The following is a 57671-nucleotide window of genomic DNA, read 5'->3' on the forward strand; positions in this document are numbered from 1 at the left end:
GGCATAATCCTGGATCATCAATCTGTCATTTGGCACTTTACTAAGAAATGCGCTGGTAGCTTCTTTTGTCCAGAATTCTTTATTATCTCCAAAAAGCCATCCCTGCATAACCCAGACTGCACCCGGTGCGGCTTCATTAATGGTTTCATAAATCGCACTTCCGTAATTAGAAAGTTCTTCATATTTATTGTGTTCCGAAACCGGAGGTTCAATCTCATTAAAAGAATCTGCCAGATAGAAATTCGACTTGCCGTACATTTTAGTATAAATTTCAATAAAGCGTTTTCCTATTTTTTTAAACAAAGGATCTTTGGAATCTAATAGAAAAGTACTTGCAAAACCACCTCCCGACCAGGATTTTAGTTCCGTTATTTTGGCTTCCGGATGTTTTTCTGCGAAAGCTTTAGGAACATAACCACTAAATGCCGGTACTACGGGATGCATGTCTAAAGCCCTCATTCTTTCTAAGATTTTCTTTTGAAGTTCTTCTTTTTTACTAAACCATTCTTGCGGCAATGGCCCTTCAAGACTGTTGATATTTCCCATACGCTGCCATGGTAAAAAAGCTGGCCCTGCAAAATGTGCTTCTAATTGAGTGCTGGTCAAACCGTATTCTTTCCATAATTCCTGCCACGCTGTTTCCTGACCTTCCATTGCAGTGGGAAGATTGATCCCGTGCATGGCCATCCAGTCAATTTCCTGTTCCCAGCGCTTCCAGTCCCACCATGGAGTGCTGTACCCGAAAGTACAGGCATTTAAATATTCTCTGTATTGAAATGGTGTATTTCCCTTTTTTGAATATTCTGGCCATGACTTAGGTAAAGCAACTCTATTTCCTTCCCAACTTACTAAAACGGCTCCTATATCTCTAAGAAAATTATAAGCCGCATAACAAATTGCAGTATTATTTGAAGCCTTTATTTTTACCTGATTGTTTTTTGTTTCAATTTCAAACCAATCTGATTTATTCTCTTTGTTCTCAACAATACTTAATTCAAACTCACTGGCACGATTGCCTATAAGCCTTTCTATTACAGCCAATGCGTGTTTTGTATTTTCTTCATTTTTAGAATATCCTTTAAACGAACAAAGAAATAACAGCATAAAAACTGATACAGCCATTTTTAAGGAATTGTACTTTTTACTTTTTAAATTCTCTCTTTTCATATAAATCATATCTTATTAATAGTCCTAACTTATTTAGCCTAACAAAAACAAGGGAGATTAAATAATAACTAATCTCCCTAACAAACAAAACCTAACAAAAAATATATTACTAATAATTAACAATCGTGTTCATCAAATTTCAGAATCAAATAATGGAATGCTAAACCGAAAATAAAAGTATATAGAATGTTATTCTATAAGATGGATTTATCAATCAAAAGCATAGACATATTCTCTCTAAACCTCTTTTTTCTTAATAGGAAGGTTTAAACTGAGAAAAAAGGTAAAATATTGATTTTGAATCTATATAAGTATTTTTTAAAGATTCATTTTTGTTGATCTCTAATTATATTCCTGTCTATGTTTTAATCAACGAAAATTCCATTAAACAATAGTATTAAAAGAAGGTTACTATCTACAATCTAAAACCAATTCATTATAAAATTAGTTTATATTAGCTATTTCAAAAGTAAATTAAGCTAACCTTGCAAAACACAAAATGAATAAAAAAATTCTATTGGCATTACTTATTGTAAATATATTTTGCAGACAATACATTGTTTATGGACAGGAAAAAAAGAGTGAAGTTGTTACTCAGGAATCTATCCAACTTGAAACTGATGCAATTTTCGACAAGCTTGTCCAAATTAGAAGGGAGTTTCATGAGAATCCGGAACTGGCGGGTAAAGAACAAAGAACCCAAGAGACTATAAAAAAATATTTATTGGATTTAGGGTTTAAAGTTGAAACGGATATTTACGGATATGGTGTCGTTGGCATTTTAGAAGGTGGAAAAAAAGGGAAGAAAATCGCCTGGCGTGCAGAAATGGACGCATTGCCAAATGACTTTCCTGATCAATCTGATTTTAAATCTAATACAAAAGGTGTTCAACACGGTTGCGGTCATGATGTTCACATGGCAATTTCATTGGGAATAGCAGAAGTTTTGGCAAAAAATAAAAAGTCGCTGCATGGCACAGTCTATTTTATTTTTCAGCCTGAAGAAGAAACATTTGTAGGAGCAAAAAAAATTACTGTAAACAAATTATTTGACAAATATAAAATTGATGAAATTTACGCACTTCATGTAGTGGGATTATCCGTAGGACAAATAATGGTAAAACCTAATGAAGTGTTTGCTTACCAAAAAGAAATAGGAATACAATTTAAAAATGTGTTACCTGCCAAAGAGTTAAAAGAGCTTACGTCAAAAATTCGTAATTCTTTGATTAGATCGAATAACCAAAGCAAACCATGGGAGATTCAGCTCATTTCAGATCCTGAAATGGGCTTGATGAATCCCAAAACAATATTTAGTGATTATTTAATTGCTGACGAAAATTTTAGAACGTATTCTAAAAACGATGCATTCCATATAAATGCAGAAATCTACGAAACTGATGCAACCCGATTAAAAAACATTATTCCTACCATTGATAAGGTAATTGAAGACAATAATTATGGTTCTCAGAAAATTTCTGTTAAGTTCATAAAAGAAAATCCAACCGTTTTAAACGATCCAAATTTAACACGCACTTCTATCACTACACTTGACAATATTTACGGAAAAGGATTTGTCGTAACCGACTACGGACAGGTTCCTTATTTCAATGATGATTTTGCCTATTTCCAACAGAAAATTCCCGGAGTTTATTTCTTTCTTGGAGGTTCTAATTTGCAAAAAGGAATTATAGCAATGAATCATGCCCCTAATTTTCAAGTTGATGAAGAGTGTATTAGAATTGGAGTCAAAGCGTTTTCTTCGTTACTATTTGAAAGAGGAAAGTAAACAAAACATTAATAGATATACCAAATGGCGCCAACTGAAAGCAGATGGCGCCATTTTTTTGTCTTAACTTAGAAATTTATATATCGGTATAATTAAACGCTTATGGTTAAATTATACTTTTATTTTGTATCATTAAATTTTCAATTCTGGAATTAGAAATCTCGGGATTAGCTCCCGGTGCTTCTGCAACCAAAGCCCCAACTGCGCAGGCAAAATCAATAGCTGTTTGTGGATCTTTTCCGTTAAGCACTGATGTAATTAATGCTGCCAAAAACGAATCGCCCGCTCCAACTGTATCGGCAACCTTTACAGGATAACCTCCATTTTCATAAAGCTTGCCTTCCCACATGAACAAAGCACCATGCTTTCCTCTTGTTACGCACATGGCTGTTACTTTGGTTTTTTCTGCAATAAAGTTCATATTGTCTTCCAAACCTGAATATGGCGAATGCATTGCGCCTGCTATTTCCAGCAATTCCTCATCATTAAATTTAATAAAATCAGCTGAATGCATTAATTTTTCTAACATGTCATAAGAATAATGGGGCTTTCTCAAATTAACATCAAAAACCTTATAAGCTTGTGTCTGAAGCAATTCTTCCAGAGATTTTCCTGATACTTCATCCCTGCAAACCAAACTTCCATAAATTAGGACATCAGCATCTAACACTATTTTTTTTCCAGATTCATTCAAAACAATTTTATCCCATGCCGATGGATACGTGATTTCATAACTTGCAGATCCGCGTTCATTCAATGTTACGTTTACTAAGCCAGTCGGAAAATCTTCTGATTTACTAATAGTATCCGTTTCAATTCCCAGGTTTTTTACCTCATTGATAATTGCCTCACCATCTTTATCATTTCCTACGCAACTAATCATGGCTACCTCGCAACCAAATGTTTTCATTCGCAAAGCCACATTTAATGGTGCCCCGCCAATTTTTTTTTCATTGGCAAAAACATCCCAAAGCACCTCTCCAAAGGCAACCGCCTTAAGGTTTTTTCCGTTGTTCATTCTAAAAATATTTATTATTAATGTTATTCTGGTCTCGTAATCTGAAGATTAGAAAAAGTACTATTTTGTCCTTCAGCAATTAATCCCCATTTATTTTGATCCCTGCCGTAAATGCGATTTGTTAAAGCTATTTTTCCGTTTATGTAAAGTACTACAACGCTTCCTTCGGCAATTATTTCAACATCGTACTTCGTATTTGTCTGAAATTGAAATGGTATACGTGTTACCTCCTGTGAAGCGGAATTATACCCAATGACTTTACTTTTTGTTATATCAAAAACTATTTCATAATAACTTCCTGTATCATTGGTATGGAAAATAAATCCTGCCATTCCTGCGCTATTTGATAAGGTCACTTCTGCTTTTATTCTGGCTTTTTTACCTACTGCTTTAAAAGTTACCATGGCTTTTTCGGTAGCACCTGACAAAATATAGCTTCCATTATTTACTGTCGCATTTGCTGTGGTTGCATCAACTTCAGCAGTATTGCTTTTTTTAGAAAATAAATCTTTAACAGATTGTGGTGCCTGGACACCAAGGGTTCCATCTGTATTTTGAATCAATTCATGAATAACCATATTCCCAGCCCAATCTTTATTTCCTAAATCATTTTCAGGCGTTTTGCGGGCATTCCATCCAAAAACATATCTTTTATTTCCATCAGAAGCGGTTTTACCTGCGTAAAAATATTCTCCGTCAATCATATCATTTTCAGGCTTGATCCAAGGTCCGTTAATAGAATTTGCCATTCTGTAATGTGTTCCTTTATTAGCACTCCAGTTTTCAGAAAAAATCAAATACCAATAATTCCCGATTTTAAAAATATCGGCACATTCCATCATCAAATAATTATCTTGTGATGTTGTCGTATAAATTGGCGTCTGAACATCCCATTTTCCTGATGCAGGATCAGCAGTTGTAAAATGCAGCAAAACTGCTTTTCTGCCTGGTTCTGTCTGTGTACTAACCAACATTGAATACTTTTTTAACTCATCATTATAAAAAACATGCGGATCTCTGAAATCATAATTATAATATCCTGCCGGTGCTGTAATTTTAAAAGAAGGCACTTTAGTCCAATTTTTCAAATCAGAACTTGTAGCACATAAAACACTTTCTCTCACATTGGATTGTACATAAGCCGGAGTTTCATTATGTCCTGTATAATAGAAATAATATAGAGACCCCACTTTTACCACTGATCCTGTGCCAATGGCAAAGTCAGGATCAGTCGTTTTTCCGTATGGAATCATTTGCCCTTCGTAGGTAAAATGAGCCAAATCAGTACTTAAATATTCATGAATATCATGAAAACCTTTTCCTGCCGGTTTATTCTGCGCATCATGAAGGAAATAAATATGGAATTTTCCGTTGTCGAAAAAAGGCATAATGTCTCCTGTATAACCCGCACTATAATAAGGATCATTTGCGCCCATCCATTGTGCCGGCGGCACAGGAAAAACACTTGTTATCTCAGAATTCCCTCCTGAAATAGAACCTCCAATATACTTATCATCCTGACTGCAGGAAACAAGCGAAAATAAAACGGAAGCTATCGTTATTATATTTCTATATTTCATTTTTGTTGAATTCAAAGTAGATTAATTTTTAGCCAAATAGTTGATACTATTTTGCGTTAAAAGCTTGATATTACCAATAAACTCATTTGCCTGACTTGGGACACCGCTACTATTGGTTTCGTTATACCAATCATAAGCACCCATCGAAATCACGATCACATTTTTATCAGTTCCTGTATTTGGAAATTCCGCAATGGTAACTCTTCCGTCAAGATTATTATCCCAAGCTTCACTTGCTAAGTTGGTTCCTCCTGTTTGGTTTCTCCAACCTTCTCCGTTGCCATAACCTCCCCATTCTGGTAAAAACCACCAGGCAGTATGATTCAACCGGAAAGTACCGCTTTGTAATAAATTAGCTTTCCCGGTTTCATAAGTAATCAATCCTTCAAAAATTGGGTGATTCTCATGTCCCACAAATGACATTCCCCATGAATTTCCATCAACAAATCCGTTTGGAGGAAAATCTCCAAAAACATTATTCGGTCCTTTTCCTGAAGGAACAATTCCTAAAGCATCTACATATTGAGAAGCAAAAGATGTCAAAAGCAAATTTCCCCCGTTAGATCTGAAATTTTTCAAAGCAGTTGTTACTGCAGGATTGTAGGCAACAGAAGGTAAATTAACGGCAGAATCAAAATGCCACCAAATTACATCAACATCACTTAAATCAGCACCATTTTGAATACTATTAAATGAGATATATTTAGCTCCATTAAAAGTTGCAAAGAACCAATCGGCTGCCGTAATTTCATCTATATTAGTAATTTCGGCTCTTGTTGCAGCAGTTCCTAAAAACGCTACTACTAATCCTGTTACCGGAACTCCTACATTAGCCGTATAATTAACACTTTTTCCGTTAGCAGTTACAACAAAAGTTACTGCATTGCTAAAATCTACCGTTGTCCCTGAAGCCGGTGAGATAGAAACTCCCTCTGTTGCCTCAATAACCGGTTTTAATGCCGTTAGGTTTGTGCCCTCAGGCAGTGTCATTGTAATAGTTTTACTTATATCATTGACTGTTGCTGCAACTCCATTAACAGTAAAACTTTTTATTGGACTCAACACTACTGTTGTTACCGTATAGTCTTTATACAAATTACCATTTACTACTCTAAATTTTACCGGGCTTGTAAAGTTGATTGGTTTTGTCAGATCAAGATTTGATGTTGCACCTCCTTCAAGTATTATTTCAGGTTTTACTGCTGTGATATCAGATCCATAAAGCATTGTTAGATTAATTTTTCCTGTTTTCTGGTCAATTTCACCAGCTACTCCATTTATTTTAAAAGAAGTAACATTAGAGGGTGAATTGATATCAAAGCCACTGTTTTCAAAACTGTTCTCACAGGCAGTAATCATAAAAATCATTGCCAATACTGCAGATACTTTAACCCAATATTTATTTATATGTTTTTTCATATTAATGATTCTTAAAGATTAATAACCCGGATTTTGTTTGTACACTCCCTGACTGAAATTAATTTGTTTCAACGGAATTGGACAATACTCTTCTTTACTCGCATCAAAAAAGGCATCCTGATAATAGGTGCGTTTTGTTTTTTCGCCTGCGTAAAAATCATTCATTACCTGATCTGTAACGCCCCAGCGAACTAAATCAAAGAAACGATTTCCTTCCATTGCCAATTCTAAACGACGTTCGAAACGCATTGCTTTACGGGCAAAATCCTGTGTCCAGTTGCAATTAACGCCGTCTTCATAAGTATTAACTTTAAAGTTACTTACATACGGAAGTCGTCCTGTACTTTGGGCAGCTCGTTCTCTAATTTGATTGATTAATGGTAAAGCTTCTGATTGTCTTCCTAATTCAATCAGGGCTTCGGCACGCATCAAAATCACATCGGCATAACGAATCTGGATTCTGTTTTTAGAATTTCCGTAAAACGGATCAATGTTCACGACACAACTACAGCTTGGCGCCACGTTTTCTTTTAAGGATGCAAAATATCCGTATGTTCCCGGAGATCTAACCCACGCTTCAACATATAAAAATTCCGGATCATATTTATAAGGCAGACCTGGCATCGCAACGGTATGATACAATCTTGGATCTACCGTATTGGCATCGATATTTTTATAATCAAAATCCTGATTGTTATAAGTATCAAATTCCGGTAAACCATTTGCGCCTGTTTTAAAAGCATTTACTAAATTTTGACTTGGTTTATGAAAATCACAACATCCTAAACCTTGAGGCGTTGACAAAACATCTGAAAAATTTAATCTTCCGTATAAAGTTCCGTCATTGTCTGAGAATTGAATGGAGAAAATCGACTCAGTTCCGTTTTCAAAAGTCCCCGGCAAAAAGTTATTTGCAAAATCCGGCTCTAAACTTGCTTTGCCAATTACTTTATCGGTCGCATCAATTACTTCCTGCAAATGCTGTTGATTGATTCCCGTTACTTTATACGTTTCGTCCTGCGTATAAGCCTGATACAAACGGGTTTTTGCCAAATAAGCATACGCTGCTTTTTGAGTCGCACGACCAACCTGTGGCTGCGTTTCCGGTAAAGCTTCGGCGGCAGCCTGAAAATCTTCCGCTATTTTATTCCAAAGTTCTTCGTTTGAAAGTGCTTTGTTTGAGATTGTTTTATAATCTTCAATCGCGATATCTTCTGTGATGTAAGGAACATTTCTGAACATAATTTTCAGCATAAAATAAAAATGTCCTCTTAAAAAACGCATTTCGGCTATACGAGTTTTCTTTAATGGATAATCAGCTTCTGAAATTTGTTCTAATGCCTTCAAAGCTTTGTTGGCTCTGGAAACTCCCACATAACTGATATACCAAAAGTTATCTAATTCGCTAAAATCAGATCTGATATTATTCGAAACTTCAAAAAAGTGAAAATCCTGAATATCGTTAGTTCCGCTTCCGCCTTTGTAGGCATCATCAGAACGCACATTTCCAAATGGCCACAAACTATAAGGCGAATCATAATGATCATTTCCTAATTGTGCGTACGCCGCATTCATAAAACCTTCTACAGATTGTGGTGTTACAATATCTTCTTCAGACAACACTCCACGAGGATCTTCTTCCAGAAAATCAGAACAGGAAGCAAATATTCCCAACAATAAAAACCCTGTTATATATAGTATTTTTTTCATTTTTTTTGATTTAATCTTTATTATAAAGTAAAATTAAGACCAGCCGTGAAAGTCGTTGGCTGCGGATATCCAAATCTTGCATTTTCAGGATCTACACCAGTAAAACTTTTAGCATCAATGATCAATAAATTTTGTCCGCTGATGTAGAATCTAAAGCTGTCAAAATTCATTTTTTTCAATAAATCTTTAGGCAGACTGTATCCAAATTGTAAAACACGCAGTTTTAAATACTTTCCATTTTCTACATAATAAGTTGAAAATCTTGACTCTGCATTTCTATCCACTGTAGTTAAAGCCGGAATAGTCGAATTTGGATTATCTACAGACCAGGCATTTAATAAACGAGTCCCTTTGTTTGAACCTACGTCATCTACACTCCAAAAATCTGTTTGGTATTTTGTATAGTTAATCACATCAACATCACTTGCTCCTTCCCAGAAAGTGGTGAAATCCCAATTTTTATATCCTAAACCTAAATTAATTCCGTAAGTCAATCCCGGATTTGGATTACCAATCCACGTACGATCTTTATCTGTAATAGTTCCGTCGCCGTTTAAATCTTTGTAACGAATTCTCCCAAGGCCTTTTCCTTCCTGAAGAGCCGAGTTGTTTACTTCGTCCTGACTTTTAAACAATCCATCAGTAACATAACCGTACATTGAGTTAATCGGTCGACCCAAAATATTATCATTTAATCCGTCTCCGCCGTAGTTATTTCTTACTTCATCCGGCAATTGCGTAATCTTGTTTTTGTTTGCCGAAATATTTCCGGAAATGTCATATTTCAATCCAAATGATGTTTCATCGTGATATCCTAAAGAAACTTCCCATCCTGTATTTTCCATCGAAGCACCATTAACCCAACGATTTCCACCTTCGCCAATTACTCCTAAATAAGCCGGTAAAACCAAAATATCTTCTGTTTTCTTACTATAATAATCAACAGAACCGCTTAATTTTTGTTTGAATAATCCGAAATCTAAACCAATGTTGGTTTGTGTTGTGGTTTCCCATTTTAAATCATCATTTCCGGATTGCGTTGCAATGAAACCTGACGGAAGCAATCCGTTTCCGTTCCCCGCAATGTCGTAAGCTGTTCCGTAAGACGTTTCCCAGGTTGGACTTCCACCTGCATAACTAGCCATATACAAACTGTAAACGGCTGTATTGCTGATTTCCTGATTTCCGGTTTGTCCCCATCCTGCTCTTAATTTTAAATCAGAAAAAACGGGTGCATTATTTTTAATGAAATTTTCATTGCTGATTCTCCATCCTGCTGAAACTGCCGGAAAGGTTCCGAATTGATTGTTTTTACCAAAACGCGAAGAACCATCACGACGAATTGTAGCCGAAAGCAAATAACGGTTATCAAATTCATAATCTGCTTTTCCAAAATAAGAAAGCAAAGAATATACTGTTGAAGTTCCGCTTGTAAACGATTCTCCTGTTCCTGCATCCGGATACATATAATCTGGAGTTTCGATCAAAAAGTCATTTTTACGTAAAGTCGTGGTATCATAAGTATCTTTGTACATCTCGGTTCCTGCCATTAAATTCAGATTGCTTTTTCCGAAATTCAAACTGTAAATAGCCGTGTTTGTCCAGGTCCATTTATCGCTTACCGTTTGGTCTATTGTAACCGATGTCTGATCGTTTTGTAAATAACCGGATTGGTAACTTCTTTGTAAAGTACGTTTTTTATAAGACCCGTAATCGATACCAAAACTACTCTTGATATGAAGGTTTTTGATAATCTCTAAATCGGCATACATATTTCCGAAAAGACGTAAATAATCGTATTTGTTGTCTTTGTTATATTCTAAAAGTCGAACCGGATTTTGTCTGTCGTTCATTCCGCCAACCGGTCCTCCCCAGCCTTTACCGTCAACAGTATGTACCGGAATAATTGGTAAGGCACGAAGCGCAGGATCCAGAACTCCGGGATCTGTAACTTCGTTGGTACGAGTCATAGAGAAGTTTTCTCCTATAACCAATTTCCCGTCAAAATATTTATAAGAACTGTTCATTCTGGCAGAAATTCTTTCGAAATCTGTTGTTTTCACAACACCTTCATTTCCATAATATCCCAAAGAAAAAACATAACTTCCTTTGTCAGATGCATTAGAAACTGATAAATCATACGAATTTGCTATTCCGGTTTGAGAAATCGCGTCGTACCAATCTGTATTTGCTGATTTTAGCGTTTGAGCAGCATCTAAATATTCAGGAATCAAAACTTTATTTAATTGTGGTTTGTTATTATTTACAGACCAGTCAAATTGGTAACGCAAATTATTATTATTCGGATTTAATCCGTCGTTGATATTTGCCTGCCATAAAGCCTGACCAAATTGATTTGCATTCAAAACTTCCTGCTTTCTTGAATAATCAGAAAGAGAGGTATACGTGCTAAAATTGATTCTCATTTTACCTTCTTTCCCTTTTTTGGTCGTAATGATAATTACTCCGTTTGAGGCGCGAGAACCATAAATACTCGCCGAAGAAGCGTCTTTTAAAACCTGAATAGATTCAATATCATTCGGGTTCAATTCGTGCATTCCTGATTTAGTTGGCATTCCGTCAATTACATACAAAGGATCTGTGTTGTTTAAAGTTCCAACTCCACGAATCACTACTTTTGTATTTGCTCCACTCGGAGATCCGTCAGACGAAACCTTAACTCCCGCTACCCTTCCCTGCAGCGCTTTAATTGGGTTTGGTTCCGGCTGTTTCATGACATCCTTCATGTTTACAACAGCAACCGCTCCTGTAATATCCGTTTTCTTTTGTTTGGAATATCCTGTTACAACAACTTCATTTAGCTGGTTGTTGTCTACTTTTAAAGTTATATTGATTGTATTTTGTCCTTTAACAGGAATCGATTGTGGTGCGAAACCGATAAAAGAAACAACAATTACAGCATCAGCATTTATATTTCCGAAAGAAAAATTACCATCAAAATCTGTTACTGTACTGGTGTTTGTACCCGAAATAAGTACGGTTGCTCCCGGAAGCGGCATTCCGTCATCAGACGAAATTACCGTTCCTTTAATTCCGTTTTCCTGTGCTGTCAAAATCAGCATTGGAAAGAAGAAAAATAGAAAATAAATAATTTTATTTTTCATGAGGTTAGTGGTTTTTAGTTAGTTTATATTTAATTGGTTAATTACGATGTTGCTCAATTCAATTCCTTCGTTTGAAGAAACCGACAGAGAAGTAAATGGCTGGTTTGTGAAAAAGATTTCAGTGATTACTTTCTCGCCATTGTTGTAAAATATTTCAATAGATGTTTTGTCTAAAATGATTTTAAAAACACCTTCTTTCTGATTTCCGTCTACAAGCGCTTTGGTAATTGTTGAAGCAAATTTTTCTGAGAAATCATTTTTTCCTGCTTTCGAACGATCCAGAAATAAATAATGATCTGAATTATTTAATCCGAACGTTAAAGATTCTCCGGCTGCATTTGAAAGTGTAAAAGTATACGTGTCCTGTTTTAAGTTTTTTAAATCAAGATTGACAATTGCCTTGGTTAAATCAATTTTTCCAGCTTCCGGAATTGAAAGTTTTCCTTTTCCTTTAAGGTTTTTCCCTTTGATGGTTTTAGAAACATATTTGTTGATTTCTTTCACCGGATTGCTAACTAAGCTATAATCATTTCCTTTTTTTACTAACTGAATTTCACGTGCAATTGTAGTAGCACTTCTCCATGCAGTCGTAGGCACATCTTGCGCATAATCCCAGTTAGACATCCATCCAATAAATAATCGTCGACCGTCAGCACTTGGAACATTATTCCATGTTACGCCGGCATAATTGTCTTTTCCGTAATCAATCCAAACGGCTTTTTCCTGTTCTACTTTTTTGGTAAAATTAGCATCCAGCGTAAACGTTTTTCCGTCAAAATCTCCAATAAAATACTGTGTTCCGGAACCTCCATTAGCACCGCCCGGATTCAAACTCTGAATCAAAACCCATTTGGTTTCGTTGGTTCCCTGCACTTTAATTTCGAAGAAATCCGGACATTCCCAAACACCTCCGTGGGCTCCAATATTTTTTCCGAAATCAGATAGATATTCCCAGTTTTTAAGGTTTTTCGATTTGTAAAACTGTGATCGATCCTGAGCTGCCAAAACCATTATCCATTGTTTGTGCGTTTCATCCCAGGTCGCTTTTGGATCACGGAAGTCACGAATTCCAGGGTTTTTTATAACCGGATTTCCTTCCTCAAATTTCTGCCATGTAAAACCATTGTCGTTCGAATATGCAATATCCTGTTGCTCGACATCAATTTTATTTTCTTTTTCTTTTGTCATATCATGCAGCGTATAAATCGCCACAATTGGAGCTGTTTTTCCAGTACCTAAACCTGAACTATTGTTTGTATCTACAACCGCACTTCCAGAAAAAATAAATTTGTCTTTATTCGGATAAATCGCAATTGGCTGTTCTTCCCATTTAATTAAATCTTTACTAATGGCGTGTCCCCAATGCATTGGTCCCCATTTATTTCCGTCAGGATAATGTTGATAGAATAAATGATAATAACCATTTGCATAGAACATTCCGTTAGGATCGTTCATCCAGCCTTTTTTTGGTGTAAAATGAAAATTAGGACGGTACATTTTTTCTTCTGAAGAAGTTGAAACTGTAGTTATTGCTGTTGTTTGGGCTGTCGCCGAAGTCGGTTTGCAAGCTCCTATTAAAAGTACAGCGACACTATAAAATGTCAGCGGTAGATGTTTCTTTGATTTCATGGTTTTTGATATTTTTTTTAGTTAGATTTTCACTTAAAACTTCTAATGATATTCCTTTGGTTTCCGGCATTAGAAAAATGACAAACAGTAATTGCAGGACCATCATAAGCGTAAAAATTAAGAATACGACTTCAGGGCCTATTTCTGAAAATAACATTGGAATTAAAGATGGAATAATCGCTGCCAAAACCCAATGTACTGAACTCCCAAATGCCTGCCCCGACGCACGAATGTGATTTGGAAAAATTTCTGAAATAAAAACCCAGATCACAGCTCCCTGACCAATGGCGTGAGAAGCAATAAATAAGAAAAGGAAAATAGGTACAGATAATCCTCCCCAATTGAAATAAAATGCAGCAGAAACTAATCCTAAAGAAATTATATATCCGATTGAACCAATGTACATTAACAACTTTCTTCCTAATTTGTCAATTAATGCTACACCGATTAAAGTAAAGATAAGATTGGTAATCCCGATTCCGATACTGCTTAATAAAGCGGTGTTTTGTCCTAAACCTGCTTCTTCAAAAATTCTTGGCGCATAATATAGAAAGGCGTTGATTCCCGAGAACTGATTGAAAAATGCAATCAAAAAAGCCAATATCAATGGAAAACGGTATTTCTTCATGAAGATGTTTTCATGTTTGGTAACACCATTTTCTCTGGAATCGTCCATGATATCTTTAAGATCTGCAGTTGGATCAATTTTGAAAAGCACTTTACGCGCTTCTTCATCACGGTTTTTAGACAATAACCATCTTGGGCTTTCCGGAATTGTAAGTATAAAAAGTATATAAATCAAAGATGGAATAGCCTGAACTCCAACCATCCAACGCCAGGCATTTTCTCCAATATCTTTTAAAAAGTAGTTTGAGATAAAGGCAATCAAAATTCCTAGTACAATATTAAACTGATACAAAGCAACCAAACGTCCGCGTTTGTCAGCCGGGGCAATTTCAGAAACATAGGCCGGAGCAGCAATAGTAGAAGCACCAACTCCCAAGCCTCCAATAAATCTGAACGCAGCAAATACAAATGGATCATTTGCAAAAGCAGCACCTACAGCCGAAATGAAATATAAAATCCCGATCCAGAATAGTGTTTTTTTACGACCTATTTTATTAGTTGGGATTCCTCCAAAAATAGCACCTACAACAGTTCCCCAAAGTGCCATTGCCATAACAACAGATCCATGAAAAGCATCAGAAGAATGCCAAAGAAGCTGTAATTGTTTATCAGCTCCAGAAATAACTACGGTATCAAAACCGAATAGAAAACCTGCCAGTGCAGCAGTAACAGACCAAATTAATATCTTGTTCATTGTAGATGTATTAAAAACTTATCGCTAAGATATCCGCAAAAAAAACAACTTATTTTTAATGATGTTACAATTTAATTCTATAAATACTGATAGATTGACATTTAAACGAAAAAAGCCTTATTTACAAGGCTTTACACAATTTAAAATTTATTTACGAAAACCATGTAGTTTCGATTTTGTTACATTAAGTTCAAAATTGATACGTGTTTTGTGTCAATTTTGAACTAATATTAATTGGAAGATTTATATTCCTTTGGTGAAATTCCAAATTTATTCTTAAAAGCTGTAGAAAAATAGTTTGGAGAAGAGAATCCAAGTGAGTATGCAATTTCAGAAATATTCATATCATTTGACTTTAAAAGCTCTGCCGCTTTCTCCAATTTCACATTATTAATATGATCGCTGATATTAATTCCGATAATCGCTTTTACTTTTCGATAAAGCTGTACTCGCGATACACCAAGTTTATCGGCTAAATCTTCAACTGAGAATTTGGGATTTTCAACATTTCTTTTAATAATATCATTCATTTTAGTAATAAATGACTGTTCCTGATTGCCAAATTTAGACTCAGGCTCAATGCGATAAATATTATTAGTGTAATAATAACGAAGTTTCTCTCTGTTGAAAAGCAAGCCCGAAATGGATTGTTTTAAAATAGAAAGACTAAAAGGTTTTGTAAGATACTGATCTACTCCGCTTTGCAAACCTTTTAAAGTAGATTCCTTATCACTTTGCGCGGTTAAAATAATAATTGGAATATGTGATGAACGCAAATCCTTTTTCAATTCTTTGCTAATTTCGTAACCGTCTTTGTCTACAAGATTAATGTCGCAAATGATAATATCCGGAACAATTTCCATTGCTTTTTCTATAGCGTCGCTTCCATCAGATGTATAAACGACATATTCATTTGATAATTTAGCTTTTAAAAATGCGACTAAATCGATATTGTCTTCTATAACCAAAAGCGTATGTTTTTCTGATTCAGAAACTACATTTACATCGCTTAATTCAGTCTCGATATCTAAATTATCTGATATTAAATTTGGCGTTACATCCAGATTCTCCCCTTTATTAATCATTTCAGAAGGCTGTAAATGACTAATTCCTTTTAATAAAGTAATTACAAATTCGCTTCCTTGTTTTGATTTTAATTCGATTGTTCCGTGATGCAAAAGCACAAATTCTTTGGAGAGATGAAGTCCAATTCCTGAACTGTTTTTATTATTATTTGAAGCCCTGAAAAACGGATTAAAAACATTTGATAATTCATTTTCAGGGATTCCGATTCCGGAATCTTTAAAACTAATTTTAACGGTATTGTCCTGATTTTCTACAATAGAAATAATGATTTTTCCGTTATCAGGTGTAAATTTAAAGGCATTAGAAAGCAAATTAAAATACACTTTATCCATCAATCCTCTATCGATAAACAATTCAAGGTTTTTATTTTTACAGGTAAGCTGAAAATCAATATTTCTGCGGGCAGCTTCACCTTTAAAGTTGGTCATTACTTCATTTGTAAAATCATAAATTTTAGTATTTGAAGCTCTTAATGTAAATTTTTGCTCTTCAATTTTTCTAAAATCCAGCAATTGATTTATTAATCGAAGTAATCTGTTTGAGTTTTTATGAATTAGTTTTACCTCATCGACAAGCGTGGTTCCTTTGATTTTTTCATTTTCGATTAACGATTCTACATAACTCATAATCAAAGTTATGGGCGTTTTAAATTCATGCGAAAGTCCGGTAAAGAAATTCAATTTTGCCTCATTGCTTTTTTGGGCAATTTGAGCCATTTCCTGAATTTCGTTATTCTGATCAATAACAGTCTGATTAATTCTTTCAAGCTGTTTTTTCTTTCTTGAAATAGAAATAGTCGAATAAATACTGTAAATCGTCAAACTCAAAATAATCACCAGAAAGAAACTGAGCAATCGAACCAGATTGTTCTGCGAAGCATATTCTTTTTCCTGAACTTTTATTGCTCCTTGCTGCGAATCTATAACGGCCTGCTGCTGATCGACTTTATCCATTTGATTTTCGATAATTTCAGCATTGTTCTTATCGATTACAATGGTATTGAGAATATTGTTTTTTGCAATTGGTTCTTTATTGTACATTTTTAACGCCAATTTTAATGCCTCATTTCCTCCTGTAGGATATAAAATGGTACCGTCTAAAACGCCGCTTTTCACCAATTCTATACCGCCATTAACGGTATTCAGTCCATCTACACCAATAAATTTAATTTTCTTTTCGAGTCCTACCGTTTTAGCCGTTTCCCAAGCGCTTAGAGCCATTCTATCATTATGAGAAAAAATGTATTCAATATTGGGATTGCTTAACAGAATTGCTTTTAAAGGTTCTTTTACCGATTCTCCCTCCCAATCACCATGAATCGTATTTTCAATTTTTATGCGCTTGTTCTCCTTTATTATTTGTCCAAATCCTAAACTGCGCTCGTAAGCTGGCGAAGAACCAATTGCTCCTGTAATTTCGATAATTTTGCCCGAACCTTTACTGTGTGAAACTATATAACGACCCGCAATTCTCCCAATTTCAATATTATCAGCTCCAAGATAAGCCGTATATTTTTCGCCATCAATTTTTCTGTCTACAACGAGAACAGGGATTCCGGCTTTTATAGATTTTTCGACTACGGCAGTTAGGGGTTTTGATTGAATTGGAGATACAATAATTACATCTACTTTATTAGAGATGAATCTTTCGATATCATCAATTTGTTTCTCGATATTATTATTGGCATCACTAATTTTTAATTCTACTTCAGGTTGTAGTGAAGCTTCAATTTTTATAGAGCTGTTCATTTGCTTGCGCCAATCATCGGTAGTCATGGCCTGAGAAAATCCAACTTTGATTTTATCACCTTGTTTTTGCTTACAGGAAACTAAACTTAATGATGCTAAAAAAAGCATCAAAATATATTTTATAATTGAATACATGAATAATGAGTTTATACAGATGAAAAATGAGTTTTCAAAAAAACACCTTCTTAGACCAACAACCTGTCAAAATAATTAGGAAGGATTATTTTCGTTGACAAGCGGGAAGGCGATATATAATAAGGTAAAATTAAACTTTTATTTCGTGTATGCAAATCAGTAAATAAAAAATTCATGCGTAGCTATTGTTTAGCCAGAGACGAAGAATATTTGGTATGTTTTGATAAAAAGGATTAAATCTTTTTCTTTTTTTCTTTCCTGTTTTCCTGCTCCAATTTTTTAAGGTCACACATTTTGGTGTTTTCGTAAAACACATTCCACTCGCAAACAGATTTTAAGATAGGCAATAATGCCAATCCTTTTTCGGTAAGCGAATATTCAACGCGGGGCGGCAGTTCTATAAATTCTTCCCTAAACAAAATTCCGTCTTCTTCCAGTTCATTTAATTGCTGTGTCAGCACTTTCCTTGTAATTAACGGAATAATGGCATCCAACTGTCCAAACCTGATTTTTCTGGTATGGATAGTATGAATAATAATCGGTTTCCATTTGCTTCCTAACGATACCATAGCCCTTGTCATAGGACATTCTGCGGCAAAAAATCTTTGATCTCTCATAACACTTTTAATTTTTTGGTTACTTCAAAGTAACTAGATTGGCACATTTGCTGTTTCATAAAGATACTATCAATAGTATCTTTGTGAAACAAAAGTAATAAAATAGTTTAACAATTAAAATGTATAACATGAAAATAGGAATTATCGGTGCCGGAGCTATCGGCACAACACTCGCAAAATACTTAACTGCAGCAGGTTATCAAGTAATTATCAGCAACAGCCGTGGTGCCGATACACTTACAGAAAAAATAAAACAAATTGGCGGCAATATCACCGCAGGTTCTGTGCAGGAAGCAGCCGAAAGCGATGTCGTATTTCTTGCAGTACGATGGGAACACGCTCAGGAGGCATTATCTAACATTTCTTTAGAAGGCAAAATCCTCATAGATACTACAAATGCCAGTTTACCCGAATTTATATCGGCAGAACCGGGTTCGAAAACATCCAGCGAAGTAGTAAGCCAATGGGCAAAAGGTGCAAAAGTGGTTAAAGCTTTTAATACTTTATATGCAAATGTGCTGGCAGAAAATCCACAAGTTGCTAATGGAAGCAGGGTGATTTTCTATTCCGGAAATAATGACGATGCAAAAGATGTTGTGTCAGGCATAATTAATAGCATCGGATTTGCCGGTATTGATTTGGGCACGCTGCACGAAGGCGGAAAATTGCAGCGATTTCCTGGCGGATCATTACCAACATTAAATCTTATCAAATTAAAAAAATAATTTAAAACTAAAATAATGAACAGATTAAAAAACAAAGTAGCAGTAATTACAGGTGGCAATAGCGGTATCGGATTTGGTATTGCACAGGAATTTAAAAATGAAGGTGCTAAAGGCGTTATCGTTGGTAGAAATCAGGAAACTTTAGATAGTGCCGTGGCTCAGCTTGGCGATGATTTTATAGCTATAAACGCTGATGTAACCAACCTTGCCGACCTGGAAAGAGTGTATAAGGAAACCTCGGAGAAATTTGGTAAAATAGACGTGATTGTAGCCAATGCAGGTGGCGGAACTGTAGGTACTGTGGCAACTATTGGCGAAGCCGAATTTGACAAAACAATTGATTTAAACCTGAAAAGTGTTTACTTCACTGTTCACAAAGCATTGCCGCATATGAATGATGGTGGTTCTATTATTCTTATCGGGTCGAATGCAGCACATCGCGCATATCCGAACTTTACGCTTTATGGTGCTGCAAAAGCGGCTGTAATCTATTTTGCAAAAGCATTTTCAAGTGATCTTTTAGACAGAAAAATTAGGACAAATGTTATAACGCCAGGTACAACAGATACTCCGGCATTTGATAAGTTTGTTCCCGCAGAACAAATTGAAGCTTTAAAAACACACTTTGCAGGAGAAATGCCAATAGGCAGAATCGGGCAACCTTCTGACATTGGAAAAACTGCGGTATTCCTTGCTTCTGATGATTCTTCGTTTATGCTTGGTGCTGAACTTCTTGTTGATGGTGGTATGACCTATTTGTCTAAATAATTTTAAAAATTCTGGAAATGAGTAAATTAAAAAATAAAGTAGCTGTAGTTACGGGTGCAGCAAAAGGCATAGGGGCTTCTATCGCCAAACACTTTGCAGCAGAGGGTGCAAAAGTAATTGTGAATTATGTCTCCAGCAAAGAAAGCGCCGACAGTGTGGTAAAGGAGATCACCGATAATGGAGGCATAGCCATTTCGATACAGGCAGATGTGTCGAAAGAAGCTGATGTAACAAGACTTTTTGAAGAAACAAAGAAGGCTTTTGGCACGTTGGATATTTTGGTAAACAATGCGGTCTTTCAGCAATTTTTACCTATTGAGCAGGCATCGCCAGAAGCTTTTCATCAGCATTTCAACGTTAATGTTCTGGGGCCTGTACTTACTATTCAGGCATCTTTGAAACTGTTTGGCGATAAGGGCGGTACTATAATCAATATCAGTTCGGGTGCAAGCAAATCACCGATGGCAGGAGTTTCTTTGTACTCCGCAACCAAAGCGGCATTAGACGCCATAACGATTTCCTTATCGAAAGAACTGGGTGCAAAAAAAGTTCGTATCAATTCTATTTTGCCGGGAGCTACAGAAACAGAAGGTGCAACTAGTGCCGGTGTTACTCCCGGCAGTGAGTATGAAAAAATGTTTATTGCCAATACACCGCTTGGTCGTAGGGGCCAGCCTGAGGATATTGCGAAAGCTGCTGTTTTTCTTGCTTCAGATGATGCAGCGTGGATTACGGGAGAACAAATTTCCGTTTCGGGTGGTATGTATGGTTTTTAAATCCGAAAATAAAAAACAATAATGCGGAAAATCCCTGTTTCTTTCGGAAATAGGGATTTTTTTGTTCTTCAAATAACTTTAAACAAAGAAAATTGTAGTTAAATATTATTTATTCTATTAAACCAACAAATCCTCCGCCCGGAAGACATTCAACTTTTAAAGTAGCTCCTTTTTTGATCTTTATTATTTCAGAAGAAAAAGATTTATCATCTTTCCCGTCTTTGATAAGCTGAAAACTGTGATCTCCTTTATCAATAAAATCAAACTTCACGACTAAAGTCTGAGGTACATTTTTTCCGTTTAGCCCGCCGATATACCATTTATTTCCTTTCTTTCGCGCCATAATCACTTTCTCTCCCGGATAACCATCGATTAGTTTTGTATTATCCCATACAAAAGGAACATGTTTCAAAAACTCTTTTGGTTCTTTCGGTAAAGATTCGTAGGCTGAAGGTTTGTCGGCAAAGTGCTGCAATCCTGATTCAAATACAACAGACAAAGCCAGCTCATGCGCATAAGAAGTTATATGTGGATGTTGTGAATCTGAAAATGTAACCGGAGTATAATCCATTGAGCCAATCACATTTCGTGTAAACGGAAGTGTGGTATTATGAGCTGCGGCTTTATTAGTCAATACCTGATCATTATTGTACCATTCTGCACCATATACCGCCTCTGTTGTCATGAGGTTGGGGTAGGTACGTGACCAGCCACGCGGTACTGTTGCACCATGAAAGTTTACTAATAAATGATATTTGGCTGCATCCTTCAGGATATCAATATAATAGTTCATCATATCTTGCTGGTCACCGGCAAAAAAATCAACCTTAATTCCATAGACTCCTATTTTATTGAGCCACGAAAATTCTTTGGCACGCTTTTCTGCAGTAAGTAAACGATCATTTGGTGTGGGATCAAGCCATATTGTTCCTGAATTGTACCACATTAATGGTTTAATTCCTTTGCTTTTTGCATAGTTTACGGCATCGGTTATATTTCCGCCATTAGTCATTACATCCCATTCCCAATCGATCAGCACATAAGGCCAATTCATTTCTACCCCTAAATCAACATATTCCACTACCTTTTTATAATCTTTTGAGCCATGATTATTTGCCCAGTAAATCCAGGAAACTGCTCCGGGTTTAATCCATTCTGTGTCTTTTAATTGATTGGGATCGCTTACATCTGAAATCAAAGTGGATTCGACAATATCAGACAATTTTCCAATGATAAGTGTATGCCACTGAGAATTCCATGGTAATGTAGCCTTAACACCCGTCTGCTGAAAATTATCACGGGCAGAAGGATACGTAACCTGATATTGGTTTGTATTTTTGAGGTTTGATAATTTTGCAGCACAATTATTGGCTGTTATATTCGCTTCAGAAATTAGCGTCCAAACTGGTTGGTCATTCACTTTGTACAAAGCCGGGAAACCCCATTCCTGCCCTTTGTTAGCTGAATCAGTTTTGTTTAACGGGAAAAACTTTTCATACGAAATATCATAAGGCTGCATCCAACAAGATGTATTATCCGCTAATACATAAGTTGTGGCTTCGTTAATAATATCAACCTTTGAATCTGAGTGATTTGGAAAAACATAACGAAATACCACGCCATCATTATAAACCCGAAAAACAATATTCATGGGCTGCTGATTTGAATTTTGAAAGCTGAAGGTCTTTTCTGTACCTGAATTTTCACATAATCGGCGTTTGCCACAAACCATTTTGTACTTATCGTGTATTGAAACAGGTTTTGATTCTGCAACAAAATTCAGGTTGTCTGTAAACTGTTCATCAGCACGATTAATACCTAATTTAGAATCAGGCAATACCTCTGTAAACTTATTTTCAATTTTATATAAAGCCTTAAAAGAAAGATTGTGTGCTGCATTTTTATCGGGTAAATTCAAAATAACTTTTATTTTCCCGTTAGGCGAAATTATTTCTTGTGCATTTATTATAAATGAACTTAAAATAAAGAATAGAAAAGTGATGGTACGTTTCATAATTCTGTTTATATATTACTTATTCTGAGTTGATTTAATAAAAATACTATTTTCTTCCAACTGATTTGAGGTTACCGTTAATTTAATTTCACCAGCCTGATGATTGCTTTTTATTACGACTAAAACTCTGCCTTTCCATGCTTTACGTGTATCGCCTACATATTGTTCGATGTCTTTTATATCAGCATTATCTACTCCGGCAATGACACCCGGTCCATCAATTTTAAAATTCAAACGGTTGGCAGCATTAGGTTGGAATATCCCATCCTTATCCGTTATTTCAATAGTTATGAATGATAAATCCTGTCCGTTGGCTAGTATTTCTTTTCGATCGGCTGTCAATTTTATTTTTGAGGTATCGCCAGCAGTTTGAAGAATTGTTGATTCCATTTCCTTATCATTTTCTACACCAACAGCTTTAAGCAAACCTGCAGCATATGGAATCGGAAAAGTAGCTTTAAATTGCTCGTCTTTACTCGTTTTTTGTTCGCCAATTAATTTGTCATTGAGATATAGTCTCACTTTTGGATATTTTGAATACACCTCAACCTGAATTGTTTTCCCTTCAAAACCCGGCCATGTCCAGCTTTCCCATGTTGGCCATACCGACCACCAGGTTTCTTTAATTTCTAACGGTTCCGGGGCTGGTTCACGAACTGCCATGTAGAGTTTCTCATTGTTATTATACAACATGCTTCTGTAATGAGAAATAGGCTTTCTCCAGCCAATCAAATCGATATCACCACAATAAGCAGCATGATAAGGGAAGAAATCATTTTCCCAATGCTGTCCGGGAACTTCTCCGGAATAATAATAACGTCCAATTCCTGACTCACCTAAATAATCCATCGCTGTCCAAACGAAATCCCCGATTACATAATTGTTTTCCTGTACCAGTTTCCAATTATTAAAAGCATCTTTTGGATAAGATTCCGTCTGAACTATGATACGCGAAGGCACTCTTTTATGATCGTCCGGAGCGGTATTCAGGTTGTAATTATAGCCGGCAACATCGTGTACGTTTATCAAAGGATCGAGGTTTTCCCATTTGTCTAAATTTACAACTGCAGAAGTTACAGGTCTTGTCTTGTCTATTTTCTTTATTTCCTGCAAAAGTATTTTAGCTGTTTCAACTGCCTCAGGTTTTCCTCGTTCTACGATTTCGTTACCTATGCTCCACATCACAATAGAGGGATGGTTTTGATCCCTCAAAATCATGGTTTGTAAATCTTTTTTCCACCATTGTTCAAAATATTTTGCATAATCATTGGTGTTTTTCCCCATTTTCCAACAATCAAAAGATTCATCCATTACCAATAGACCCAATCTGTCACAAGCATCAAGAAAGGCTTCAGAAGGCGGATTGTGAGAAGTTCTCACGGCATTGAATCCTCCTGCTTTAAGCAATTCTACTTTGCGCTCTTCGGCACGGTCAAAAGCAGCAGTGCCTAAACAACCGTTGTCATGATGAACGCACCCACCGTTTATTTTTACTGTTTTTTCATTCAATTGAAAACCATTTTCTGCCGTAAATTTTAGGGAACGAATACCAAAATTATTTTTTGTGTCGTCCAGTACTTTTTTATCTTTTAAAACCTGAATCTGAGCCTGATATAAATTCGGCGTTTCCGGTGTCCAAAGCATCGGGTTTGATACTTGTATGGTTTGAGTTATTTCTTTCTCGCCATTGGCAGGAACCTCAACCTGCGTCTGATTGTTTCCAACATTTTTTAAACTTTTATTGAAAAGATCGGTTTTAACAACAATTCTCTGAATAGCCGCTGTTTCATTTTTAACCGTGGTTTTTACCAGTACAGTCGCCTTTTTTGAAGATACTTCGGGAGTTGAAACAGCAACGCCCCAATTTGCAACATGTACTGGATTGGTAACGATCATCCAAACATGACGATAAATTCCTGAACCACTATACCATCGGCTGTTCATTTGTTGTGAGTTGTCGACACGTACTGCAATAACATTTTCTTTTCCAAAAATCAAATAAGGTGTAAGGTCATAACTAAATGAGGAATAACCATAAGGATAAACACCAAGTGATTTTCCGTTGATAAAAACCTCCGAATTCATATAAACGCCTTCAAAATAAATAGCTATTTTCTTTGCTTTCCAACTATCAGGTACGAGAAAAGTTTTGCGATACCAGCCAATTCCTGACGGAAAATATCCGCCACCTGCTCCAGTAGCATTTTTGGGATGAATTTTTCCTTCAATACTCCAATCGTGTGGTAAATCAAGTTTACGCCAACTCTGATCATTAAAGTCATTTGCTTTGGCTTCAGAAGCGTCGCCTTGAAAGAATTTCCAATCATAATCAAATAGCTGTTTTCTTTCTACGCCATCTTGTGCATATCCAGAAAAAAAGCTTGTAAATAGTATAAATGCGAATACTATTTGTTTTGTGAGATATTGATTTTTGTATAAATTTAAGCTATTCATTTTTGTTGCGTTTATATTTATAATTGGTATTATTGATATGAATATTCATCAATTTGTTATTGCGTAATTATCTTAATGCAAAGGACTTATTCGATAGAGTCCGGCACCATGTTGTGGCAATTCACGCTCAAAGTTTCCATTAAAAGTTCCGAGATCTTTGTGACTCCACAAATCATGCACTTTTGCTTTGCCTTTTGTACCAATGTCTTCAAAGTTTACTTTTACATTTGCGCTATCGGGAAAATTCAATGTTCCTTTATCAACCAAAACTCCAAAAGTCACTGAGCCTATTTCCTGTGTTACGTAGCCGGTTGCTGTAAAAGAATCATATCCTTCGGGCAATTGATAAACGATCACAGACTCTCCATGAGCACCAATTCCCTCTCGTGTTTCATTATTTATAATAATTGGGTTATTGTCGCAGGTTCGATTGACATTCGCTTCTCCCCAGCCTGAAGTTGCGCTCAGCCATTTGAGGTCAGTCAGTTTTAAATCGCCTTTAGAACCGTGAAGTACAGGATCGACCCAAACGATATGATCCCAATCAAAACCGTTGCCGCCATCTTTCACAAAGAGAACAAGTTTTTTACCCTCTTTTACCGATACTTCTATCTTTTGCGAACTCCCTTTGCCAGCGATTATTGGACTTACATAATCTGCATTGTTGAAATCTACATTCTCTCCCTTGCTTTGCGCATTAAAAAGAGCCACATACTTGTCTTTACTATTAGGGACATCGGCTGTCCACACAATCAGATTCTTTTCGCGCGACACCTGACGGTTATTTAGGCTGTATTGATTTACTTTGAGCATTTCGGGATTGGTAAGCATTTCTCTCGTAAAATCGTCGAACCTGGTCATATCTCCACCAAAAATAAGTGGCGAACGACCAATAGCCCAAAGACTCATAAGCATATACTGTTCGTTTTTGGTGAAATTGGTTGGACGTTTGAATTCAACAATCCCGATAGGCAGCATATCGGCATCTGGAAAATGTCCGGGGCCACGAAAAGGTGTCCACACATCCATTCGCTCAAACATACCTTGCAACAATCCCCATCGATCCCAAAAATCATCAGTGATGCGCCACATATTGGTATGATTCATAACATGCTCGCCCATTTTAACCGGCGTTGCTCCGGGCGACAAACTTAACAGAATTTGGCGACCGGTTTTGTCTATCGCTTTGCGGAGCGCTTCAATTTCTGCTTTTTGCACATCATCGTAAGGTCTTGAAATATCGTCACACTTGATAAAATCTACTCCCCAATCGGCATACAGCTGCACAATAGAATTATAGTAAGCCTGACCTTCGGGGCTATTAGCATTAACACCATACATATCAGGATTCCATGCACAGGTAGAGCTTTTAATCGCAATATCCTGAGCTTTTACTTTTGTTCCGAGTACAGGGGTATTCTTTTCGACAGCCTGACGAGGAATTCCACGCATAATATGAATACCAAATTTCAGCCCTTTGGAGTGCACATAGTCTGCAAGGTGCTTAAAACCTTTTCCATCAGCAGCCGAAGGAAATTTTTTCAGCCCGGGAGTTAAGCGGCCATATTCATCCATGGTGAGCATCGCTTTGGGGTCGTAAGCATGTCCTTTTGATTCAGGCTCATACCATTGAATATCTACTGTGAGATAGTTGTATCCGCTGGGTAAAAGGTATTTTGCCATCGCATCGGCCTGTTCTTTTACCTGCTGTTCCGTAATGGTTGTTCCAAAACAATCCCAACTGTTCCATCCAAGAGGTGGTGTTGATGCCCATTGGTGGTATTTTGGGGTTGTTTGTGCATTTGTAACACTAAAGACAACTGCCAAAAACAAGGTAAGTTTAAATTTCATTTTTATTTTAATTAGGTTAAAAAACAAATCTTATAATTTTCTATTTTAGTTTTAAATCATTTGTTATTAAGCACATAAGCTAATCCCTAATACTCATTTCGGATAGTCGCATACACTCCATATGACTCATTACTTACTTTGTAAAAAGGCAAAAGCGTATATTCTTTTCCATTATTTTTCAATGTGAATGACATAGAATTCTCTCGTTTAGATATATTTTTCAAAATATCTGGCTCATTTCCTTTTAATATTGTTTCTTCATTAACTTGAAATGCTAATAAAACCGGTCCATAAAACAGTGCAACTACATTTGGATTATCAGGCATTTTTTTTAAATCAAAATGATAATTAAAACGTATTTCTATCTTATCTCCATTTTTCCACTTTTTGTCAATTATAAAATAAGACATCGGAGTTGCATTAGTTGTAACGAGTTCTCCGTTTACCAAAACCTGAGTTTGTTCATCAGCCCAGGATGGAATAAATAATTTCAATGCAAATGGCGTCGTTTTATTAGTCGTTATGTTAAATTTTACAATTGAATTATCTGGAAAATCAGACGATTGTGACAAAGTAATTCCTTTAGATTTCCATTTCACAATAGAAGGAACATACAGATTGACCCAAAGGTTATCATTGTTATGAAAATAAATATTAGCATTTAAGTTCGTAAACGCTTCAATAGTTGTTCCGTTGCAACAAAAAAACTCAGTGGGACTGGCAAAACCCTTTTTATTCGGAGAACCCAATGGCAAAGAATAAACATTCCATCCGGTTTCGGCATTTTGTAGTGCAAAAACAGAATTATAAAGTGTGTTCATATATACATCAGCATATTCGGGTTGGGCAGTCCAACGAAACAAAGTGCTTGTGATTTTTTGAGTGTTATGTGAAACGCATGATTCAGATGTTTTGTCAGTAAGCGTTGTACTTAAACAATCCGGTTTTCCCCAATGTTCTGATGTTTGAGCAGTTGGAGTTGTAGCAATTGGCCTTGGACCACTACTAGAACCATTTACATAAGAATGATGATGTTCCAGCATATCCCAAAAATGGGAAACAACATCACGATAATAGCTGTCTCCTGTATTTTCATACCGTTTGGCAAACCCAATTATCAAAGGCAAATGAGTATTAGAATGCAAACCAGACAAAATATCTTTCCCCTCATACAATGGCTGGCTAAACCACTTACGGTCGAAAAGACAAGCTAATTTGTAATGCGTTGAATCTTTGGACACTTCAAATAATTTCTGTAAAACATCATTCATTCCACCCGCTTCATTTGCGGGATTTGCCTGAGGAGTATATAACATTTTTTCAATACTTTCAGGCGAAAGTTTATCCATACGCTCTTTTACATAAGCAGCCATATTAACCACTATTGCATAGGCTTTTTTATTTCCTGTATGCTGATAAACATCGAGCATTCCCTGCATAATTTTATGATAGGTATAGTATGGAGCCCAAACTCCGCTAAATTGTGTTTCCAATGTAGTAAAATCTTTTTCTGGGAATGCGCTCAGGTATTTGCCTCCAAGTTTTTGCTGACACTCTTCAAGAGCATCAACCATGTATTTCAAACGTTTTTGAAGCAAAGTATCACCCGTTTTTTCAATTAAAGAAGCACAAGCCGACAAATAATGACCTACAAAATGTCCGCGCAATCCCACTTTAGGCGACTCCCAACCTTCAAGTGGTTTCGCTTTCGATTCAATTCCGGCATTTATTTTAAAATTGTGTAATAGCCTATCTGTATCAAACTGATAAATATACTTTGCATTGACAGTCTCCCGCTGCTTTATCCAGGACTCAGACAAAACAACATCTTCATTTAAAAATGCAATGGGCTGCTTCTCCTTGTCAAGGAATGATTGTCCAAAAAATGTCTGACAAACAAACAAAACCAACCCAATATATTTTATTTTATTTTTCATATTGAAAATTGAATATTAGAAAAATAGTATTACAATATTGAAACTATATCCTAAATCAGAAACAATTACTTCATAGCTATTTTAAAAACAATCGCAATATTATTCGGAATAGATTTTGGTTTTATAATTACCAATGAATCTGCTTCTTGTTTCCATGAAATTTTTTCTTTACTGCCAAGAAGTTCAATTTTTTTGATTTTTCCTGTTCCTTCTTTTTTTGCCAGTGACTTCAATAAAATATTTTCTGTTGGTTTACCCATCACCGTAGCATACAATACATTTCCTTTCTGATTGTATCGAATATCTTTTGCTGAGTATTGTATTTTTCCTTCATTAAATCCCTGGCTATTAATAGGGTTCGCTAGATCAGCGGCTGGTCCTTCACCGTACAGTTTCCACGGGCGGGTGTCGAAGATGCTCTCTTTGTTTATGTCCATCCAGGCCGCAATACCTTCAAGAACAGCAACTTCTTTGTCATCAATTGTACCATCTCCACGCACAGGGATATTAAGTAATAAATTTCCATTTTTACTGACAATATCTACTAAAGAACGGATGACACTCGCAGCCGATTTATAACGGTTTTCATCATATACCTTTCTATTATAATGCCAATCACCTATACAAGTGCAGGTTTGCCATGCTTTGGCTTGTGGCTTATCAGGAGCTCCACGTTCTACGTCCCATACCATACATTCCTTTTGTTGTTCAGTGAGTATTTTACCAAACAGAACCACTTCAAGCTTCCCTTTATGGGTTGCCATATTATGGTTGTAGTAGTGAGCGGCTATTTTTAAACCAGCATCGCTAGCCGGATACAATGGGAGTGCTGTATCATCAAAATATAGCAGGTCAGGGTTGTACAAATTAATAAGATCCATAGTGCGGTTATAAAAATTTTCACAGTACGCTTGTGAAGGCCATGAGCTTTTATCCTGCCATTCCCAATTCCATCCCTTTCCATTGCTTACTTCATGGTTTTGTGCATACAATTCCTGAGGATCTAATCCTTCCCACCAAGTACCTTTTCCGGCTGCTTTTGTAAGTTTTCCATCGTATGGAATACCCATAAATTCTCCAGATTTATCGGCGCCCTGTGCCGTTTCGTACCACATCCATGCATGGGCAGCATGTACACTCAATCCAAAAGGAAGCCCCTGTTTTTTAGCGGCTTTTGACCAACCATTTATAATATCCTTTTTAGGACCAACACGAACAGAATTCCATTCCTGGTACTTGCTGTTCCATAAATCCAGGTTGTCGTGGTGATTGGCCATCGCAAAAAAATATTGGGCACCCGCACGTTTATAAAGAGCTACAAGTTTATCTGGATCCCAGTTTTCTGCTTTCCAGTCGTGAATTACGTCTTTAAAACCAACTTTAGAAGGATGACCGTAATGTTCCACATGCCATTTATAGTAATCAGAACCTTCTTCATACATGCCACGTGCATACCAGTCGCCCTGTTCAGGCTGACACTGTGGTCCCCAATGTGCCCAGATACCAAATTTTGCATTGCGAAACCAATCAGGAACTTTGTATTGGCTGAGAGATTCCCAGGTTGGCTTAAACTTTCCATCGGCAACCTGTTCACTGCCTTCTACCACAGGCAACGGAAAATTTTCCTGAGCCTTCAGGAAACATGAGAATAGTATAAAAATTGCTATGGACAGACTAACTTTCATTGAAATTTTTAAATTCATAATAGTATTATTTTGCTTTTTACCAACGGATATCTATTGATAACTCTGTCTATGTTGTTTTATCAGATTATATTTGAATTTTTTAAAACTACTTTTTCCTCCTACAAAGCACAAAGGCTTATTTGTAAACTCGAAAACGTGAATCAAAAAAGTGTTATTAACCTGAATTCAATGATCGGTTCTCTCAGAAGAGGATGAGAAGGTCCATTACACACTTGCAAACGGTATATTAGACATCAAAATCAGGTTATTATATATTTTTACAAAAAAAGTAACTGTATATTTTATTTTTTTAACTGCCTCTCATCTTTTAATGTAGCGTTTCTAAACGCAATATCGTTAATGAATTTCCGGGAAAAGAACGTGTAATAGTGGTTCCTGAAAATTTTACATTTTCAGTTTTTGGAGAAACTTTAGTAGGTTGTTCCATTGTATTTTCATCCAACGGACTGGCCGATGTAAGCACAATAGCTTTTCCTTTTCCGGTCAGCTTTTCGGCTCCTGACAAATTAATTTCTGTTTTTACAGTGCCGGGTGCTGCATTCACAACTTTAAGGATAATATCTCCCGAAAGTTCATCATTAGCTGCACTTACACAAATGCTGTTGGTTTTTAGATTTGGAGTTGATATTTCCTGTATAAGTTTACCATCAAGGTACGCTTTAATTGTGCCTCCTTTAACTTCAACTTTAATATCATACCATCGGTCTGTTTCTATACTTCCGGGAATGATTTGCTTGCTGAATCCATTGTCCAACGTAAAGCCGGTATTTTTATTACAGCCGATTTCCCATCGCATCTGATCTTCTTTATTCTGATTCCTGAAATAAATCTGGATACCATTCTCTCCGGAAATTTTACGTCCTTTAAAGGTAACTGTATAATCGGTCCATGATTTGTCACCGAAAAAAACTGAAGCATTAACAGTTGTTGCTGACTGACGAAGTACGCCGTCTTTTACCTCCCATTCCCCTGCTGTTTTTTGCCAGTCATCAATGTTTTTTGTAAAATCCGATTGAAGCATAACACGCCCATCCGATGCGAGTACTTTTAAGTCTTTAAACTCTGCCGAATTGTTTGAAGTACCAAATCCAAGGCCTCCTTTTTCATAAAATGCCAGGAGTGGTGCTCCTGCTACTTTTACAGGCAGAGAGACGGTACCCTGATTTTGGGCAAACAACTGTTGAGCATAATAGCCTGGCAGACCATACCAGTGTTGACTATCAAAATTAATCAGGTTAATAGGCCATGCTCTATGGTTCACATTACAAAACAGAGGCGCATAAGCACTCATGGTAACCACGTCTGAGTTTCGTTCCAGACCCGTCATCCAGGCTGCCTCGCCAATAGCACCACGCAGGTTGCCCTTCCCTGTTTTGCTTGTTACCGCATATTCACCAACGAATATTTTCGGGCTTTTTCTGTCGTAATTGTCGTACTTGTTTGTGTTCAGGATAAACCACTCAGGATTATCATAATAATGTTCATCAACCAAGTCAGGCATGGGATCTTTAGGATATGCACCCCAACTGTTGGCAACGAGTGCAATATCAGGATATTTTGTGCGGATGGCGTTAGCAATAAGCTTCCATCGCTCTGCATACTGGTCGCCTCCGTTTTCGTTTCCTATCTCGATATATTTCATATTGAACGGTTTAGGATGTCCGTTTTTAGCACGAATGCTTCCCCAAACTGAAGTCTCAGACCCATTTGCATATTCTATTGCATCAAACGCATCTTGTACCCATTGTCCCATTTGATCCATAGGTACAAAATCTCTATGCGACATTCCGACATTGATACAAAACAAAGGCTCAGCACCAAGATCTTCTGCCAACTGCAGATATTCGTGATAACCTAAACCCTGAGTAGCATTGTAGCCCCAGAAATTCCATGACGAGGTACGTGTATCGATGTTCCCAATTGTTTTTTTCCAATTGTGCATTTGCTTGAAACTATCTCCTTCTACCCAACAGCCGCCTGGAAACCTAAAAACCTTAGTCTGCAAAGCATTAAAGGCTTCCGCCAGATCTGTCCGCAGTCCATGGTTTTTCCACGTTTGATCGGGCATGAGCGAAATCATATCCATATGTAAGCGGCCATTACCTTTCGCGCTTATCTCAATATGTGCTTTAGGGTCGCTGCCTGTCGCCGTTAAACTAACGGTATAGTATTTCCATCCCTCATCAAAGCCTTTCACTTCGGCATTAGCCAACTCTATACCGGCAGCACTTACAATACTAACCTTGAGCGGTGCATTGAAGCCTTTAACACTACGCGCTGCTAATTTGAAGGTATATGAATTCCCTTTAACAATATTCATTCCCCAGAAACCATAATTTTCAAGCTTAAATTCTCCTTTGGCCTCAATTGAAAGATATTTTCGATTGAATACGTTTAACCCTCCAACTTGCGGATACAAAGCATCTACATTAATGACCGAAGCCTTGCTGGCATCATTCTGATTTATAAATTTCCAGTTTTCAAGCGTATCAGAATCCTCAAACGAACGATTCCTGATAAGCTCGGGATAAAGACCGCCATCAGTTGAATGGTTAATATCTTCGAAAAAGCTTCCGAATAATGTTGATGGAATACGATGTCCAGGTGTGTTGACTTCAACCGTAATTTTAGCTTTACCCGCTTTGGTGGCCTGCGCATTCAGAACAGTACTCAATCCGCAAAGTAATAAACCTGCAATCAGCTGTTTATTTATGTCTTTTTTCATTAGTTTATTATTTTTTTTATTTACAGCTAACGGCAACTAAGGCAGCAATTACTAACGCTACCATATTATCGGCAGTTATTGCCTCATGTTCGTTTAGCTTATCTGGGCTTTTTATAGCTAATCCATTTTATAAATTCGATCCATCAATTGCCATTTTTGGTCGGCGGTTGCCTCGGCAGCGCTATCCTGAAATTGTGACATATGCGCTTCCCATTCGCTTTGACGTGGCTTTAGTGCTAATTCGATCATCGCCTTATCGTGATCAAAATCAGCTACGGTATCCATAATCATGAAAAGCTTTGTTCCAAGAAGGTAAATTTCCATATCAACAATCCCTACCTCTTTCATTCCCTGCGTTATCTCAGGCCAGGCAGCTCCTTTAGCATGCGCTTTTTTATAGGCTTCGATTAATGTAGATTTGTTAAGCAACTCCATGGTTTTGCAGTAACGTTTAAATGAATTTTGCATTTTTTACAATTGTTATTCTATTGATTAGCGGATAGTATTTTTTTGTTGTTTTCAGATTCTTGTTATTACATAGAAGCTTTAGTATTCAGTATAAAACATGTAATTCTTTAAAATTCTTTCCTCATTAAAAATAGCAAGTCAACATTTATTCTTTATTTATTTTATTTTAAGCACTACTGCAATATCATTCGGAATAATCTTCGGTTTTATAATTACCAATGAATCGGCATATTGTTTCCACGAAAGTTTCTCCTTACTTCCAAGTATCTGAATACTTTTAATTTTGTCCTTATTTTTATTCTTGCCAAGCGATTTTAAGCAAATGTTATCAGAAGGTACTCCTAAAAGCGTGGCATAAAGAATTTTTCCGTTTTGATTATAACGGATGTCTTTGGCTGATAACTTTATTTTTCCTTCGTTGAAACTTTGGTTGTTAACGGGCTTTATCACTTCAGAAGCAGGTCCCTCACCATAATGCTTCCATGGGCGTGTATCAAAAATACTTTCTTTATTCACATCCATCCAGGTTGCTATTTTTTCAAGAATTGCTACTTCCTTATCATCGATCGTGCCATCTCCCTTAACGGGAATATTAAGCAGCAGGTTTCCGTTTTTACTGACAATATCAACCAACATATGGATTACTGTCGCAGCCGATTTGTATCCGTTATTTTCATAAACTGATTTACTGTAATGCCAGTCACCAATACAGGTACAGGTTTGCCATGGAAGGTTTTGGATGGTATCAGGCGCACCTCTTTCTACATCCCAAACCATACATTTTTTTTGCTCATCGGTGAGTATTTTTCCAAACAGAACAGCCTCCAGCTTATCATTGTGGGTTGCCATATTATGGTTATAAAAGTTCGCCGCAATTTTTAATCCCGCATCGCTTACAGGGTAAAGAGGCAGTGTAACATCATCAAAATAAAGCAAATCGGGATTGTACTTATTGATAAGATCTATGGTTCGATTATAGAATTTTTCACAGTAAGCCTGTGAAGGTACCGCTGCTTCATTGCTCCAATCCCACTGATTCCATAAAGCATACAGATCTTTTTCGCTTCCTTTGCTCAAAGGATGGTTTTGGGCATAAAGTTCAGCAGGATCAAGTCCTTCCCACCATGTTCCTTTACCATCTGCTTTGGTGAGCTTTCCATCGTAAGGAACTCCCGCTAATGCTCCTGTCTTATCTGAGCGCTGGGAGGTTTCAAACCACGTCCAGGCGTGTGAAGCGTGTACACTCAGTCCGAATGGGAGATTATATTTTTTTGCTGCTTTTGACCAGCCAGTGATAATATCTTTCTTAGGCCCTACACGAACCGAATTCCATTCCTGGTATTTACTATCCCACAAATCCAGATTATCATGATGATTGGCCATGGCAAAGAAATATTGGGCTCCTGTGCGTTTGTATAATGCTACAAGTTTTTCAGGATCCCAATTTTCAGCTTTCCAATCCTTAATAACTTCCTTGAATCCCACTTTGGATGGATGACCATAATGTTCAACAAACCATTTATATTGGTCACCACCTTCGTTATACATAAATCTCCCAAACCAGTCTCCTTGCTCCGGTTGACATTGAGGCCCCCAATGCGCCCATATCCCAAACTTAGCATTACGAAACCAGTCCGGAGTTTTATATTGCTGTAGTGATTGCCATGTTGGCGCAAACTTTCCGGCAGCAACAGGTTCATTACCTTCCCTAATAGGCGATACATACTTTTCCTGAGCTGCCAAAAACTGTGAAAACAGGATACAAACCATTATAAATCGGTTAATTTTCATATACCTTATATTCTTTTATATTTATAATTTTTTCAAAACAGATCTATTTTTTAATAATCTTAAATGATTTTGAGAAATTTGAGTTTACTCCTTCCACTTTTACTAAGTATAATCCGGGTTGCAATGAAGCTCCCATTAACAATTGCGCTGCTTCAGAAGTGGATTCTGCTGCTTGTACTTTTTTTCCTGTAATATCAAAAATGCTGACACGAATTGGTTCATTCGATTTTGTAGCTTCAACCTTAAAATTATTACTAAATGGATTTGGATAAAAAGCTATTGAAATGTCTGACTCTTCTGAATCATTTTTAGACAACGAATTCACTTTTAAATTTTGAGTACCTACTATATTTATTAACCATTCCTGATTAAAACTGCTGCTCTGGCTCCATTGATATAAATCAGCACCATTGGTCGTAGTACCCATTCCATCGAGATACATACCAGTGGCTTTATTCTTAAACTTAAAATAACTTCCTGCGGTTTCGCGTGTCCAATATTGTGCATCACTGCCACTATAACCATATTGTCCTACTACGGAACCATTGGAATTTCTATACATACCATCAAGATACAATCCTGAAGCGCGATTCTTTAACATTACATCGTTTCCAACCGTTTCAATTGACCATTGTTGTGCAGTTGCACCGCTGTTAGCATATTGCCCTGCATTGGAGCCATTGTCTAACCTGTACATTCCATCCATCAGCAAATTGGTACCTCTATTGGCTAAAGTGACGTAGGAAACAGAAGATTCTGCAGGATCCCAGTAAATTAGGCCTCTTCCTCCGCCTGCACCCATATATACTCTTCCGGCAACATTCATATCTCCTACAAGCAATGACGTACCCCCAAACTCATGGGCGTCATCATTGATTCTAAGCCATGTTGCACCCTGATCTGTTGATCTGAAAAGACCATTGACACCTGACACCGTTCCCCAGATAAAAATAGTAGGATAGCTCGCGCCGGACATTGTTTTTCCTATTCCGATAGTTTTGCAATACGATACATTGGCAACAGTTGTATAAGCCACCCCAGAGTTGGTCGAATATTTTAATCCATTTCCGGTAAGAGGCAGCCAAATATGTCCTTCAAAACCGGGCACTGTCCTGATCAGGACGGGTTCCCACGGATGATTCGCGGTTGACGCACCCGGTGTACCTGCTACTGAAAAATTGACTCCCTTATTGGTGCTTCTAAGCAATTGCCCAGTTGATGGATGGTATATGTAAAAATAATTTGAATTTACCTGATCAGCCACCGGTGCAGCATCTCCGAGCGATACACCCGAACAGCCAGACCAGCTTCCTCCGTTATTGGTAGTATACCAGGTGGTTGTAGATCCCCAAGGGCAATGCAGTATAGTATTTCCATCGGCGCTTATGGCAACTCTTCCTGATACGCCCTTGTTAGTGGCGGCGCCCGTCCATGTAGTTCCTTTGTCGTTAGAATAGTAAACAACGTTTTCCCCGTTACCAATTCTTACTACTTTGCCCGGGTTGACAGCAGCATAAGCAATGCTATGGTTATTATAACCTCCTAAAGGAGAAATCCTCGTTGACGGAAAAGAAGTCAATGACTCATGTACAAAGCCTGATACGTCTCCGAAAGAAGAAATAAAAGGACCTCCCGGAATGCTGACCCCGTCCAGCAATGCTGTTTCTTCAATTCCTATCGCATCATTTTTCCATGAAGTATTCGCAACTGTAATATTGGAACAGGTAATTACTCCGCCTCCCCCTATTACATGTACTTTTAAAGGATCATTAAGATCAAACTCAATAGAGTCCATCCAATTAATAGCTCCCCCGACTGTCCAGTTCATGCCGTTGGCATCATAAGTAGAATCCGGGCCGATTTTTAGGTTCCACGTCGAACCTCCATCTGTTGAGAGAAAAACAAAATCGCCCCAGCCGGTACCGAACTGATTGTTCCAGTACAAACCGCATGTCGAAACCACTACTCTATTGCTATTGGAAGGATCTATACTTACGCCGCCATACGGATACTTTGCCGTAGCATGATGTGCCGGAGTAACATTTGTCCATATTCCTGTACTTGTGTTGAGCTTATATACTCTGCCCATATCATTTGCAGGAGTAGTTCCGGAATAATCACCTGAAATATTGGGACCTTGTTCAACAGAAAGTGTAGCGTACATGGTAGTACCCTGTAGTGCTACGCGGTGCGGCATAAATCTATTGTCGGGAGAAACGTCTGTAAATGTTACTCCTCCATCTGTACTCTTGTAAATATTGGCGCTGCCGATGCGGGAAACACCTATGTAAATGGTTTGTGTAACCCCGTTTACCACAGCACTCAAAGGATCATAAGCAACAAAACAAATTCCGTTTCCATTAGCAGTGGTCGTTACACCGTTCCACGCCTGGTTCCAGGTAACGCCTCCATCTGTACTTTTCCATAATCCGTTGGCTCTGGTTCCACAGAATAATATGTTGCTGTTTTTGGGATCTACAGCGAGGCGTTCCCCGTTGGAACGCCCATATCCATTTCCATGTGTTTTGAATTTGGAGGTAACATCTGTATAAGTGAAGGTATTTCCTTTATCTGTGGATTTTAATATGGCTGTTCTTCCGTTGGCTATATATTCCGTTCCACAGAGCATATAAACATTATTGGGATTCTGCGGATCCACCGCAAGAGATTCCACTCCGTAAAATCCGTTTTCTGACTCACTCAACCAGTCGAGCAGCTGAATCCATTTATTGTTCCCAGCATCCCAGCGGTAAGCTCCGCCTATATCTGTACGGCAATACCTGTCGCCGGATGTTTGGTGGGTAATGAGTCCTGTCACAAATCCGCCTCCGCCGATGGGTACATTTTTCGAGGTATACGTCTGGGCGTTTGTTAAAACGGGACTAAACACTAAAATAAGGTGTAGAAAGAAAAATTTTATATAGTTTTTCATATTTAATATTTTAATTATACATAAACATTTTAAATATTATTCGACCTTTTTGTTTCAAATTCTGAATCATCTGAACTCAAAAAAGCATTATTACTTTTCTTCCTTATTGTTATTATGAACAAGAAAGCATGAGGATAATTAAGTGCTGATGGTTACAAGACCAACAACGGGGATTAATAAATAAATTTCCAGTCATCAAACAAAAAACCTTCTCCATTAAATACAAAATAGATGTTCGCTGTTCCTTTATCTATTTTCTGTTCTATTTTCTTTGAGAGCGTAGTCCAATCCTTTCCATCAGATATAATTGAAACAATGGCTTTACCTTCAAGATTATTTACATAAACATCAATTCTGCCTTTTCCTTTTACCCTGGCTTCGAATTTGGAAGGAAGCTGTTTGCTGAAATCGGCTCCACGAACCATCAAACATTGTTGATCTGCTTTTCCTTTGGCAACCATATTACCTACATTAGCAGCAGCTTCAAACTGAACCTGACCCGAAGTACCTCCGGTAGTTTCTGCCTGCTGAAGAGCGAATGGATTTAATGGACTAATTTGTGACGGGCCTTTAAAAGTAGCTTTACCCATTTGGAAATTCACATTCTCTTCATCGACCTGCATTTCTTCGATACCTACATTACGAAAACCACCTTTAGTGCCAAAATAATCCTGCAAATACATGGCATGGTACGCGATATAATATTTTCCCTTAAACTTGAACAGATGTGTGTGATTGTTTGTCAAAGGCCCTACGCCAACGTCGCCGGTATTTTTAAAGTAATTATCGCGATACGTCCAACTATCCGGATTTAATGGTGTTTTAGTCGTCATATAGGACATACTGCATTGGGTTGGTTTATCTTTATTCGTATAAGGCCATTCAGTACGCTGTTCCCAACTTGTATTATAGGTATAAGCCCAGGTTCCATTGATAAAGTTAAGATCACTGGCCTCAAAAAAATAAGGTGCGGGTATCTTGGCAACATCGCTGCCCAAACTGATCATATCTGCTCCTAATTTGACGATTCTGGAATTATCCGGCATGTATTTGGTTCTAGGTGTTCCGCCTCCAAATGTCAGCCAGCCCGTTCCCTGATCATCAATCACAACTCCCGGATCGAAAGGAGCTTCGCAATCTACTCCCGGGACAGAGCGGTCTACTATATTCTTTCCCAACGGATCACTCCACGGACCAATTGGAGAAGTAGAAGTAAGGACCGCTGAACCAATACCGCTATTGGAGTAATACAAGTAGAAGTGTGTTTTACCATCGGCCTCAAGTCTGGATGTAATGGAAGGTGCCCAGGAATTCTGACTCCATGGTGCGAGCTTTGCAGTATCGATGAGACCGTGATATGTCCAGTTGACCATATCATCTGTAGACATCATGACCAGCGTGTGAATATGCTCATATGAATTTTTCCCACTCTTTCCTACATGCTCATACTGTTGATGATCATTTGTGGCATACACATAAATTCTTCCATTGTATTCTACAGTGGTCGGGTCTGCCGTAAACATAAAATCTAATAAAGGATTTGCATCATTGATAAGGAGTTTTGGCGAAACATTTGCGAATTTTTCTTCAGGGTTTTCTTTAACCTTTTTAGGTTTACCTGCTTTAGTCTGCGCTTCTGCGCATTCTCTCCCCCCCATAAAAGCCATAACAATGACTGTACTTAACAATACTTTTTTTCTAAACATGCTTTTTTTATTTTACCCAAAAAACGAATATCTGTTCAGGGTTAATTTCAATTGATTTATTTTTCTGTAAGGTATTGTAACAAAGAGGTTAATTCTTCCCCGGAATTGGCTAACACTTAACTAAATCTCAGGGAAGGAAATAACTTTATGTTATAATTAAGACCATGATCAGACACTGATTAAGCGCTTTATTGTTTTTGCGGATTCCTTGATAAATAGATCCAACTTTGTTGTTTAAGGTTCTGTTCTTCTTATTCTACAGTTTTTAAAATAACACGCAGATAGAATTAATTTTAATCTAATTACTATTCAATGGAATTAATAAATGAATTTCCACTCATCAAACAAAAAATCCTCTCCGCTAAATACAAAATAGATATTCCCTACTCCTTTATCTATTTTCAGTTCTATTTTCTTTGAGAGCGTAGTCCATTCCTTCCCATCAGATACAAGGGAAACAAGAGCCGGGCCTTTAAGACTATTTATATAAACATCAATTCTACCTTTTCCTTTCACCCTGGCTTCGAATTTGGAAGGAACCTGTTTGCTGAAATCGGCTCCACGGACCATGAGACATTGTTTCTCTATTTTTCCTTTAGCAAGCATATTGCCTTCAATACCAAAAGCTTCGAACTGGACTTTCCCCGACGTGCCTGCAGTTGTTTCTGCCTGCTGGAGAACGAATGGATTTAATGGGTTAAGTTGTGACGAACCTTTAAAAGTTGCTTTGACCATGGGGAAATTAACGTTCTTTTCATCCACCTGCATTTCTTCGATACCGGCATTACGAAAACCGCCCTTAGTGTCAAAATAATCCTGTAAATACATGGCATGGTAAGCAAGATAATATTTACCTTTAAACTTGAACACGTGAGTATGATTGTTTGTCATAGGTCCCACATTAACGTCGCCAGTATTCTTAAAGTAATTATCGCGATACTTCCAACTATCCGAATCTAACGGTGTTTTGCTTGTCATATAAGATATGTTGCATGCGGTTGGTTTATCAATATTTGTATAAGGCCATTCAGTGCGTTCATCCCAACTTGTGCAATAGCTATAAACCCAGGTTCCGTTGATAAAGTTAAGGTCACTGGCTTCATTAAAATAAGGAGCGGGTATCTTAGCAATAGTGCTAGCCAAACTGATCATATCTGATCCTAATTTGACGATTCTGGCATTATCAGGCATATATATTGTTTTAGGTGTTCCCGCTCCAAAACTCAGCCAGCCTGTACCTTGGTCGTCAATCAAAACTCCGGGATCGAATGGAGCTCCTACATCCACACCAGGAACAGAGTGGTCGACTATGTTCTTTCCTAATGGATCTTTCCACGGGCCAACGGGAGAGGTGGAAGTAAGCACGGCTGAGCCACCACCGCCATTGGAGTAATACAAATAGAAGTGCGTCTTACCATCTGCTTCCAGTCTGGATGTAATGGAAGGCGCCCAGGAATTCTGACTCCATGGTGCAAGCTTTGCAGTATCAATAAGACCATGATATGTCCAGTTAACCATATCATCGGAAGACATCATGACCAGTGTGCGGATACGCTCGTATGAATTTTTCCCATCCTTTCCTACCTTCTCATACTGTTGATGATCATTCGTTGCATACACATAAATTCTTCCATTGTATTCTACAGCTGTCGGGTCGGCCGTAAACATAAAATCTAATAATGGATTCGCATTATTGGTGAGAAGTTTCGGAGAAACATTTGCGAATTTTTCTTCCAGGTTTTCTTTAATAATTTTCGGTTTAACTGCATTAGTCTGAGCTTCTGCGGATTCTCTGCCTCCCAGAAAAGCCATAACAACGGCTGTACTTAACAATACTTTTTTTCTAAACATGCTTTTTTTATTTTTACCCAAAAACGGATACTCGTTAAGGGTTAATTTTAATTAATTATCGTATCACTGCAATCTCTTTGTCAATTCCCAGTACCCTTCTTTACTTATAAATCGAGCTCAGATTAAGAAATCTTATCCCGCTATTTAACCGGCATAAATTTGTACAGCGCCACTCCATGCATCGGAACCTTCACCGAAAGAGCCTCTTTGTCTGCATGGATTGTTGTAATATCTTTTTGGCGCCAAAGATCACGCACCTTTTGCTTTCCGGAAATGCCAAGCTTTTTCAGATCCTTGTAAGAGATATCTACTTTCTCCAGACCGAAATTGCAAAAACCTGCTACACGACTGCCATCCTCCAATTCTTTTACATAAATGCGCAGATCTCCGATAGTCTGAACACAGGTAGCCTGTTTGCCAAGAGCATCCTGATTAACAGCAATCACTTCATCGTTTGTCAATAAATTCAGGGTAAAGGCATCCAGCTTTTCCAAATCGCAACCCAATAGCAGCGGAGTAGAGAAAAGGCTCCAAAGGCTGACGTGAAGATATTGCTCATCTGGTTTAAGTTTGGTCGGATGCAGGTTACCCCATCCTACGGTTCCTACGACCAGCATGTCCGCATCGTTCCAGTTACCAGGTTTAGCGAAGGCTGCAGATTGATCCTGCGCTAATGCAATGCCTTTAACGTTGGACCAGGTGTCCAATATATCATTGGTTGTACGCCAGCTGTTTCCTCCTACCGAATCACCCCATTTCCAAACATCCGACATTCCGTATTGACACAGGCTGAAAACAATGTCACGAGGTTGCTGATGGATATACTCTCCCATTAATTTGTATGGTTTGACGGCGGTAGACAATTGATAACCTCCATTATATGATATGGAGATTACTTTGTTTGGGTCGTTATCAGGTATACCATTTAGCACTCCTCCATAGCTGCACCAATCGTATTTCAGATAATCAAAACCCCATTTGGCATAGGTTTCAGCGTCTTGCTTTTCATGACCATAACTACCCGCACAGCCACCACAGGTCCAGGGACCAGGACTGGAATAGATACCGATCTTCAAACCGAGACCATGCACATAATCTGTCAGGGCTTTCATATCACCAAACCTTTTATTAGGAACTATAGTACCAGCCTCGTCGCGCAGTTTACCTTGCAGGGAAGGATCTGTAGAATCGCGGTTATTTTGCCAGTAGTCGTCGATATTTATATAACTCCATCCATAATTTATAAGTCCGGTTTTCACTATTGCTTCTGCAGCGCGTTTAATTTTTTCACCAGAAACTTCATGAGCGAAACAATTCCAGCTATTCCAACCCATTGGCGGTGTAAGTGCAATTTTATCACCACAGCTAATACGCAAACTTTTTTCGGCTATACCTTTCGCATTCTTTGCTTTCAATTGAATAACGTAAGTGCCGGCTTTTGCAAGCTTGCCAGTGATAAGTCCTGTTTTTTGATCCAGCTCCAGTCCCTGAGGCAAGCCTGTAACCTGAAAAGTCATTGGTCGGTCTCCGCTGGCAGGTATCCTGAACTGAAACGGTGAGCCAGGACGGACACCGAAAACGCTTGCACTATTAATCTTCGGCTTTGCCGATGGCTTAGGGGTAAGAATGTAGGGTTCACTTGGGACAGGATAAAAAGTAGCAAAAGTTGATACGCCTGCCGCCTCAAATTTAGCATCAGCCCAGTTGGCATGATCGCTGCCACCGTCTCCTGCGTCTGTTACCCGCAACTCAAGTTGTTTCACACCCGAAAGTTTAACACTACAAAGCCGGGCAGCATCATTTTCATGCATTACACCGCTCGCCCAAAGCTTCTCTCCATCACCGAATACTATAAACTCTACGGCGGGATTACGTCCTTTCACTTCATCATCAATACCAACCTGTGCGGTAAACGAATTTGCCTTACCATCGAGCTGAATAAAAAGTGAGCTTTCTGCATGTGTGCCGAAGCCACGCTCAAAGGTTTTGCCTGCGATGGTCATGATGTTGTCATCAACCGTCCTGTTTTTTTTAGGTACACCCCAGCCCTGTGAGGCTACGCTGAGATCCAGTTCATCTAACCAAACCGTTTGTGCGGAAATAGTACCGCTAACGATTAGCAGTAAAATAATTTTATAGAAATGTTTAAGTTTCATTTTTGTTTCTTTTTAGAACCAATAAATTTTAGATACATTGTTTTCATTGAGAATTCTTTATAAGTAAATCTGTGACTCGTAAAAGCCACAGATTTTTTAAATTCAGTCTTGTTTAATGATAACAATACATGATACCCTGCAAAAACTGTATTTTTATTTATTTATAGTGTCTTACTTTTACTTACCTCCTGCAATAATGGCATCTAACATAGCCTGGTCTTTTACCTCATTCTTAGCTCTGTCTAACATAAAACCTATCTCCCACCAAAATGGCACAATACCATTCGCTTTAGCCTGTTTCGTCACATAATAAGACCAATGATCCACAGACTTGTTGTGCATAGCCATATCCAGAGGATGAGGCTTGTCGAGGTCAGCAGTACGCCTCCAGGTTGCATACTCTCCCAGTATTACAGGGATACCTTTATCAACAAATTTTTGTTTCATCTTTTGGAATTCAGAATCAATCACATCCTCTTCACCAAAGGTGGCGTTGCGTTCCGGCTCAATAGTAGAATGATTCCCAGCTCCCCAGTAATAAATCATCTTACCCCAGCTTACATCTGCATCGGTTACGATCGTAAATAAAGCAGGTGTATAGTTATGTACCTCAACCATCAATTTGTTAGGAATGTTGTCTGTTGGCATCGTATTCATCAGATCAAAAGTTAGAGCAGCATCAGTTCTGGGACCTTGCACAACCAGCACCCTGTAACTGTTTTTACCTCCGGTAGCACGAACTGCCTTGATAAATGTTTCGTAGTAACCATTAAGTATGGCCATCTTTTCGGCATTATCAGCCGGAGGTTCATTTGCACCGGCAAATATTAGGTGCTCATCAAAATCACGCATGGTTGTAGCAATCTGTTCCCAAATCGCCTTTTGCATTGCATTAATAGACTCTTCCTTTGCCTTAGTGATATTATTATCAAGCCAGCCATTATCCGCGTGAGCATTTAGTATCACATACATATCATTATCCACACACCATTTAACTACTTCTTTTACTCTGTTAAGCCATGCCGGGTCAATTTTTGCTTTATCCGGATCGCTTAAATGGGTCCAAACCCAACCACATGGAATCCTTACAGAATTGAAACCTTTTTCTTTTATAAATTTCACATATGATTCGGTAATTTTACTATTCACCCACTCCGCTTCGGTTGGTGCTTCCATGGTATTGCCAAAATTTATTCCCAAATGCATTTTTGCAGACAATTGCATCGCTGTACTGCTCATTCCTGTTTCATCGGGAGCTTTAGGCGTTAAATTATAGGTTGGATATAAACTGCCTTTTTGTATAATTGTAATTCTTCGCGCCTGACCATTTTTCGCTTCAATAGTTAGTACCACAGAACGGGTAGATCCGGTTTCATTACTCAAAACTGTAAATTTTGTTGCTGTAGCTCCACTATTACCGCTTGTTGTCGTTAATTGCAGCCAGGATGCTGCCGAATTGCTCACACTCCATGCACTGTTTGCTTCAATTGTGATGTCTTCTGATGTACCTCCAGCCGGTTCAAAAGAAACTGTTTTTGCTGAAACCGTTAATTGTGGAGCTTCATCTCCATCTTTTGAACAAGATGCTGAAAGTAAAGTAATGATCAGCAACAGCACAATTTTATAAAAATGTTTATGTTTCATTTTTTATTTTTTAGAATTAATAAATTTTTATTTAAGAACTGCAGAAAGTGCAACTTTTATGAAATAACTGCAGGCCTTTACTTTTACTATTAATTTGTTATTGAATTAAAAGATTTTTATTATTTGATTTTCACAATCCTGATATTATCAATCCCTGCACGAAAACCTGTTGTACTTGCTTTGTCAGAGGTATTGACCGCAAAGAAATTTATAGTCTTCTTTTTTGAACCAAATAATTCTGAAAGACTTGTTGCAGAATTACCCGTACCGTCTATACCATCCTTTTTTGTGCGGAATTCAGTCAATGGAATTGTTACTGTTACCCATTTTCCTTTTGTAGTGAAATTAGCTGTTTTAGTTCCTGAAAGTTTCCATGGCTCAAAACGCGCTAAAAAATCCCAATTGTAATCTCTAACAATAAACATTGATATGCCATTCCAATCTCCGGGAACATTAAGTTCAAACTTAAGTGCAAATTGATCTATATCTAAATCTAAATCAGCTGCTGAAACCCATTCTGATCCATTTTCGATGTTAATGCTTCGACCGCCTCCCCACCAGGCTCCATCACCAGCATTAAGAATAGGAGTATCTAAAATAGGATACCATCCATGGTTACCCGGAAAAGCGGGATCATTATCGCTAGTCGATGTACCCCATGCCATGCTGCCAATAGTATCAAAATTACAAAGCACGCCTGTTGTAAGATCATTAACATTAAATGTTGTTAGAATTTCACCTGATGCTGTAATTATTTTTAAGGGTCCGCTTGTAGTAGTAGAAACCGGAAAGCTAATTGCAGTTCCATCATCTTTTGTTACATAATCGGTTATTGCTACCCCTCCAAAACTAAGCTCGCTTATAAGGAATAAATTGGTTCCAAATACAGTAACAATCTCACCTTCAACCGGGTTTTCGTTTGAAATAGCAGCAAGCGAAGGTGGTCCGGCAACGATATCAATATTAAAAATTGTAGAACCTCCGGCAGTAGCCACTTCAATAGTATTTAATTGATTTTCAGGAACTGAAGGAAATGGAATTACATACGGCAGCTGTACAACAGCGTACTCATCTGAAAACAGTCCAACATCGAATGGAATTGATACACCATTGAAAGCGATTTTAACTGCATTTTTAAAATTTGATCCTTTTAAAACTACCCACTGACCAGGCACCAATTTATTTACAAGAGTATCATTAGGAGCCGCCGCATAATTCCTCACCTCTGTAATAACAGGTGCACCATTTGAGTCATCTTCATTATTACAGGACGTTAACATTATAATAATCAGCATCATGCTTAAAAAAAGCAAATATTTAAGAGGTTTATTTAATACATTTTTCATGTTTATATATTTTTTATCACTATTCATAATAAGGTACTGATGGTTCGTTCAATTTAGGATTAGCAATCACCTCAACTGCAGGCAGCTGTAAAGTAAAAGTGGCGAAGGTAGCAGGAGAAATAGGGCCAATAGGATCAGTAGGTGTAGCTACCTCAGTATCAGTATTATATTCAAATCTTACTCTTTGCTGATTACTAAGAAGACCAACTGCTTTTTGAGGATTGTAGTAAGATAGTCTTACCAGATCAAACCAATATTGTCCTTCGCAAGCAAATTCCAGCCTTCTCTCATTCAGGATAATATCTGTATTAAGTACAGTTACCGGATCAACACCTGCTCTTGTTCTTACCTTATTAAAATATAATAATGCATTAGCATCACTTGTAGTGGCATTATTACCAAGGATAGCCTCAGCATATATTAAATAAATATCTGCCAGTCTTAATAATGCATTATGCTGTATGGAACCTAAAAATGTCATTGCAGGAGAATTGTTATCTGCCTCGTTACCAATAATATGTTTCTTCATACCCGGTCCCTCGGCGGTATAACCACCACCAGCAGCGTTCAATTCCGGATAGTGATCTCCAGTCAGCATAAAAGTCGCTTTACGTCTTATAGAATCCTGTTTAGCATAAGCTATATACAGATCATAACTAGGTGACGGAGCTCCCCATGCGCCATCTTTTTGAGGATTAATATCTTTACTCGGCGAATAGGTCAATAATTGATTGCCTTCCATCCAGCCACTAGTAACAGACCATTGCAGTGCAAATAATGATTCTGAATTATCATTGAATTGTGTTTTAAAAAGATCTGGATAACTTGGAAGTAAAGTTAAACCACTGTTTTCGATTACATCTTGTGCATACAGTTTTGCCTTGTTTAAATATTCCTGATTACGATTACCTCCAAGCTCTCCTAATCCGGACATAGTTAAATACACTTTACTTAACATTCCCTTTGCTGACCAGCTGGTAAGTCTGCCTTTCTCATCAGTTGCACGAAGATTCTCGGCAGCAAAAGTTAAATCTTCTGTAATAAATCGGTATACATCTGCTGCTCTGTTTTTATTAATCAAAGGTGATTTTATCAACTTCGTATTGTCCTCAATAATAGGCACTTCTCCCCACAACATTACAAGATGATAATATGCCATGGCGCGTATAAATCTTGCTTCTGCTAATCCGGCATTTTTATCTGCGACAGCAACTGTTGCCGGTGTATTTTCATTAATACCTTTAATTGTACCATTACAGTGTGCCACTATAGTATACAATCCTGTCCAGCCGTCTGTTAAACGCTGATTTGATCCTGAAAGGGTAAAAGTATTAAGCTGTACCAGATCTGCACCCTGCCACGGTATAACAAGGTTTCCGCTTAATATATCTCCCAATGGAATGTAGGCAAGATTATTCCATTGTGCCCAAACTCTGCTATAAAGTGCCGCCGTGGCTAACCTGATTTCTTGTTTTGTCTGATAAAAATTTCCAGTGCTTATTTCCGACTGAATAGGGCGATCCAGAAAATCATCCTGGCAACCAGCCAAAACCAGTATTCCCAAAAGGGTTGAAACAGTTATTTTATAAATTGACTTCATATCTATCTCTTTATTAAGTTTAATTTTATTTAGTTAACCCTACATTAATTCCCAAAGTAAATGTTCGGGCTTGTGGATAAAAACCATAATCTATTCCTGCTTCTAACGGATTCCATGAACCTACTTCCGGATCCATTCCCTTATAATTTGTAATAACAAAAGGATTACTGACATTAACATATATGCGTAAAGAAGCCAGATGTATTTTTTGCATCCACTTATCTGGCATTGTATAGCCCAAAGTCATATTTTTACATCTAAGAAAAGATCCGTTCTCCACGTACTTGTCAGAGAAACGATGATTTCTGTTGCTATCGTTATTTTTAAGTCCTACGATTGTAGTGTTTGGATTGGTAACGTATACATTATTAACATCTGAAGCTGAACCATTTGGATCAATTAAAGCTAAATCGGCATGATCATTTAATGATTTTAGGAAACCAAATTGTGTCGAAGGATTTTCTCCGGTAATTCTCAATCCGTTTATTACTTCATTACCCATATTGGCACTAAAGAAAATATTCAGGTCAAAACCTTTATAAGTAAAAGTATTACCAAGGCCTAATTGATAATCCGGAATAGGAGAGCCTAAATAAGTTCTGTCCTTTTCTGTAATTACACCATCACCATTTAAGTCTTTAAATTTCATGTCTCCATACCATACACCACCAGGGTTTGGCGAAATTGGTAAAACCGCCCCATTTGTATCTGTAGGCAAAGCGTGCGTTTCAAAATCCTTCGCAGTTGCAAATATCCCATCTACTTTATAGCCGTAAAAATCACCAATAGACCCGCCTACCTTCGTTTCTGCAACTACTTCATTACCATTATATTTTCCAAGCAAAGAAGCTCCGTCAGTATTTATTTTCAGTACCTTATTTTTGTTATGTGATAAAGTAAAATCGGTAGTCCAGTTAAATTCATCTCCTTTTCCGATTATATTTCTTGAACTCAAATGAAGGTCTATTCCTCTGTTTCTAACGACCCCAACATTTACAAACGGAGGGTTAATTATTCCTGATCCTCCAATTGTTCCGGAATACAATGGCAAAGGAATTTGCAGTAAAAGTCCATCTGTGAGACGATTATAAACATCAACAGAAAAATTAAGTTTCCAACCGAAAAGTGCTGCATCGATTCCAACATTACTATATTCTGTTTTTTCCCATGAAACTTCAGGGTTTCCCAGATTATTAATAATTTGTGCATTACCAGCCAGAGCAGTTGATGTTGTCTTTAATGTGGTTATATAAGCATTATCTCTAACATTTTGATTATTGGTCGAACCATAACCCATTCTTAACTTTAATTCATTGACAATTTTTGAGTCTTTTAAAAATTTCTCATTATTTAATTTCCATGCAAATGCTCCTGAATAAGTGGTTACCCAGCGATTTTCCGGCGCAAATCTCGAAGAACCATCTGCACGAGCATTAACGGTAAACAAATATTTATCATCATAAATAAAATTAACACGCCCGAAATAAGATTCCTGTGCATTCTCTCCGCGGGTTCCATCATTGGTTGCTGTTGCCGGATCACCGCTTCCTATATTAGTAACACTGTTTGAAATGAAATTTTTTCTTGCTGCGGAAACATTTTCAAACTGGGACAACTGTGCCTCATGTCCTGCCAGTATGTTCACATTATATTTGCTTTTAAATACTTTAGCATAGGTTAAGAAGCTTCTAAAAGTGGTAAAATAGTCCTGACTATAGGAATAATAGGCATCATTTACTAATCTCTCGGCTAACCCAAACTTGTATGTAGGGTTAAATCGGTCTTCTGTTCTAAAGGAAAAATTCCCTGACACTTCATTTCTAAAGGATAAATCCTTTGTAAATGCTATATCTGCATAAAAATTAGCAAACAGCTGATTTCTTTTGGGAGTATTTACATTTGTAAGGGCAAGAGCATAAGGATTTACACGTTTATTAATCCATCCTTCACTGCTTTCTTCTCCTGCATAACTACCATCAGGATTTCTTACAGGGATATCCGGTGTCTGGCTTAATGCCTCTGCAATAACATTTGAACCTGTTGAATTTACATTTTCATCAATATGGGTTAACTGTAAACTAGTCCCTATTTTTAGCCAGTCTGTAGTTTTGTTGTCTAAATTTAATCGTATCGAAGCTCTTGTAAACTTTGATCCCAGTGCTATACCTTCCTGATTAAATAAAGATCCGGACAATAAATACTGCGTTTTGTCATTACCGCCGCTTAAAGTTAGCATATGACTTACTACAGGAGCCTTTCTGAATAATTCATCCTGCCAGTTTGTACCCTCACCTAAATACTGTGGGTTAGCAAATTCCGCTCTTTCATCAAAGCCCCAAACTGCAGCCCTGTCGTTAATAAACGTGGCATATTCTCTTAAATTCATAGTTGGATATTGCTTAATCAGCTCTTGGTATCCGGTTGAAAATTCATAAGTGATTTTTGGAGCTCCTTCTTTTCCTCTTTTAGTTGTAATAACAATTACACCATTAGTGGCCTGAGAACCATAAATGGCTGTTGCTGATGCATCTTTTAATACATCTATAGACTGAATATCCGAAGGGTTAATTGTGGATAATGGGTTTGTACCATTTGCTCCACCATAACTTTGACCAATTATAACACCATCAATTACATATAAGGGAGAGCTGCCACCAAAAGAAGACAAACCTCGTATTTGTATATTAACTCCTCCTCCCGGTTGACCGGAAGTTTGCTGCACTACAACCCCGGCAACTTTACCCTGCAAAGCCTGATCAATTGTTGTGGGACGCGTTTTCATCATCTCTTCTCCCGATATCGAAGATATTGCTCCGGTAAGATCTTTCCTTTTTGCCTTACCATAGCCAATTACAACTACTTCGTCTAGTGCTTTTCGATCTTCTTTAAGGCTAATTTTTAAGTGATTGCCTGTAATTTTTATTTCCTGACTTATATAGCCCAGATAACTCACAACAAGAGTTTCTCCGACTTTAGCATTAATAGAAAATGAACCGTCAACATCGGTAGATACACCCGTTTTGGTTCCTTTGAGGCTAATAATGACACCGAAAATTGGTTTTTTATCTGGCTCATCTAATACAGTACCTGTAACTTTTATATCAGAATTTTGAGCTGATGCCAGGCTAAAAGAAAAAAGCAGAACCAGTAAGGTATATTTTTTTAAGAGTTTCTTTGCTTTTACAAAGCATTGAATTACATGCTTTTCATTCATAATTAAATTTGTTTGGTTAGTTAGTTAAAAGTGGTTATTTGTACATACAAAATGCATTAGACTGAAATAATCTCATTACTATTTCATTGGATACATTTTCGATCTATTAGGAACAAATTAACAATAATGAAAACCTAAACGACGGCTCGTTTTGTATCAAAAAACGGTATCAATTGTTGCAAAAATTATATTTACAATAAAAAATAACCTTTATTTATTACGTTTTAATATTTATTATGGTAATAAATTATCATTTTAACAACCAGGTACTTTTATATGAATTCTGGATAAAGACCTCTATTTAACATTAAATTCACACTCGATAATTCTTTGTAGTAAATACAAAATCATCTTATTTTTGAGGAAAGGGCAGTTATAAGGAATGTAGATTATTACAAACGAAGGATGCTTTTATTTGCTATCAGATTAGTCGTAGCGGTAGCTTTCGAGATATGTTTATCTATATGTGAATAAATCTCTCACAAAGGCGTAAAATAGCAAAGATTTGTCATTTCAGAGGATTCCACAAGTAACTCACGAGAATCTAATCTTTATCGGGTTTCTCATGAGATTTCTCCCAAGTAAATTGGATAGTCTCCTGCTTTAGCTGGAGGTCGAAGTAGAAAGTAAAAAAAATGGCTTTAGCCAAATTTCTGCAAAGATGTTTAAACTTGCAGCTTATTGGCGGCTAAAGCCTTAATCTAATGTAATAGAAGGATTAGCTCCTGAAAAAGATTTGGTTTATTATAGAAATCGAAATGAATATTGTGTTTTAACAGATTGCTTTTTTTATAAAAAATTATTTTAAGAATTTCCAATAATCAAAATACAGTATATCGGTTTTGGCTTTTCCTTTAAAAACAAAATACAAATCGTGAATTCCTGAAACTTTTTTAACATCAATTGTTTGCAATACCCATTTGTCATTGCCTTCGGTCATTGGTACATTTACGGTTCCTAGTAACTCCCCGTCTTTAGTATCCAATCGTATTTCCATTGAAACATTTTCACCGTGCGTTGTGCCAATTCTTGCAGTGAATTTTGAAGCGCCTTTTTTACCGAAATTAACCTCTCTTACTTTTGCAAAAGCGCCATTGTATTTTGCCGTAATAAAAACGCCAGCTTCATTATCTTTCATTGATTTCACCCCTTCCGACCAGGCAATGGTTTCTGCTTCAGTTTTGCTATAAGGATTTAATGGACTTAAACTTTGTTTAACACCTTCTGTCATATTCATTTGCACGACCGAACCATCTTTATTAAACTGGATTTCTTCTACACAAACTGAACGGGTAAAACCGCCGCCTCCGGGCAATGCACCATTGTGATAGAAAAGATAGGATTGCCCCTTAAAATCAATTACACCGGGATGATTGGTAAAAGAATTTCCTTGTGTAGGCATGACAATACCCTGATATTTCCAGGGACCTGTTATACTTTTACTGGTCGAATAACCAATATGTTCCGATATTGGCCCTGCGGCAAAAAATAAATAATACAGACTATTGCGTTTATACAGCCACGGCCCTTCCTCATAAGTAGTAGGTCTTTCATCATTTTTTTCTCCTTCGCGTTTTCCAAAAGATTCGAGAGTGTTGGGCATTTGTTTCACTTCGCCCGAAGTGGATATCATGTCTTTATTCAGTTTTACGTAATACAAGCCGGGATTTCCCCAATACAAATACGCCTGCCCATCCTTATCAATAAAGGGAGTGGGATCGATATCGTTCCAGGGATGATGATCGATAAGTTTCTTGCCAATAGGGTCTTTAAATGGACCATAAGGACTATCTGAAACCAAAACTCCTATATTTCCGCCATGCATGGGACAGTATAAATAAAATTTACCATTTCGTTCAATACACTGCACTGCCCAGGCACCATTATCCTGCTTTGCCCAACTAAAATCCTTTAGAGAAGCAACTGTTCCATTATCTGTCCAATTGACCATGTCGGTAGAGGTGTAAAGCGACCAATTGAGCATTTTAAAACCCTTGCCATCGGCGTTGGCATCGTCTTCATCATGGCTTGTATACAAATACACTGTGCCGTTATGTACCATTGGTGCCGGATCTGCCGTATAATTGGTTTGCACAATAGGATTTTGCGCTTCACCAATGGAACAATTTAAGATTGTTATAAGTGTCGCTATAAGTTTATAGGTATGTTTCATTTTAGTTATTTCGTTAATACAAATTCTCTGTTCGGTTGGATAGTTATTGATGGTTTATTTTAGTTTTTAATTCTAAACCAATCAAAATCAGCATAACCGCCTATTTCTTTTGTGGCATAATTAAACAAGCTAAAGCGATAGCCCATAAAATGCGGAATGGTATATTTCATTTTTAAAGGTCGACCTATCGGTTTCCAAACTTTTCCATCAAGACTGTAAAAGAAACTAGCTTCATCTTTCCCATTAAGAGTGTAAAGACTATCAGCTTCATCGTTCATACCCGTAAAATCGCAATCAATTCTGAAGTAAATTTGGTCTTGATCCAATGGAATTCGCTGTACTTCAACAGGCTTATCATTGTCAGTAATGATCATTACTATCGACTTTTGACCCCCGTCAATTTTAACCCCCACTGATCCATACTCTTTTTGGAAAGCTGATAATCCGGCAAAATCGCCCTCTTTCATTTTGGAAACATCCAGAGCGACAGAAGCTGAGCTGGTTGGACCAATAGTGCGTTGTGTAAGTGTGTTTCTTGCCTGAAGAAAATCAGTATCGATTCTTCCTGTTTTGAGACGCAGGAATCCTTTTCTTTCCGTTACAGACCACAGCGCATTATCCGGATTATGATTCCATTGCCATACTAAAGGCAGTGCCGCTTGTTCTTTTTTTCGGTTGAATTCATCAGAAGCAACCAAATCTGGAATCAAACCTTTACTGGCTGGCAACTCTAATGTTTGCGGGACTTTTCCGTTTTCTCCTAATACAGGCCAACCATCCTCCCACTTAACAGGAACGAGGTAAGGAACTCGGCCAACAGCAGCATAATCCCGGAAAAGATAAGAGAACCAACGTCCATCGGGAGTGTCTATCAATCCGCCCTGAGCAATTCCTCTATCCTGTAAGCCAACTTTTCCTTCCCAGGGACCGTTGATATTATCTGCCCTGTGTATAATTACAGTTCGCATTTCACCGTGTGGCGCGCAAATATTAAATAGATAATATTTCCCCTTTACTTTAAATAATTGAGATCCTTCAGCTCCAAGGCCTACTTCTTTTCCTGTTGGTGCGCTGGCATTTTCGATGAGCACTCTCTCCGGAACGTCTTGTTTAACTCCTGTCAGATCGTCATTTAATTCAACAATTTTCAGTCTGTCTGCGCCATAAATTAAATATACCTTGCCATCATCATCAAAAAATAAGGAATGGTCGTGGAAGGATGGTTTAAAAGAAACTCTTTTCCAGTTTCCTTTTTCTATATCCTTTGTTTTAAAAATATAAGTTTCACCTGGTATGTCATGTGCAAAAGTGGTTACATAATACATACCATTGTGGTAACGCAAACTACTTGCCCAAGAACCTCTGCTATAGATATTTTTTCCTTCTGTTAAATTTAACGCCGGCAAGTCTGCCAAAGTATCATAAGCATAGTGGATGATTTTCCAATTGACAAGATCTGTAGATTTCATAATGGGCACACCCGGATTCATGTGCATTGTTGTACTGCTCATATAATAAGTTGCACCAACCCTGATCATAGACATATCAGGCACATCAGCAAAAATTATTGGATTTTGGGCTTGCGCCAAAGTAACGGCATGAACAAGCAAAACAAGAAAGGCAAAAATGAGCCTGATTTTTTTTTTCATAGTATAAAAAAGAGTAAGTTGAGAATAGAAATTACTTGATTTTGCAAACAGGCTTCAGTAAATAAACAGCCAAAAACAATGAGTAATTTTTTTCTCATAATTTAAAAATTTGGTCAATAGTTAATAAAATGATTTCTTAACAAACAAAATAACAAGAAAACAAGGCTATACGACGTTTCCCTTTGTATCCCAAGAGTGCATCAATTGTATTAAATGAAAAACCTATACTGTCAAATGCATTTATAAATCAATTTGAAATTTTATGGAAGTATATCAATAAGATTTTGAAATAGTGTAATTCATTGACCTTTGTTTTCTTTACAAATTGAATAGTCGAAGTAGAAAGCAAAAGAATGGCTTTAGCCAAATTTCTGTAAAGATGTTTAAACTTACGCTTATTTGGCTAAAGCCTTCAATGTAATGTAATTTGGTTGACCTCCAGCTCAAGCAGGAGGCTATTCAAATTTTTAGGCATTTAATAATTTATCTCAACAGCTAACTATTGTTGTTGTTTATAAATGCGTAAATATTCAGAAGGTAAAAAACCAAATTCTTCCTTAAAGTACTTCGCAAATCTTTTCGGCGAATTAAATCCTACTTCATAAGCTATTTCTGCAATTTGCATTTGGCTTTTTTCGAGAAGCTGGCGTCCGCGTTTCAATCGTATCGTTCGAATAAATTCAATTGGACCTTTTCCGGTAATGGCAACCAATTTTTTGTATAAATGACCACGGCTTAGACCCAAAGCTATACTAAGTGATTCAACAGAAAACTCAATATCACTTATATGTTCTTCTACAATTTTAATAGCTTTTGCAATTAGCGCTTCATCCAATGAAGTAATTGTAATTTCTGAAGGAGAAACATCTAACTTCTGGCTAAACGAGACATGACTTTTCTCTGTCCATTCTACAAATTTTTGAATGCGTAATTTTAGCAAATTAAAATTAAAAGGTTTGGTTATATAATCATCTGCACCAAGTTCCAGACCTTCAACTATATGCTCTTCAGCAGTACGCGCTGTTAGTAGAATAACGGGGATATGAGACCAATGGATATTTGTTTTGATCTTTTTGCAAAGTTCTATTCCATTCATAACGGGCATCATTACATCGCTGACAATAATGGTCACATTAAACTTTTGCAGTAATTGCAATGCTTCTTCTCCATTATTAGCCGTTATTACGGTATAGGTATCTTCAAGATTATCTTTAATAAATTCACAAAAATCATTATTGTCATCTACAAATAATAGTATTTTTTTATTTGTAATCGCAAAAGCTTCTTCGTCTTGCTCAACAGTAAATTCTTCCAGAATATTTTCCGGTAAATTTTCTTCGTCCATATTTAAATCTTCCATTCTAATTGGAATCTGGAAAGTAAAAATACTACCCTGCGGAACATTATCTGTAACATTTACTGTTCCTCCATGAAGATTAATATATTCGGCTACAATATGCAATCCTATACCTGTTCCTGTTTTCTCCTCTTCTTGCTGAGCCTGATAAAAACGTTCAAAAATATGTTCTTTTTCTTTATTACTAATACCACGGCCCGTATCAGAAATGCTGACATAAACATTATCTCCGGCTTTTTTTATATGGATTTTTATGGTACCTCCGTCTAAAGTATATTTGAATGCATTTGAAAGTAAATTTGAAAATATTTTCTGAATCTTATCACGATCAAAGGACATTTCTAAACTTTCAATATCACTCAATAACAGCAAATTAATATTACGCTCTTCTGCATAAACACAAAATAAAAGGTAAATTTCATTAATAAAACGAACAAAATCGTCCGATTTTAAATTCAGTCTCTCGACTCCAACATCCAGTTTA

33 protein-coding genes (2 of these 33 running past the window's edge) are annotated in these 57671 nt (G+C 37.3%); 4 read left to right on the forward strand and 29 right to left on the reverse strand.

Going from position 1 to position 57671, the window contains the following annotated elements:
* Positions 1 to 1167 carry the 5' portion of an alpha-N-acetylglucosaminidase gene (locus tag RT99_RS00695; RefSeq protein ID WP_052483490.1) on the reverse strand. 1005 nt of this gene lie to the left of the window's left edge, so 1167 of the gene's 2172 nt are visible here — the first part of the coding sequence; it begins with the start codon at positions 1165 to 1167; its stop codon lies off the left edge, out of view.
* 499 nt (positions 1168 to 1666) lie between these two features.
* Between RT99_RS00695 and RT99_RS00700 the strand changes: the two genes are divergently transcribed.
* Positions 1667 to 2956, forward strand: a complete 1290-nt coding sequence (locus tag RT99_RS00700; RefSeq protein ID WP_042562787.1) for a M20 family metallopeptidase — start codon at positions 1667 to 1669, stop codon at positions 2954 to 2956.
* Positions 2957 to 3062: 106 nt separating this feature from the next.
* Here RT99_RS00700 and RT99_RS00705 read toward each other — a convergent pair whose 3' ends face one another.
* The 9 genes from RT99_RS00705 to RT99_RS00745 form a co-directional block, all read right to left on the reverse strand.
* Positions 3063 to 3974 (reverse strand): carbohydrate kinase family protein, encoded by a 912-nt coding sequence (locus RT99_RS00705; RefSeq protein WP_042562788.1) that lies wholly within the window; start codon positions 3972 to 3974, stop codon positions 3063 to 3065.
* Positions 3975 to 3997: 23 nt separating this feature from the next.
* Entirely contained in the window at positions 3998 to 5554 is a 1557-nt protein-coding gene (locus RT99_RS00710) for a glycoside hydrolase family 32 protein (protein ID WP_042562789.1), read from the reverse strand.
* 21 nt (positions 5555 to 5575) lie between these two features.
* Entirely contained in the window at positions 5576 to 6973 is a 1398-nt protein-coding gene (locus tag RT99_RS00715) for a DUF4960 domain-containing protein (RefSeq protein ID WP_042562790.1), read from the reverse strand.
* Between the two features lie 18 nt (positions 6974 to 6991).
* Complete coding sequence (locus tag RT99_RS00720) at positions 6992 to 8683, reverse strand: RagB/SusD family nutrient uptake outer membrane protein (RefSeq protein ID WP_042562791.1); 1692 nt, start codon at positions 8681 to 8683, stop codon at positions 6992 to 6994.
* A gap of 20 nt (positions 8684 to 8703) precedes the next feature.
* Entirely contained in the window at positions 8704 to 11808 is a 3105-nt protein-coding gene (locus RT99_RS00725) for a TonB-dependent receptor (RefSeq protein WP_042562792.1), read from the reverse strand.
* Positions 11809 to 11826: 18 nt separating this feature from the next.
* Positions 11827 to 13437: a glycoside hydrolase family 32 protein gene (locus RT99_RS00730; RefSeq protein ID WP_042562793.1), complete on the reverse strand. Its 1611-nt coding sequence runs from the start codon at positions 13435 to 13437 to the stop codon at positions 11827 to 11829.
* A complete protein-coding gene (locus RT99_RS00735; protein ID WP_042562794.1) occupies positions 13400 to 14758 on the reverse strand; it encodes a sugar porter family MFS transporter in 1359 nt (452 codons plus the stop codon). The genes RT99_RS00730 and RT99_RS00735 overlap by 38 nt, the downstream gene beginning before the upstream one ends.
* Positions 14759 to 14988: 230 nt before the next feature.
* Positions 14989 to 17727, reverse strand: a complete 2739-nt coding sequence (locus tag RT99_RS00740; protein WP_042562795.1) for a substrate-binding domain-containing protein — start codon at positions 17725 to 17727, stop codon at positions 14989 to 14991.
* A gap of 233 nt (positions 17728 to 17960) precedes the next feature.
* Positions 17961 to 18344, reverse strand: a complete 384-nt coding sequence (locus RT99_RS00745; protein WP_042562796.1) for a helix-turn-helix domain-containing protein — start codon at positions 18342 to 18344, stop codon at positions 17961 to 17963.
* A gap of 128 nt (positions 18345 to 18472) precedes the next feature.
* Here RT99_RS00745 and RT99_RS00750 point away from each other — a divergent pair, with 128 nt between their 5' ends.
* Genes RT99_RS00750 through RT99_RS00760 form a run of 3 tightly spaced genes read left to right on the forward strand, consistent with a single transcriptional unit; the run spans position 18473 to position 20613 of the window.
* Complete coding sequence (locus RT99_RS00750; protein ID WP_042562870.1) at positions 18473 to 19069, forward strand: NADPH-dependent F420 reductase; 597 nt, start codon at positions 18473 to 18475, stop codon at positions 19067 to 19069.
* Positions 19070 to 19084: 15 nt separating this feature from the next.
* Positions 19085 to 19837 (forward strand): SDR family NAD(P)-dependent oxidoreductase, encoded by a 753-nt coding sequence (locus tag RT99_RS00755; RefSeq protein WP_042562797.1) that lies wholly within the window; start codon positions 19085 to 19087, stop codon positions 19835 to 19837.
* Positions 19838 to 19854: 17 nt separating this feature from the next.
* On the forward strand, positions 19855 to 20613 hold the full coding sequence (locus RT99_RS00760; protein WP_042562798.1) for an SDR family NAD(P)-dependent oxidoreductase: 759 nt from the start codon (positions 19855 to 19857) through the stop codon (positions 20611 to 20613).
* A 109-nt stretch (positions 20614 to 20722) separates the two neighbouring features.
* Here RT99_RS00760 and RT99_RS00765 read toward each other — a convergent pair whose 3' ends face one another.
* From RT99_RS00765 to RT99_RS00855, 19 genes are all read right to left on the reverse strand, one after another.
* Complete coding sequence (locus RT99_RS00765; protein WP_042562799.1) at positions 20723 to 22627, reverse strand: glycoside hydrolase family 97 protein; 1905 nt, start codon at positions 22625 to 22627, stop codon at positions 20723 to 20725.
* A gap of 15 nt (positions 22628 to 22642) precedes the next feature.
* Positions 22643 to 25081: a glycoside hydrolase family 2 TIM barrel-domain containing protein gene (locus tag RT99_RS00770; RefSeq protein WP_052483471.1), complete on the reverse strand. Its 2439-nt coding sequence runs from the start codon at positions 25079 to 25081 to the stop codon at positions 22643 to 22645.
* Between the two features lie 72 nt (positions 25082 to 25153).
* Entirely contained in the window at positions 25154 to 26932 is a 1779-nt protein-coding gene (locus RT99_RS00775) for an NPCBM/NEW2 domain-containing protein (RefSeq protein ID WP_042562800.1), read from the reverse strand.
* Between the two features lie 86 nt (positions 26933 to 27018).
* Positions 27019 to 28869 (reverse strand): beta-L-arabinofuranosidase domain-containing protein, encoded by a 1851-nt coding sequence (locus tag RT99_RS00780; protein WP_052483477.1) that lies wholly within the window; start codon positions 28867 to 28869, stop codon positions 27019 to 27021.
* A gap of 65 nt (positions 28870 to 28934) precedes the next feature.
* Entirely contained in the window at positions 28935 to 30554 is a 1620-nt protein-coding gene (locus tag RT99_RS00785; RefSeq protein WP_042562873.1) for an alpha-L-fucosidase, read from the reverse strand.
* 328 nt (positions 30555 to 30882) lie between these two features.
* The gene (locus RT99_RS00790; protein WP_052483479.1) at positions 30883 to 33300 is read right to left on the reverse strand and encodes an alpha-L-arabinofuranosidase C-terminal domain-containing protein; all 2418 of its coding nucleotides are present in this window, start codon (positions 33298 to 33300) and stop codon (positions 30883 to 30885) included.
* Between the two features lie 117 nt (positions 33301 to 33417).
* A complete protein-coding gene (locus RT99_RS00795; RefSeq protein WP_042562801.1) occupies positions 33418 to 33768 on the reverse strand; it encodes an L-rhamnose mutarotase in 351 nt (116 codons plus the stop codon).
* A 156-nt stretch (positions 33769 to 33924) separates the two neighbouring features.
* A complete protein-coding gene (locus RT99_RS00800) occupies positions 33925 to 35559 on the reverse strand; it encodes an alpha-L-fucosidase (protein ID WP_042562802.1) in 1635 nt (544 codons plus the stop codon).
* A gap of 43 nt (positions 35560 to 35602) precedes the next feature.
* The gene (locus RT99_RS00805; RefSeq protein WP_042562803.1) at positions 35603 to 38491 is read right to left on the reverse strand and encodes an RICIN domain-containing protein; all 2889 of its coding nucleotides are present in this window, start codon (positions 38489 to 38491) and stop codon (positions 35603 to 35605) included.
* A gap of 173 nt (positions 38492 to 38664) precedes the next feature.
* Entirely contained in the window at positions 38665 to 40197 is a 1533-nt protein-coding gene (locus RT99_RS00810) for a glycoside hydrolase family 43 protein (RefSeq protein ID WP_052483480.1), read from the reverse strand.
* A gap of 318 nt (positions 40198 to 40515) precedes the next feature.
* On the reverse strand, positions 40516 to 42048 hold the full coding sequence (locus RT99_RS00815) for a glycoside hydrolase family 43 protein (RefSeq protein ID WP_052483483.1): 1533 nt from the start codon (positions 42046 to 42048) through the stop codon (positions 40516 to 40518).
* Positions 42049 to 42188: 140 nt separating this feature from the next.
* Positions 42189 to 44204, reverse strand: a complete 2016-nt coding sequence (locus tag RT99_RS00820) for an NPCBM/NEW2 domain-containing protein (protein WP_042562804.1) — start codon at positions 44202 to 44204, stop codon at positions 42189 to 42191.
* A 177-nt stretch (positions 44205 to 44381) separates the two neighbouring features.
* Complete coding sequence (locus RT99_RS00825; protein WP_042562805.1) at positions 44382 to 45848, reverse strand: cellulase family glycosylhydrolase; 1467 nt, start codon at positions 45846 to 45848, stop codon at positions 44382 to 44384.
* A gap of 119 nt (positions 45849 to 45967) precedes the next feature.
* Positions 45968 to 47194, reverse strand: coding sequence for a glycan-binding surface protein (locus tag RT99_RS00830; RefSeq protein WP_131494890.1), 1227 nt, complete (start codon positions 47192 to 47194; stop codon positions 45968 to 45970).
* A 19-nt stretch (positions 47195 to 47213) separates the two neighbouring features.
* Positions 47214 to 48794: a RagB/SusD family nutrient uptake outer membrane protein gene (locus tag RT99_RS00835; protein ID WP_042562807.1), complete on the reverse strand. Its 1581-nt coding sequence runs from the start codon at positions 48792 to 48794 to the stop codon at positions 47214 to 47216.
* Positions 48795 to 48819: 25 nt separating this feature from the next.
* On the reverse strand, positions 48820 to 52008 hold the full coding sequence (locus tag RT99_RS00840; protein WP_052483484.1) for a TonB-dependent receptor: 3189 nt from the start codon (positions 52006 to 52008) through the stop codon (positions 48820 to 48822).
* Between the two features lie 799 nt (positions 52009 to 52807).
* Positions 52808 to 54181 carry a glycoside hydrolase family 43 protein gene (locus tag RT99_RS00845; RefSeq protein ID WP_042562808.1) on the reverse strand — a complete coding sequence of 458 codons (1374 nt, stop codon included), beginning with the start codon at positions 54179 to 54181 and terminating at the stop codon, positions 52808 to 52810.
* Between the two features lie 59 nt (positions 54182 to 54240).
* Positions 54241 to 55830, reverse strand: coding sequence for a glycoside hydrolase 43 family protein (locus tag RT99_RS00850; RefSeq protein WP_042562809.1), 1590 nt, complete (start codon positions 55828 to 55830; stop codon positions 54241 to 54243).
* A gap of 499 nt (positions 55831 to 56329) precedes the next feature.
* A protein-coding gene (locus tag RT99_RS00855; protein ID WP_042562810.1) for a two-component regulator propeller domain-containing protein crosses the window boundary here: on the reverse strand, positions 56330 to 57671 show its end. The gene runs 2681 nt beyond the window's last position; only the last 1342 of its 4023 coding nucleotides appear in the window; the start codon falls outside the window, past its right edge; its stop codon occupies positions 56330 to 56332.

Source organism: Flavobacterium sp. MEB061, from assembly GCF_000834715.1.
GTDB lineage: Bacteria > Bacteroidota > Bacteroidia > Flavobacteriales > Flavobacteriaceae > Flavobacterium > Flavobacterium pectinovorum.

Coding starts and splice junctions, on each gene's coding strand:
- RT99_RS00795 (WP_042562801.1), bottom strand. CDS start 33,768: ATGCAAAATTCATTTAAACGTTACTGCAAAACCATGGAGTTGCTTAAC.
- RT99_RS00815 (WP_052483483.1), bottom strand. CDS start 42,048: ATGTTTAGAAAAAAAGTATTGTTAAGTACAGCCGTTGTTATGGCTTTT.
- RT99_RS00760 (WP_042562798.1), top strand. CDS start 19,855: ATGAGTAAATTAAAAAATAAAGTAGCTGTAGTTACGGGTGCAGCAAAA.
- RT99_RS00745 (WP_042562796.1), bottom strand. CDS start 18,344: ATGAGAGATCAAAGATTTTTTGCCGCAGAATGTCCTATGACAAGGGCT.
- RT99_RS00730 (WP_042562793.1), bottom strand. CDS start 13,437: ATGAAATCAAAGAAACATCTACCGCTGACATTTTATAGTGTCGCTGTA.
- RT99_RS00790 (WP_052483479.1), bottom strand. CDS start 33,300: ATGAAAAAAGACATAAATAAACAGCTGATTGCAGGTTTATTACTTTGC.
- RT99_RS00715 (WP_042562790.1), bottom strand. CDS start 6,973: ATGAAAAAACATATAAATAAATATTGGGTTAAAGTATCTGCAGTATTG.
- RT99_RS00750 (WP_042562870.1), top strand. CDS start 18,473: ATGAAAATAGGAATTATCGGTGCCGGAGCTATCGGCACAACACTCGCA.
- RT99_RS00800 (WP_042562802.1), bottom strand. CDS start 35,559: ATGAAAATTAACCGATTTATAATGGTTTGTATCCTGTTTTCACAGTTT.
- RT99_RS00740 (WP_042562795.1), bottom strand. CDS start 17,727: ATGTATTCAATTATAAAATATATTTTGATGCTTTTTTTAGCATCATTA.
- RT99_RS00755 (WP_042562797.1), top strand. CDS start 19,085: ATGAACAGATTAAAAAACAAAGTAGCAGTAATTACAGGTGGCAATAGC.
- RT99_RS00725 (WP_042562792.1), bottom strand. CDS start 11,808: ATGAAAAATAAAATTATTTATTTTCTATTTTTCTTCTTTCCAATGCTG.
- RT99_RS00805 (WP_042562803.1), bottom strand. CDS start 38,491: ATGAAAAACTATATAAAATTTTTCTTTCTACACCTTATTTTAGTGTTT.
- RT99_RS00850 (WP_042562809.1), bottom strand. CDS start 55,830: ATGAAAAAAAAAATCAGGCTCATTTTTGCCTTTCTTGTTTTGCTTGTT.
- RT99_RS00830 (WP_131494890.1), bottom strand. CDS start 47,194: ATGAAAAATGTATTAAATAAACCTCTTAAATATTTGCTTTTTTTAAGC.
- RT99_RS00820 (WP_042562804.1), bottom strand. CDS start 44,204: ATGAAACTTAAACATTTCTATAAAATTATTTTACTGCTAATCGTTAGC.
- RT99_RS00785 (WP_042562873.1), bottom strand. CDS start 30,554: ATGAAAGTTAGTCTGTCCATAGCAATTTTTATACTATTCTCATGTTTC.
- RT99_RS00775 (WP_042562800.1), bottom strand. CDS start 26,932: ATGAAATTTAAACTTACCTTGTTTTTGGCAGTTGTCTTTAGTGTTACA.
- RT99_RS00810 (WP_052483480.1), bottom strand. CDS start 40,197: ATGTTTAGAAAAAAAGTATTGTTAAGTACAGTCATTGTTATGGCTTTT.
- RT99_RS00770 (WP_052483471.1), bottom strand. CDS start 25,081: ATGAATAGCTTAAATTTATACAAAAATCAATATCTCACAAAACAAATA.
- RT99_RS00710 (WP_042562789.1), bottom strand. CDS start 5,554: ATGAAATATAGAAATATAATAACGATAGCTTCCGTTTTATTTTCGCTT.
- RT99_RS00845 (WP_042562808.1), bottom strand. CDS start 54,181: ATGAAACATACCTATAAACTTATAGCGACACTTATAACAATCTTAAAT.
- RT99_RS00765 (WP_042562799.1), bottom strand. CDS start 22,627: ATGAAACGTACCATCACTTTTCTATTCTTTATTTTAAGTTCATTTATA.
- RT99_RS00825 (WP_042562805.1), bottom strand. CDS start 45,848: ATGAAACATAAACATTTTTATAAAATTGTGCTGTTGCTGATCATTACT.
- RT99_RS00780 (WP_052483477.1), bottom strand. CDS start 28,869: ATGAAAAATAAAATAAAATATATTGGGTTGGTTTTGTTTGTTTGTCAG.
- RT99_RS00835 (WP_042562807.1), bottom strand. CDS start 48,794: ATGAAGTCAATTTATAAAATAACTGTTTCAACCCTTTTGGGAATACTG.
- RT99_RS00720 (WP_042562791.1), bottom strand. CDS start 8,683: ATGAAAAAAATACTATATATAACAGGGTTTTTATTGTTGGGAATATTT.
- RT99_RS00840 (WP_052483484.1), bottom strand. CDS start 52,008: ATGAATGAAAAGCATGTAATTCAATGCTTTGTAAAAGCAAAGAAACTC.
- RT99_RS00700 (WP_042562787.1), top strand. CDS start 1,667: ATGAATAAAAAAATTCTATTGGCATTACTTATTGTAAATATATTTTGC.
- RT99_RS00735 (WP_042562794.1), bottom strand. CDS start 14,758: ATGAACAAGATATTAATTTGGTCTGTTACTGCTGCACTGGCAGGTTTT.
- RT99_RS00705 (WP_042562788.1), bottom strand. CDS start 3,974: ATGAACAACGGAAAAAACCTTAAGGCGGTTGCCTTTGGAGAGGTGCTT.